Below are 57,138 nucleotides of genomic sequence, written 5' to 3'. Positions count from 1 at the left end.
CAAATGGCCTTTACCATGTGTGTCAGTGACTAACACAAAGCTACCAGCCGAGACATGTCGTATTTCGCCGTCACTCGTCTCGTATTCAACTGAGCCATCAAGTCTAACAGTCAGGACTGGTTCCGGCACCTTGTGCCACGCCACTTCTCGCATCCCTGCTGGGATGTGAGTGATACGCAGGCGAGAGGCTGGATAGCTGGTTGTCACGTCAAAGGGAGCAGCTTCCGGATGCACTGACCTCTTAGTGGTTGGCAAATCAATCTCATCAAAATGAGATTCACCGTCCGGCGAGGCGTAGATGCGCAGGCACTTCATTGAGGATATCCTTTCGGAAGATGGAGCAGGCGACGAAGGTATATCGCGATCCAGAGTAAGCCAGCTCTTCATGGAAAGCGTCAACCCTTCCATCCGATATGTAGGATTAGTGTAGGATTAGTGTTCTTTCGGCTAGGCTATAGCTTGGAGTTCAAGAAACTAGAGAACTCACCACTTGAACCGTTCCGGGTCTAATCCAAAACGGGGATATTAATCACTTATGAAACCAGCCCCATATTTTCAGGCTGTTCTCGTATAACGATGCAATACCGACGACCATGGCCAAAAGGGTTATCGCCGTCCATTTGAAGACGTGGCCCAACGTGCGCACGGTCGCGTAGCACTTGATAGCATCTTCCAGATTATCGATGTCGTCTTCGTCAAGCTTGGAAAGAAACTCTTTCGTTCGCTCGGGTATCACCAAGGTGCATATTCAAGGTGGTTTCCTTTCGGCAAAAGAAAAGGCCCCACGATTGCAGGGCCTCATCGGAACATAAAATGTGGAAGGCATCAGTGTGCTGTACCTGTTTAAGCATGTCTGTCGCGCACAAATGAATTTTCGAGCAGTACCCTTAGCGTATGGAACGTATCGCACTTTATATTTAGTGCCTCTGCTTTCAGCGCCGCCAATAATCGTAAGTTCCGAATTTCCACGCCCAACGTTCAACCCGAAAAGCCCATTGGCCTTGAGATGTTGCCCCCAAGAAGTGACCCTACCCTCCTCACAGAATGTAAGGCACTAATAACACGTATACAAAAGCTAATTTCCACGGAGCTATAATGACTAAATACCTATTAGCGGCGGCAATATCTATTATTTCAACGAGTTCTTTTGCAGATGCTGACCCATTCGGGTCTTGTGAAGATTTTGCTATAGTTGCCTGCAGAACTTTTTCGCCAGAGATGAAACAGGAATGCATTCAAAGAGCTATATTCATATGTGAGAATCCTATCGATCCCGATCCGGATGCAAGATAGGCCCAACAGTGAGGCGGCTTTATATAGCTGCCTCATAAGCTTGTACCCAATCTCATTGCTGAGGCGCTGCCCCAAAAAAAAAGCGGCCCAAAAGCCGCTTTGCAGATCGCTTCGCGCTTAAATGTAAATCACCATAATACAAAATTTAGTCTATTTCGCTTAAGCAGGCTATTAACTACCGTGTTTTATATCCCAAATGAACTGCCAATTCATCTAGGCCGTGCTTCATGTAATCGCTGAAGGTCGTCTTCTTACGTTGGGTTTTGGCAAGGTCCTCGATTTTCATATCCTGACCAACGACGGCGATCATCAAGACAAACGTGCGCTGTCCCAAAGCGGCAAGCAGCAATTCAAATGGTGTGTGGTATCGACTGCGCGATCTGGCAGTGGGTCAATTGCCTTACCGCCATCAAACCCACGCGCCCATACGATTACGATTGCACCCTTCACATCGGATTGTTCCCAATGCATGCGGCAACGTCCGGCTGCTGCCCACTGTGCATCATTGATATGTCCGCTGCTGGAAGGACGCCAACACAAAGCCGCTCCAAGCCTTCTGGAGCAAATCGCCAGCAGACGCGCTCACGCTCATGAAAACCATCGAAAAGAAGCTCGCTGAACAGCCAGCTAGAGCAGGAGCATAGAGGCCGGCTCAATGAAGGAAACAGGCGCACCAACGCAGCTTTCTGAACTCCGGTTTATCTGAAACTTGATCGCAGCTTTTCGATTGGTTCTATACGCCCTGTTTTCACCCGAGAAATGGCCGGGTGTGTTGGGAGACGCCAGTATCCATTTTTCATTTGCTTATCCCGTGCGAGGACATCACTTGTCGCAGCAACGGGAAAATGAACGTCGAATTTCAATGGTTTACATAACTTGTTCCTTAAATACAAACCTAGCGTTGCAGGCGTCACTTAAAGTCAATAATAAATTGCTAAAGTAGTTGGAAAAAGGAAGACACGTATGAACCGTTTAATTCTCACTGCAGCAATGACCGGAGCCATGTTGACGACCGCATTTGCACAACAGCCAACGCCAGAACAAATGGAAATGGCTTACAGTGCAGCGCGGAATCAACTTGGCGTGCTCGCATACTGTCAGGAGAAGGGGTTCATTGACGGTAGTGCATCCGAAATTCAGACGAAGTTGCTTGCTCTTGTCCCCACGCCTGCAGATGCTTCAAAGGGCGATACTGCAGAAGCAGTTGGAAAACAGGGCAAGGTTTCAGTTATGGGTATGGAACAGGACCTTACCACTGCTGCGAAGGCACAGGGTATTGATGAAGCTAAGCTTTGCGAAATGATGGCAAGCGCTTTGAAACAAGCTGCCGCTAACCTGCCACAGTAACGGCCAGGCTGATTGCTTAGAAAAATAAGCATTCAATCTTCATTAGAAAGCAGGCCCCGTAACGTTTCAACACGTGCGGGGCCTGCTTTCGTCGTTATAAACGTATAACCGCCCCGTAGGATGATTCTATTAAACTGCGCGCTGTTCTAAAGTATTTAGCCGCACGGCCAGAAGGCTGATCTTGTTCAGATCATACATGCGGCTGGCAGCCCGCGCCGTTCCTTTAAGAACGCACCTGACTTAGAGCATTTCTGGGTTAAATTGAATCATTCGAAATTCTCTATCTTTTTGTTTTTACTCACATATTTTATCGAAAACCGATGCCCATTTTTCGGGATGCACTCTAGTATTCCAGCATCTGAAGATCAGTCGTATCAGGTTTCGCGCCCGCTGCGGTCAACATCGCGTGGATCTGCCCCCGATGGTGTGTCTGGTGGCTAAAAAGCTGCATGATACAGAGCGCTTTTGGCTTCTCAATCCGGGTAGAACCATCTCCGGGATACCAGACAAGCATCCCATCGATGTCCGCGTCGTTCAATCTCGCGGACCACTCTTCGATTTCCTCATTCCTTTGCAAACGAAGCGCCTTGAAGTCAGTCCAATTCGCAGGACTTGTGAGGGAATGTTTGATGGTTTCCTCTGGGCGAGCATTCCCTTTTACTCGTTCCAGTATCAGAGCATCAGCCCAATAAAGATGGTTCAATGTCGCTGCGATCGATTGGAAGAAAGCACCTCGATCTTTCCAGCGATCCTCGTTGGTGAGCCCATCGGCGGCCGTTATCAATGACGTATTCTGCCAAGTGTTATAACGGGACATAAGTCGGCAATATGCGGCTGAGATCATTCTCATCCTCCAAAGGCTATTAATGTTCGGCTGGTGAAGTGCCGGACGGATTAATTTCGTCCTATGCAATCCGTGTCGCGTTGCTGGGCGTCAGGCTAATCGCCTGAGTAACGGATTTTCTACACTTCGACGACAAACATAGACCTTTCGTCGTTCTCTGACAACAATGCATCAGTGTACGCCGCGCGCAATGCGCTGCACGGATACGGCATCCAAGTGCTACCGAAGCAGGGTTGTCTATTTTTTCCGGCACCAGACGAGACTGAAAGACAGGATGTTCCGGTTTACTTAGCGATCTGGTCAGGCCATACCCGTTTCATGAAAACTACATGCCTTTTTCTGGCCAGCGCTGCTTTTGCCTATCTTTATTATGAGCGCTATTGGCGTTGGCGTGATTGCATCGAAGAAGCAAACTCAAGCTGTCTGACCTCAGACGGCAGCAATCTTACCAGTGGCGGCCAGTTATGGGGTTTAATAGCGGTTGTTTTTCTGCTGATTGGCTTGCGATCATTGTATAGATCACACAGGCGCTAGCTATAGTGTCGAGCTGATTTAACCGAATAGAACCAGCGAGATTGCTATGGTCATTGCTGGCACTAACCAGCACGCGAACATAAACAGCATCCGATCAAGACGGCTGCGAATAGCGGGCTTATTGAGCGCGGGAATTCTATCTGACGATTTTACGATCTGGTAAATCACCAGATAAAAAACAATCGCGATAATGCCAATGGTCCATCCCCATTGAACTAACTGTGTTGGATGACCTGGAACGCCCAATATCCAAGGAAAGAACAGTAATCCGCTGATGCCAGCCATCACATCAGGAAAGAATCTCGCCAGCAATCTAATCATCCTGGGCATGCGTACCTTATGTTTGAGAACAACTTCGACGAAAGTTACAGGAGCGACAAGAGAAAATAATTATAATTATTCAAACAGAAGCAAACGCCCAATCAGTCAAACCAAATCATGCCATATTGAATTATCAGAATAAACTCCCATATATGTGATGAACATGGAGTTTACTTTGAATGCTTGAACAAAAATCAGAGAAAAAAGAAACCCCTATGGAGCGTGCAGATCGAATTGCTCGCCAGCTTATTGAAACAGAACAGCGTGCACGGGAAAAGAAGACCTCTCGCCTACGCGATATGCGCTTGAATATGCAAAAATCTTCTGTGACTTTATAAAAAGACCAGCGGCCCAAGGCCGCTTTTCTTTTAACTCCGTGCTTTCGTCAGTCTCTGCGCAAACACGCTATCCTTATCCTCAGACCGTCTATTGATGCCCCACACACTAAAATAGTGTGTGTTTTGCAGCCATCTCCATCGCGCAATTTCATGAAGCTCATCGGTTGAAATACGGCATTCGTCGTATGGCGTAGCATCAACATTTCTCATTATTTGATGTGAGATTGTGAGCCGCGCCAGCACAATTTTATCAGGATTTCCGATATTGGCGCTCACTGGGATGCCCAGTAGAGGAGGATAAATGAAAATTATCACGTTGTTCGCAATTGGCTCGTTATTTGCGACGGGTGCAGCATTTGCTACTGCACCAGCTATTCCTGCTGATAAGAGCCCATCAGCTAAGCAGGAAAAATCTACCGCACCGATTGTCGCAATTGGTCCCAGCAGATCCTTGAGCATCAGTCTGGGGAAAAAACCGTTCATCCGTTAATTTCAAAAATTTAATTGCCTTGTTCGAGCGAGGCAATCTTTTTGACATTTAACGCCACCCAATCAATCGTTCGCCGCCCTGCTGTTTAAGAGCATGGCTTGAACTACCCCCGGTTTGCCCCAACAATTAGCATAAGCTGAAAAGCTCAAAATCGGCCCTTGGCGATAGGCTTATGTGTGACAAGCACCACGGCACCAAGCGACCGCTTGACAGAAGCTCGATCGAGAAATTGCCGTGTAAGGAATAGTTGGTCGGGAAGGTTGCAATCGCGTCGACTATTTCCTACGAATGGCCGATCTTTCGACAGTTGCACATTGCTGAGGACATGACGACAAAATTTCGAAATATGCAGTTATTGATCGCTATCTCGAATAGTCAGTCGGCATTCCCTCTGATGATGGATGCCAGATCAGACGATGCTATTGGGTTGCTGCCCGGCTAAACGCGCAGCGACCCCAAAACTCCCATCACACTGAATTATTTTAGTTCTACCGGCTGCCGGTAGTTCTACGGTTGGGATTTATCATGGCTATTTGGTCTGAACTGGCTCGTGCCAGCAATGATGCTGGCGACGAGATACTGTTGCGTCGACGAGACGATATTTACGAAATTCGTTATAATGGATTGGAGTTGATGTCGAACGTCAATTACCAATCGGAAACGGTCTTGGCAGAGCGTTCACTGCGGTTGCTCGAAAGGGTGCCACAAAGAATACTGATCGGTGGTCTCGGCATGGGTTTTACTCTCAAAGCCGCGCTTGATTGCCTCCCGGAACAAACGAAAGTCACTGTGTGTGAACTGGTTCCCGAAATCATCAGCTGGAACCAGACCTCCATTGGGCATCTTGCAGGCTTCCCACTCAGCGATCCACGTGTTGACGTCCGAACCGGCGACGTAATGGAAACATTGGCGCAGAGCCGAAATAGTTATGATCTGATCCTGATGGATACTGACAATGGCCCGGATTTCCTCGTCAGAAACGGAAATGATACAATCTATGCCCAATCTGGTTTAACGACTGTCGATGCAGCTTTAACGTCCGGTGGCATAGCAAGCTTCTGGTCTGCAACGGCTTCAGCAAGCTTTGAGGCCCTTTTGGATGAGATGGATTATGCTTGGGAAAGACACGATATCTGTTTGATAGGTGGAAGGTCAGACGCATTCCACTACATCTATTTCATCACTAAAGAGCATCCCGTGATTTCTGGCATCACCAAAAACGACCAAACTCGGCGAGTTGAACTCGCATTTTAATTTGCGTTCAGAGTGTTAGAGCGGTTCCAGCTAAGATTGAAAGGCTGGAAACGCTCTAACGATTTGTTTGTAAACATCACCCGATGCCAATCGGCTCCTCTTTATGCCATAAACGTTGCTGGAGCGGCCAATCAACCGATCATGCGTTCTATTTTCGCCCTTTTTCTCGCGATGCATGAAACCAAACTGACATTGCCCCGAAGCGGTATCCAGTGTATTTCGCTGGCAATAAGTCCCGTCCATACCTACCTTGTTCATACTGGGTTAGTAACAATAACTGGCCTACAAGGGAGGCGTATGAAAAACCTGATTGTACTTGGAATTGCCGCATTCACATTGAACCCAGCTGTCGCGATTGCTGCTACGGATGCGGAAATAGTGACAGAAATGGCAACCAAGTGTTGGGCACTCCCTGAAGGCGTTGATTATCAAAGAGCTTCAGCGACATTCGAGGTCACTTACAATGCAGACGGTGAGTTGCAACGTATTGTTACAGTCGACTATCAACCCGTGCGCAGAGCGGGTGAAGAATTTGCGGTCAGTGCTCAACAGGCTTTGACGGAATGCGCAAACAAGACCTCAGTAAAATCAAGAACTGTACGTGTTGTCATGAGATTTACGGCCTCTCAGTCAAATGGACCGTTAATAATGAAGAGACCTCTTCGTTAAACTTCCACTGAGAGTATCGACACCAAACCACGGCACCGCTTTGACTGCAGTGATGGCTGCACGTCTTGTTTCCGCTTAAGCAATTTTGTGTGCGAAAGATGATATTTATAAAAGCGCTTCATAAGCGCGGTTCGCGCTGCTGACATTGAAAGATCAGATACTGATCTCACACGCCCCAAAGCACCCAGACGGCAAAGACGTACGGTATTCGCGAAGGTCCGGCTTATCTATCTTGTTTCTAACCGGGATAGCTGTTCTGATACCTAATCTGAACTACGCAGCCAGGAACATGACGGTTGAGGACTACTTCACTAAAAGCCGCGCTGGAAAATCGCCTGCATATTTTCTGGTAGAAAAAAGCATCTCCGAACCGATCAGGGTTGCGGTTTTCTATGGCTATGAAAACAACGAAAAGCTCTGCAATGAGCTCGTTGAGTTGTACATGGAGAGGTATCCTTTGAGCCGATATTATTGCGCCCTGGCGAACGAGTAGCTTGCGTTTGAGCGTTTATATCACAAACCATAATTCCAGTTTGTTTTAAAAGTATCGCCGATGAGACATGATATTCTCACCGGCGAGAAATCTTAGTCGATGGTTTTTAGAACTTTACGCTGAGCCTGGCCTTGCCAGAGTTCTGGTTAAAGCTCGATCCATACTGACCGGAATATTCAAGACCCAACGTCGTCTGGTTGCCAAGGTCGATATCAAAGCCCGCCTTGATGATCGCTGTGTCCCTGGCAATTGGCGCGCCAGCCACTTCAAACACAGTTCCAGCATCAAAAGCAGCAGCCGCTGTTGGAATAGTATCGCCATAGGCGTGCTGCCAGCCAACTGTGCCATTGAGCTTGGCATTCAAGCTGCCAAAGACAACTGGAGCAGAGGCACGCAGACCGAGTGTGGTGAACGTAGTTGTCGTCGTTTCTTTTCCAATCTGCAGTGCTGCATTCCCACCCTTCTCGCTGAAGCGATCCGTTTGCAGGCGAACCACAGCAAGGTTAGCAAATGGCTCAATCACCGTCCCATTCAGATCGACACGATGTGAGAGTTCACCAAATGCCTGAAAGCTATTCGCACTGTAGTCGGCATCAAGACTTTCCGAGAAATCGGGGAAGGCAACGAAACGGTCCGTTTCAATCTTGTGCCAGCTATAGGCAAGGCCTGCCTTAAACATGGTCGCATTCCACTTTGTGCCACCATAAATACCAACATGATAATTATCGCTGTGGCCGGAAGAGTTGCGATCATTCACATCAAAGCTGGTGCGGCTATAGCCTGCGAGCGCACCCAATCTCCAGTTTTCAACAACCTCCGCATCGTAACCTGCGACAAAGCCTCCGGTCGATTGCTTCAACTTGCCAGCATTGCCATCTGCTCCGGTTTCGCTCCAGACACCGAGCGCCTGCCCCCAGATTGCAGCACGTGGTGCAGAAATTTGAGCTGACCCTGCATCCGTAGCCACCACAGATGTTTGTCCGTCATTGCCGAATGCAGCGCCAATACGATCCATTGCAGCATTGCGAATAATGGAGCTGTCGTTGATAATGGCGGTTCTCGTCGAAGCATGGATTTCACCCGAGAGAGCATTGAATGCGCGACGCGCATCATCTTCGCTTTCCTGCATGACGACAGTGTCGTAGACGGCATTGCCAGCACCGAGAGCCTCAACCGCAACTGCAACCGACTTCTGATTGCGTGTGTTTGCTGTGGAGATAAAATCAACATCGTTTCGGGCAATATCAAGGTAAACCGAATTGACATCATAGGCGAGACCAAGATCGACAAATGGCATGTTCTGACTCAAATCGCCAAATGTGCCGGTGATGCCACCTTCAGCACTGAGAATAGTGTAGCGTTTGCCCGGCATATAGGTGCCAGCAGCTTTTTCTACATAGACCTTTGCACCGCCAAGCGTTGCAGTTCCGCTGACATCAATGCGATCGCTTTTGCCTGATGCATCGATTTCCGCAGAGTAAGTAGCTGCAGCATCAAATGTCAGGTCGCCTTTGACCTTCAGCGTGCCAATGGAATTGCCCGGCGCAATGATACTGCCAGCACCGGCATAAAGTCCGCCGATAAAGCCTAACCCGCTGAGAGATGCGCCGTTTTCAACACTGACCTTACCGCTGAGGAAAGCGTCGGAATGGGCCGCATCGCCAATGACCAGGCCGCCTTCTGTAACTGTAGTTCCACCCGAATAGGTATTGGCTCCATTCAGCACCAGAACACCTGATCCGGATTTGGTGAGACTGCCAGTCCCATCGATATTACCGTCGAAACGCGTGTTGGCTGACTGGTTGATGCCCAAAGCAGCGGAACCGAGGCTCAATGAACCACCTTCGCCAGAAAGCGATGACATGGTCACATCGAAATTGTTGAGATCAAGCTTGCCGCCATTTACAGCAAACGTGGTATTGTCGACGAATGCGCCTGCGACACCTGCCTGCAAGACACCAGCTTCAACCATAGTTCCGCCGGTATAGCTGTTGGCCTGACCGAGAATGAGCGTGCCGGCACCGCGCTTGAGCAAAGCGCCTTCGTCAGTAGCCTGCTGCTGCAGCGTCACGCGATTATTTGCGTCAGCAATATCGATCCACCCAAGTCCTTCGAGCGATACGGTTCGATCCAGCGTTGTCATATCGCTGCCAGTGATACGCAAACCGCCATTAATCAGACGCAAGCGGGCATCGGCATTTCCAAGCGCAGCATCTTCGCTAACGAGGATGGTGCCACCATCTGTTACTGCCGTTTCACCGATGAAGGAATGATCGTCAATGCAGTAGTCCTTGATAGCCTGCTGGAAGCGCGCATCCGTGCTATCGCAGTTGAGCAGCGTCTTCTTTTCTTCAAGCGTCAGGCCACTGAGAATCGGATTGCCATCGGCGTCCGAGATTTGTCCAAGATAGAGGTCCGTACGGTGGTTGTTGCGGGTAAGGACGAACTCCTTGTTCTTTTCCTCAAAGCCGTAAGCCCCAGTACCCCAGACAAGACGCGACTTTTCCACTTCACCTTCTTGGTAAGCCTGGATTTGCGGACCGGTCCAACGCAGTTCCTGTGCAACAGGATCGTGATCCGACAGTGAGTTGCCGTTTGGCAAACGTGCCGCTTCCGAAAGCGTACCGGACCATTTGCCGTTATCGACAATCTCCACCCATTTGGCGAACGGACGCGACACCATGATATGGTCAATATTAACGCGGTCCCAACTCGGCCAAGTGTTGGTCGCGTCCTCTCCGTCACTGGTCCATGTTGCTCGGCCATCTCCCAAATCACTTGGCTTGAAGAGTTCCCGATTTCGCTCCAGCTGCATTAACTGATATTGCTGTTTGAGAATATTTAGCGTTACAGGTTGATTGTGTGCGACGGCATAGGTTTCGTCCTTGAGTCCCGTATCCGCGCCCTGCTTATAAGCAGTCTCAAGCGCATCTGCCCATTGCTTCCAGGACAAGCTGTTAATGTCACGGGTCGGATACGCATCCTGAATGACCTGATGTACCTTGGCTTCGTCCCCAGCAGCTACATACTCGTTAGCAAGCTTTGCGTAGAAATTCTGGCCGCTGGCACTCTTCATAAGCCTGATTTGCGCATCAACACTCAGCAGGCCGCGTTCCGACACATCACCTGCATTGAAATCACCAGTAACAATAGTCGGAAGCACACGTTCTTGCGCTACCTCAACCAGGCTTTTGGCTTCCCGAATGCGACTGGTCGACTCGTCCGCATAGTTCAGATGGCGACCTTCAATAAAGACATCCGAAAAGCCATTGCCGGGATTCATGCGGATTGTATTATTGCCAAGACTTTGCACAGGGCCGCTCGTGAAAATCATGCCGCTGCCTTCGCGAGCATCATAATCCTTGTTCTTCTGATAGTCTCCGAGCTTGTCCGGGTTACTGTTGAGAAGATCGAGTGTATTCTGGATATGCGCTCCAACGACGCTTTTGCCGTTTAGGACTTTACCGGAATTGTTATACAGTTCCGGCATGATGAGAATATCTGGCGCGACACCACGCAAGAGATCCTGCATTGTCTTGTTGTAAACGAGATTGCCATTCGCTTTCTCGTCAGTGTCCCACATTTTCGAATTGGCACCATTGTTCCAGATATTGAACCCCATGATTGTCAGGGAATGGCTTTTGGGTGCCGCGTTTTGTGATGCAGCATCGGCTCCAGCTGAAAGTAGCAACAGTGCACCTGCCGCTGTCAGCCCCAATGTGGCAACGCGCGCCGGAACAGCGGCAATGCCTGAGACTGCAACACTGCATAAAAGCTGCTTAGTCAAAGCCAGAAGTTTTCGGCTAGGTATTGTTGTCCCCGGTACCATCCCTCAGTCCTTTTCTCGGAAAATGCTTCCAATTCATTAACGTGACAGCTGGATTTGTCATCCAACTTCACCTGATGCTGAAATGACAGAGTTAAATGTCACTTTTATTACATTTTACTCACCAATGGAATTCCGGGACTCTGAATTCGGCATATTTGAATAGTAAATGTCATTAATATTACATTTTTAATTGCTATCACTTCGGACAAATGCCTGTAGCCTAACCCCACAATTTCCTTGCCTATTTCAACCTGAGAATGAGAGATGGATCTGAGCAACCAACCGCAAAAGGATGCGACGGAGAGCATGAGCGAACTTTCTGTATCCAGTGGCAAGAAAGAAGTCCGGCAGCAAATGCTGCTGCAATGGATCGAGAACAGCCATTATGTTTCTCTCGAGGAAATAGCCGAACGATTCCGAGTCACCACGCAGACGGCGCGGAGAGACATTGCGGATCTGGAGCATCAGGGCAAAGTCAGAAGACTGCATGGTGGCGTCTCGCAACTGGCGCCGCTTGATCCCCTAACCTACCGTCAGCGCAGACATGATCAAATGGATGAGAAAGCGCGAATTGCCGAAGCTGTCGTCGCACTCATTCCCGACAATGCCAGTATTTTCCTCGACACAGGCACAACCTGTGAGGCCATCGCCAACGCACTTGTCAGCAGGGAGCATTTGCACGTCGTCACCTACAGCCTGCGGTCAGCTGCCATTATCAGCGAGAAGACGGATTTCACACTTGCTGTCCCCGGCGGTTTCGTCCGTCCCATCGATGGGGGGATGTTTCAGGAAGACACGCCTGAATTCATCCGGCGTTTCAAATTCGACTATGCAATCATTTCCGTGAGTGGCGTCGATATTGACGGCGATCTGTGCGACGACGACCATACAGAAGTAGCCGTCGTTTCAGCAGCCCTCAGACAGGCTGCCCATAAGTTGCTCGCGGTGGACAGCTCCAAATTTGGCAAACGCGCCATGGTGAAGCTTGGATCAGTTCATGACATTACTGCCGTCATAACAAACGAACTGCCAACTCCGGTTTTGTCGGATATTTTACATGCCGCCAATATTCCCGTCATTCTGGCGAATATGGACACGTGAAATTCCCCTCGACCTATCGTGGCAATCCATTCGTTGCACCTGGCGCAAGATTCTGAGAGCGGGCCACAACCTTGACGACCCAATCGGCGAAAACGCGCAGACGATTGCTGAGGTGGCGATTAGGCGGGTAAACAAGATGGATTGGCATCGGATCGATCTGCCAGTCCTGCAAGACCGGGTGTAATATTCCATTTTCAATATCGTCCTGCACCATGAAAAGCGGAGCTTGTACAACACCAAGCCCAGCTCGCGCTGCCGCAAGATAAGTCGTCGATTCATTAGCGGCTACAATATATCGGCCGCTGATCTCGACCTCTTCTGTGCCTCGCCTGAAATGAAATGGCATCTGTTGGCCGGTCAGCGGGCGGAAATACCCCACGACATAACAGTCTCTGCTCAGGTCTGACGGATGTTGCGGCACAGACCAACGGTCAAGATATTCTGCTGAGGCACAGGCAATAAAGTGCATGTCACCAATGCGGCGCGCGATCAGCGACTGGTCTGCCAGTTCACCAATACGAATCGCGCAGTCCACATTTTCTGCCACATAATCGACAGGCCGGTCCGATACTCCGAGATCAATCTGAATATCCGGGTAGCGCTGATGAAATTCAAGCAAAGCCGGAATAATGATGAGATTGGCAACAGCACTTGCCATTTCCACGCGCAACCGCCCTTTCGGCAAGGTCTGCGCACTCGAAAGGCTGCCGTCGAGTTCTTCCAGATCGGAGAGCAATCGTGCAGCCCGCTCATAGTAAAGTGCCCCATCCGGTGTTACGAGAACACGGCGGGTCGTACGATTGAGGAGTTTTGTACGGAGATGGGCTTCCAACCCCTGGATGAGATTACTGATCGTGGCTTTGGGCACATTGAGAGACGCGGAAGCGCGTGTGAAGTTTCCGGTTTCAACGACCCGGAGAAAAGCGCGCATGGCCGAGAGCTGATCCATTTTCAATAACCATCATTGTTCGGATTTATGGATAGTGTAACCAATTTGAGGGGACTATTCCAGATAATAGACAATGATAGTATCTCAACATGGCAGTTTGCCGCTAGTGCTTTGATTCCGACATTTGCCGATGCCTATATCTAAGGAATGCAAATGTCGAAAACAGACCACTAGTAACGAAAGCAAGAAAGATGTGCGAGAAATTCACGGTTGGAACAATGCAGGCTGGCGATACCACCTGCACGGCACGCATTTATCGCGGTGCCAAGTTGCTTTCACCGCCGCCAGTGGTTCTGCATCTCCACGGCGGAGCTTTTTCGGTTAACTGTCTTGGTGCCTGCGAGCGCGTTGCTGAAACACTTGCCGAGGCGGGTGCTGTGGTGGTCTCGCCGGAATATTCATCGGCCTGTCTCAATCCGTTCCCGGCGGCACTCGAGGTGGCTTATTCAATTATGACTTCGATGCGCGCACGTTGTCCGGAGTTTGCGCACAAGAAGTCGATGCTGTTCATCGCCGGTGAAGAGGCGGGTGGCAACATTGCAGCTGGTTTGGCGTTGATGGCGCGAGATCAAAATCTGACAGAACTCAAGGGCCAGATATTGCTTTCGCCCATGCTCGACCCTTGTCTCGCTACGGCGTCTTTCCGAAAATACTGCCCGGAAGGTGCGGTTCAGTCGATGGCGGATGGCTGGCAGAATTATCTTGGCGAGTGCGCCGGGTTTACGCATCCTTATGCTGCTCCCGCTCTTTGTACACGTTTGGCGGGCCTGGTGCCTACCCTGCTTGTGTCCAGTGCCGAATGTCCGATGCGGGATGAAACGCAGGCTTATGCCGAGCGTCTCCGGCAGGCAGGCGTGAAGGTTCAGTCGCATATTCTGCCTGGAAAAGCCGGGTGGATACCTGAAAATGAGGTGGCGAGTACGGAGTGGCCGCCGCAGGAACACAAACTGATCGACCTGTTTTCCGATTTCTTCCGGCAGGCAGGTGCAAAGCAAATCGCAGCTTAGCCTCAGCTCAAGTGGTCTCCCAACCGCCGGACTGAGGTTCAAAATAAAACCGGTCCCCACCGGTTAGGAGATACAACATGACATCGAACATTACCCGTCGGGCCCTATGGGGCGCCGGCCTCGGTATCCTATTGTCTGCAGCAGGCGGCGGTGCCATCTTCTTTGGCGCTCCTCACCTTAATGCTGACGCTGCTACCGATGTTTCTGCTCCTCCCCCTGCCGTACCAGTCTCGGTAACTAAGGCGGAATCGCGATCGATTAACAGTTGGGAAGAATTTTCCGGCCGTCTGGAAGCCATCGAACGCGTCGAAATTCGCCCACGCGTTGGTGGTGCAATCCAGAAGGCGCATTTCCGTGAAGGCAGTCTCGTCAAGCAAGGCGACCTGCTTATCACCATCGACCCGGAACCGTATGCAGCCACCGTCGAAAAAGCCAAAGCGCAAGTTTCCGCCGAAGAGGCGCGTACGGCACTGGCCAAGACCGAACTTGAACGCGGACGACAGCTGGTAACAACGCGCACAATTGCTCAAAGTGGTCTTGATCAGCGTTCAAGCGCTTATGATGAAGCGCAGGCCAGCCTTCGTTCGGCCAAGGCAGCTCTTCGTTCTGCTGAACTCGATCTCCAGTATACCGAAGTCCGTGCGCCGATTTCGGGTCGTGTCGGACGACTGGATGTTACAGCTGGTAATCTGGTTGCCGCAAGTTCCGCTTCCCCGGTTCTGACAACCCTGGTTTCCGTTGATCCGATCTATGCAAGCTTCAGTGCCAATGAAGAAGTTGTCACCAAAGCGCTTGCCAAGCTCGCCACGTCACCCGGTGGAAGCGCCATCGAGCGCATTCCGGTTCAGATCGGTACAGCGGCTGATGACGGCACACCCATTTCCGGCCACATCCAGCTCATCAACAATGAAGTCGATGCCACCACTGGCACAATCCGTGTCCGCGCGGCCATCGACAATCCGGATGGCAGGCTCATTCCGGGCCAGTTCGTCCGCATTCGCTTTGGTGAACCAGACCCGGATGAGAAGCTCGTGGTCAGCGACCGCGCTATCTCGTCCGATCAGGACAAGAAGTTTGTCTTCGTCGTGGGCGCGGACAACAAGGTTGAATACCGACAGGTGGTACTGGGCCGCAATTATGATGGGCTCCGTATCGTCGAGAGCGGGCTAAAAGCTGGCGAAAACATCGTCGTCAATGGCCTTCAGCGCATTCGTCCCGGTGTCGTTGTAGCCCCGCAGCCGGTGACTGAAACGCTCGCCAAGAACTGATTGAAACGGCGCAGGCTGAAAGCCTGCGCGTAAACGCAACGAACTCAGCCTATTCAACTCGCGAGAACGCATGTTTTCGCGAGACAGGAGAGTTTTTGCTTTCCCGCCTAAGGGGGATAAAAAGATGAACTTTTCACGCTTTTTCGTTGACCGCCCGGTCTTCGCTGGCGTTCTGTCGGTCCTGATCTTCGTCGGCGGTCTGCTCGGCATGACGGGTCTGCCGATCTCAGAATATCCGGAAGTCGTGCCACCACAGATCGTGGTACGCGCGCAATATCCAGGCGCTAACCCCGCCGTGATTTCCGAAACGGTGGCAACACCGCTGGAAGAACAGATCAACGGTGTCGAGGGCATGCTCTATATGCAGAGCCAGGCAACCGCTGACGGCGTCATGACGTTGACCGTCACCTTCGCGCTTGGCACCGATCCCGATCAGGCCCAGCAGCTTGTGCAGAACCGTATTTCACAGGCCGAACCGCGCCTGCCTGCGGAAGTTCGGACACTCGGCGTCACTACCGCCAAAAGCTCACCCGACCTGACGCTTGTTGTTCACCTCATCTCGCCCAATGGCCAGTATGATGTGAACTATCTGCGCAATTATGCGGTTCTCAAGGTCAAGGACCGTCTGGCCCGTATTCCGGGCGTCGGACAGGTGCAAATCTTTGGTGGTGGCGACTATTCCATGCGTGTATGGATCGATCCGCAAAAGGCTGCCGAACGCGGGCTTTCGGCAGGTGATATCGCCAATGCCGTGCGTCAGCAAAACGTTCAGGCCGCAGCGGGCGTCATCGGCGCTTCGCCTTCCGTTCCGGGCCTCGACATGCAGCTTTCGGTCAATGCACAGGGCCGCCTCCAGAACCCCGAAGATTTTGCCAATATCGTTGTAAAGTCAGGTAGTGAAGGCGAAATCACTCGCCTCGGTGATGTCGCCCGCGTTGAAATGGGCGCTGCCGATTATTCACTGCGCTCGCTCCTCGACAATAAGTCGGCCGTGGGTATGGGTGTGTTTCAGGCACCGGGTTCCAATGCTTTGGAAATCTCGGAAAATATCCATGCAGCCATGGCAGACCTGAAAAAATCCATGCCTGAAGGTGTGGATTTCGACATCGTCTACGACACCACGCAGTTCGTGAAGGCCTCGATCGAATCCGTCATCCACACTCTGCTTGAAGCCATCGTTCTCGTGGTGATCGTGGTCATCCTGTTCCTGCAAACATGGCGCGCATCAATCATTCCGCTGGTTGCCGTTCCCGTCTCCATCGTGGGGACGTTTGCGGTCATGTACGTGTTCGGCTTCTCCATCAATGCGCTTAGTCTCTTTGGCCTCGTTCTCGCCATCGGCATCGTGGTCGATGATGCCATCGTGGTAGTGGAAAATGTTGAGCGTAACATCGAGCAAGGACTATCGCCGGTCGAAGCGACCTATCGCGCAATGCAGGAAGTGTCCGGCCCGATTATTGCAATTGCACTGGTGCTGGTTGCGGTATTCGTGCCGCTTGCCTTCATCACCGGATTGACCGGTCAGTTCTATCGCCAGTTCGCACTGACGATTGCAATCTCGACAGTGATCTCAGCCTTCAATTCGCTGACGCTTTCGCCTGCTCTCGCAGCTCTTTTGTTGCGCGGCCATGATGCGCCGAAAGACCGTCTGACCCGTATCATGGACAAGATGTTCGGCTGGTTCTTCCGTGGCTTCAACCGCGTCTTTGGCGCAGGCTCGAATGCTTATGGTCGCGGCGTTGGGCGCATTCTTTCGCGCAAGTCGCTGGTGATGGGTCTTTATCTCGTGTTGCTGGGTGTTACCTTCGTTCTGTTCCGTGCAGTCCCCGGCGGCTTCGTTCCAGCACAGGACAAGCAGTATCTGATCGGCTTTGCGCAATTGCCAGATGCGGCAACGCTTGACCGCTCGGAAGATGTCATCCGCCGCATGACCGATATAGCGCTTAAGCAGCCAGGTGTCGCCAATGCCATCGCCTTCCCCGGTCTGTCGATCAATGGTTTCACCAACTCGTCAAACTCCGGCATCGTTTTCGTGACATTGAAGCCGTTCGAGGAGCGTAAGACCGCCGATCTGTCAGCTAATGCCATCACCATGCAGTTGAACCAGCAGTTTGGTGCCATTCAGGATGCCTTCATCGCGATGTTCCCGCCACCGCCGGTTCAGGGACTTGGCACGACAGGTGGTTTCAAGCTTCAGCTTGAAGACAGAAACGGGCTCGGTTTCCGTGCACTGGATGATGCGACCAAGGCGTTTCTCGCCAAGGCCTATCAAACGCCGGAACTGGCTGGTCTTTATTCGAGCTTCCAGGTCAACGTGCCGCAACTTTATGCCGATCTTGATCGTGTGAAAGCGCGTCAGCTTGGCGTTGCAGTCACGGATGTATTTGAAACCCTGCAAATCTATCTGGGTTCGCTCTATGTCAACGACTTCAATGCTTTCGGACGCACATACAGCGTGCGCATTCAGGCGGATGCCAATTATCGCAGCCATTCCGAAGATATCGGCAAGCTGAAAGTACGCTCGCAATCAGGAGAAATGATCCCACTATCGGCTCTTCTGAAAGTTGAACAGACTGTGGGTGCAGAACGTGCGATCCGTTATAATGGCTTCCTTTCGGCCGATATCAATGGCAATCCGGCACCAGGCTTCTCCTCCGGTCAGGCACAGGCCGCCATTGAACGTATCGCCGCAGAAACCCTGCCCGCTGGCATTGCTTTCGAGTGGACCGATCTGACCTATCAGCAGATCCTCGCCGGTAGTTCTGGCTTCCTGGTATTCCCGCTTGCGTTGCTGCTGGTTTATCTGGTTCTGGCTGCACAGTATGAAAGCCTTACCCTGCCATTGTCGATTATCCTGATCGTACCAATGGGCATCATGGCAGCACTGACCGGCGTCTGGTTGACAGGTGGTGACAACAACGTCTTCACCCAGATCGGCTTAATAGTGCTTGTGGGACTGTCCGCGAAAAACGCGATCCTTATTGTCGAGTTTGCGCGCGAGCTGGAAATGTCGGGACGTAGTGCCGTTCAGGCAGCCATCGAAGCCAGTCGCTTGCGTCTGCGTCCAATCCTGATGACCTCGCTCGCTTTCATTATGGGTGTGGTCCCGTTGGTGATTTCGACGGGGGCAGGTGCGGAAATGCGCTCGGCAATGGGTATTGCGGTCTTTGCAGGTATGATCGGCGTAACGGCCTTCGGTATCTTCATGACGCCGGTATTCTATGTGCTGATCCGCAAGCTGAGCGGTGAACGCCCATTGAAACATGCAGGAGCCAAGATAGAAGCCCCACATCTGGCAGCGGGCGAATAACTCGATAGCCAAAACAAAAACCTGAGTCTTAAGGCCGGAGGTTTACCTCCGGCCTTTCTGCGATGAATGCCTGACTGTTATCACTGACAGCGGTCTGCCATGAGCTTTCTTGATGAATGCAGCTCATTCCAAGTCTTCTTTACACCGGTGACGGGCGTGGGATTGTCACTTTCGAAATTAAAGCTGCAAAACTTGTTTGAACGCCTCCCTGTTATAGACGCTCAGCTTAAGTCATCAGAAACGGTAGTTTACGCCTGCCTTGATAACGTGATCATGCACATTGGTCTTGGTCGTGCCATATGATGTCGTTGTCGAGACGTCCTTGGTGGTCACATAATTATACTCGATCTTTGCCGACAGACCGCCACCAAATCCCTGCTCGATACCACCACCCAAAAGATAGCCCGGCTTCCTGCCACTAGGACCGGTAACGTCGTCACCATCCTTGAACTTCGTCATGGTCAGGCCGGCCGTGCCATAAACAAGTGATTGGTCAAACGACAGACCAGCCCTGGCTTTGGCGGCCCCGCGAAAGCGTTCGCTTAAACGACCATGTGGCACACGCGCTTCATTGCCCATATACGAACCTTCAAGTTCAGCACCAATGACACCGGGGCCGAACTGAAAATTATAGCCAGCCTGCACACCGCCAGTCATACCTTTTCCGCCAGTGAAAGGGTTGACCTTTGGAGAAGCGAGCCCACCATGCGCGCCGATGTAGGCTCCACTCCATGAGAATGCCGGTGGGGTTTCGTAATCGAACGATCCCGATGAATTATTACTGAGATCAGCAGCATATGCATTCGTTGTGAGCGCGATTGCGGCAGTCGCAGCCGTGAGTAATTTTGCGATGAAAGACATAGTATAACTCCAGACGAAACCGGCGCGCCATTCTTTGAGGCTTCCCAGGTTTCAGTTCGCGTTGAAGAACCAGAAGTTGGCTCCGGTTGATCCTCCAAGCCAATCAGCAACTTGCACTGACTAATTCAGAAGATACTGCCATTCTCCTCGCGAGCGTTGCGCCCAGATTGCGTGAATTATTTTAAACTGATATTTATTTATTAAATTTATACAATTAGAGGGATTTCTTTAACCAAATAATAAGGATGTGTATTTCCTGCATGTTCTCTTAATTCTGGGGCTTGCGCCCGATAGCACTTACGGACTGAATTTGCAGACGGACGCAGAAGCCCGGTTTCAGGTCGAAAAACAAAACTTTCCCGCCGTGAATTTCTGCCGCTTTCTGCACCAGATTCAATCCAAGACCGGCACCCGACGAGTGGGTATTGATGCGGTGGAACGGCTCAAACACATGCTCTCGCTCCGAAAGCGGAATGCCTGCACCCTCATCACAAACGTCAATAGTCCCCGACACACCGATCTTGATAACGATTAAGCCTTTGCCGCCAGCGTGATCGATTGCATTTCGGATGAGGTTAACGACTGCCATTTCGATAATCGATGTCTGGACCGTGAAGATGGCCTCTTCGCTACTTGGCTCAAAATCGAAATCGTAACCCGCATCCAGTGCCAGAGGCGCAAGATCGGCTGCCAAGCGCTGAACAAGTACATTCAAATCCTGGCGCTCCGCGCGCAATTCAACGACACCAATAGCCTGCATCTCCAAAAGCTGATGCGCCACCCGTGCGAGACGATCAATATCGGATCGCAGTTGCCTGCTCACAGCGTCGTCGGCGAGCAGATCGGCTCGTGTGCGAGCTATCGCAATTGGAGTCCTGAGTTCATGCGCGGCATCAGCCAAGAAACGATTACGACGATTATACCCTTCATCAAGCTTGGAGAGCGCTGTGTTGAAGGCATCCACCAATGGGATGATTTCCTGAGGAACCTTGGAACGATCTATGCGGGCAGATCGATTTTCAAAATTGATCCCCTGTGCCTGTTTTACTGTTTCCATGAGACCGCGCAGAGACCGCCCAACCGCGCGTGGCGTAACGATCAATGTCGCAATACTCGTCAAAATGAGCATGGGAACCACGGCAATGAGCACAATCAATCCCAAGCCGGGCAATACATTCAACCAATGAATTTCGCCGTCTGGATATTTGGCCAGATCGACTTGCATACTGATCCAAAGACTGATGCCCTCATTTTCGAACCCTTTGTCCGTCGACGCGATAATTTGCAACTTCCCGGCAGAGGTATTCCGGTTTTCTACCGTCGCACGCGCAGTATTTGCGGCTTGCACGCGGGCCCGGTCAATTGTCCAAGGAAAGGCTGCCTCAAGCCCTGCCCAAGGTATTTTCCCGTATTGCAAGACAATGTCATTATCGTCCCGCACAATGAACCAGAGATCGGGATACTGCTGCTTCAGCCGCACGAATTCGGGCGTCTCCAGCAATTGAACATGCCCCTGACCGTCTTTCATCACACTTTCAGCGATGACACGAACGGCCTCTTCATTGGCATCTTCCAGCTCAGGATTGATAATCCAGATCCAACCAACAAGCAGGGCAACAAAAAGCACAAGAAGAAACGCCTGCGACACGAACAGCCGTTTCATCAGGGCCCATCGCAATGATCGACTACGTTCTTTCTTCATGCTTTCGACCGGATCAAATAACCGATGTTTCGCACAGCTCTTATTTCAACTGTGGCTCCGGCCTGAGCAAGCTTCTTGCGGATGCGCGAGATGTGCGCATCCAGGGCATTGGACTCAATCTCATCATCGAGATTGTAAACCGCCTCGACAAGATTTGACCGGGTTACAATGCGGTTTGGTCGCCGCATAAGGGCTTCCAGAGCGAGATACTCGCGGCGTGGAAACTCGATGATTGTATCAACGACGCTGACCTGATTGCTCCGCGGATCGATGATCAGATTTCCAAAACTCAAATACTTGTCCGACAGCGAAGAGCCACGCCTTCTGAGCGCTCGCAATCGTGCAAGCAATTCCTCAATCGCAAAGGGTTTGGCAAGATAATCATCGGCACCTGCATCGAGCCCATCAACGCGATGATCTACACTTCCTAAAGCCGTCAAAACCAAAATAGGCACCGAGAGCTTGCTTTGACGAAGTGCTGCAACCAGTTCCAGTCCCTCTCCATCGGGAAGACGGCGATCCAGAACGAGTGCGTCATAATTGCCGTCACGCGCCAATGCATCGGCATCAGCTATGGTGCCTACATGATCAACCAGCACCTCATGCCGTCGCAGCGCCTCGAGCAGAGCGCGCGCCATTTCAGGTTCATCTTCAAGAAGCAAGATACGCAACGATTTTCCCTCAGAGGCCAGTTCTTGCCCTCGCTCCCCCATTAGCCACTCAACATTGCGACTACATTGCAATCCAAGCGCGCCACCATTTAGCATCTTGCGACAAGCATTCCGAGCGGCTTTGTTGATCGCACATCAACACGCAATGTGCTTGCAATGTTGGTTCATATCGTTGCTGCGATGAAAAGCAGTCGACAGGAACAAACATGGCATCCAGATTATCACCTGTATTCTCAGCGGTAATAGTCGCCTTCTGCGGGACGATTGTACTTACAGCTTGCGCCTCGCAGGTCATGAAAAGTTACATCGGCTCGCCCATCACCAGCGTCATGCTCGACTATGGACCGCCAGATAACGTTTACAAGCTGGGTGCAAACGAACAAGCCTATCAATGGCATCGAACCAAGACACAGGCCGTAGCGGGCGATTTTACCGGTGAGGTGCATGAAACGCGACGTGGCGAACGTTATAAAGGAACTGAAACGCCGGGCTATGTCGAGCAAACCGAATGCTTTTATACGTTCTACACGCGCAGATCAGGTCGCGATTGGTATGTGACGAATTTCCGCCAACCTTCGCTGACTTGTGAATAAGTTCAATAACGTAGCCATGCCATTTAACTCAGACTGGCAGTTTCAGGGCTACCGGCTTCATCACGCCAGAGCCCGATACTTATGGTATTGCCTGCCATCGCCTTTTAAAGGGAAGCGAAAGAAGATCAGTTCTTCTTCCAGCGAACCTCTTCGATCACCACTTTTCCTGATCGCTTGTCATAGAGGCAGAGGACAGTCGTGTCCTTAGGCTGCTTGCGATTGCGGCTCGATCCTTCACGCAAGATCAGCGCAACTTTACCGACACTGTCGTCAAAATCGACTGGCTCTGAAACAAATGGGCTCACCATCGAGGACTTAGCCATGCACGAGCTGACGACCTTGGTGTGAAGTGCTTCCCAGGCGGCAGGGCTCGAGGCTTGAGCAGCGCCAATGCAAAATGAAAACGCGATGAAAGTAAGAGCTGCCGTCTTCATTGGATATCTTTCGGTTGAGAGCCAGATGGCTGTTTCGCGCCGATCAGTTACCCACATGGATTTATGCGACCAGCTACACCAACTTTAACAATGAATAAGCCGCAAACAAGGCCCCGGTCTCACGATAAGTAGCAGCAAGAGGGCGCTGACGCCCTCTTGTCGTTTCAATGGCACAGTATCCGCTTATCGCGAATTGATGGTCCAGAAGTCCTGCCAATCCTGAAGCTTGGAATAGTCGCTTTCAGAAGTCTCAGAATGCGGAACGTAAAGCTGATCCATAACATTCACGATGCCTGAAACTTCACCGTCAGGAATTTTTGCGTTCTTGTTTGACGAAATTTTTCCGTCTGCCAACTGCGGCGCCATTCCCTCTTCGGTCATCATATAATGCACGAAAAGCTTGGCAGCGTTCGGGCTCTTGGTTCCCGATGCAATAACGGCAACACGTGGCGTCAACTGGCCAACCCAAGGTTTCATGCCTGCGCAGATACCCATCGTGTAGCCATTTTTCTTGGCATCGCGATAGATGGCAGTGCTGAGGAAGCCCATGAAAGGCTTTTCCTGCCCCTTGGCACCGATGATCGGACCGACTTCGGTATCACTGCGGGTAACAGTTGGGCGGTTCTTGGCGAAACGCTTGACCCATTCTGCAGTCGCGCTGGTTTCTTCTGTCTTCAGCGGTTCGCCGAAAAACTCTTCATAAGCCTTGCGCATTGCTTCATCATCATGCTCGGCAATCTGATTAAACCAGAACATGGTTTCGTTGCGCAGAAGCGGATCAGGGATCGCAATACGGCCTTTCCACTCTTCCGTGGTCAGCGCCCAGATATTGTCAATCGGGCATTTATCGCCATGCACGTCCGAATTATATGTCCAAACCCATGGGTTAAGGCTGGTGATTGCAGGATTCTGATACTCCGCAGGAATCTGATCCTTAAGATCGACTGGAAGCCAGCTGAGACCTGCACCCTGAACGACGATTTCCGACGTCACCGAAGGCAGATTGCTCATGTTGAAAACGTCCGTGCGAACATTGTTCGCAGCCGCTTCACGCAGAATAACCTGTTCCTGGTTCTGGCCGTTCATCTTCACGCCAGTCGCTTTAACACCGTATTTTGCGGTGAAAGCTTCAGCCATGGTCACGATCTTGCCAGTCGCATCCACAACAGTGATGCCCGGCTCTTTCCTGGCGGCTTCGATCAAAGCTTCGAGTGAGTAATCAGCATCCTTGATGCCAATTTCGCTCGCAGGCTCTGCCAGAACGGCTGTGCTTGCCAGAAGTGCCGCACTCAGAGAGAGAGCAGCATAAGTGCGAAGGGTTAAAGTCATTATTTCCTCCAACGTTGATGATTATTATTTGAGAACGTGCGGCAGCTTCTTATTTTGACGCGCCTCTAATCAGCCGCCGATGCGCTTGCCTTCATTGTCGAATACATGGACGTGGCTGCGTTCGACATGGAACCAGATTTCGTCGCCAGCCTTTTGGGCTGGAGCATCTGAAGCGATGGCAAAATACTGCTCGCCATGGACTGACAGTTCGACGATCCAGCTGCCGCCGGTGGGGACAATATCGACAACCTTGGCGACACATCCGTGCTCAATCGTCTTATCGCTCAGGCGCACCGATTCAGGCCGGATGCCAACAGAACCGACGCCGCTTGCAGCGAAGTTCTGTGCTTTCAGATACTCACGTGCCCATGTGGCCAGCGCGCCGTTGTTGCTGTCATTCAGTTCGGTGATGTTGATTGGCAGATTGCCGATAAACTCCGCCACAAAGCGATTGGCCGGGCGTTCATAAATATCATCGGGTGTACCAAGCTGCTGCAACTCGCCTTCGCTCATCACTGCGATAGTGGTTGCCAAAGTCATCGCTTCCCACTGATCATGGGTGACGAATACGACTGTTGAACCCATTTCCTGATGAATGCGCTTAAGCTCTGCGCGCATTTCCAGACGCAGTTTCGCATCGAGATTGGAAAGCGGCTCATCCAGCAAAATAATGTCAGGCTTAAGCGCCAGCATACGGGCAAGCGCTACGCGCTGCTGCTGACCACCAGACATTTGCGCAGGCAAGCGGTCGCGATAACGCTCGATGCCAAGCTTTTGTAGTACATCATCGACAATGCGCTGGCGTTCGGCCTTGGCGACCTTATGCAGCTTCAAACCGAACTCGACGTTCTGCTCGACGGTCATGTGTGGCCAGAGCGCATAGTTCTGAAAAACCAGACCCATGCCACGCTTCTCCGGTGGCACATAGATGCCATCATCCACCGAAACGATCTTCTTGCCGTCGACCAGTATCTGGCCTTCCGTTGGATATTCCAGTCCCGCAATCATGCGAAGCGTTGTAGTCTTGCCGCAACCCGACGGTCCGAGCAGGCATAGAAATTCCGACTTAGGAATTTCAAGAGAGAGTCTTTCAACTGCGGCGCGGGTGGCTTTGCCGTAGCTCTTTCTGACATCGCGAATAGTAATGCTCGACATTATTTGCCTCCCAATCCGTCAGACAATTTGCTGTTGGTGAGTTTTTGAACGATGACTGTGCCGCCAAAGGCAATCACGCAGATCATCAGAACGACTGCATTTGCGGCCTGACTGTAGCTGTAGTCGACAAGGCGCAATGCGTAGGTGGTGAGAACGTCGGTACCGGGAACAGCCAGCACGACGACAAGGCTCAAGCCTTTGATGCCGGAGATGAACGGCAGCAGGATTCCCGAAACAAGCGACCCTTTCTGGATCGGCGCAACGATGGAAACGAGGCGACGCCAGAAGCCAGCGCCCGCAATCTGAGCCGCTTCTTCGGGCGCTTTGCCAAGCTGCATCATCGCCGAAATACCTGCGCGTGATGCGAATGGCATCTGATCGGCAAGGATTGCCAGAACGAGGAGAATTGGCGTCCCATAGAGGGCAGGAAGAGGTCCGCGCTGCACCGCAAACATCGTGAGATAAGCTGCAGCAAAGGCAATGCCCGGCACCAGATATGGCAGGAAAGTCACCTGCCGCAGGAAACTACCAACCAGCGAAACAGGAGTTCTTGCAACGACATACCCAACCAGCAGACCGAGGAAACCTGCGCCAATTGCAGCCGAACCTACAATCCAGAGTGTATTCCAGGTCGCCCGCCAGAATTCGCCCGTGAGCAAAATACCATTGCTCATGGCAGTGGTGTTGAGATTGGTACCGATCCAGAAATCCAGCGTGAAGTTATCAAGTGCGAACACGCCCGGAACGCGCATGACAGTGGTCAGCAACAAAGCCATCAACGGAATGAACGCACTGACAAGAAACATCAGCATAGCAAAGCTGAATGCAGGCAAACGGAAGCGCCCAAGCTCCGTTTCACGGTTCATCGAGCCCTTGTTACCGATGGTCACAAAACGGCGGGCTTCTTTGAGCAGATACATGTCGAGAAATATTGAGATGCTGCCCAGAACCACGATGGTTGCAGCCAGAACAGCACTCATACCTGCCTGGCTGGTCGAAATAGCGCGGAACAATGACGTCGCCAATACATCGAAACCGACAGGCACGCCGAGAATATAAGCTACACCAAAATCACCGAGACATTTGGCGAAAATCAACGTTGAAGCCGATACAAGCGATGGGAGCATCAGTGGCAAAATGATACGACGCGCGATCAATAATTTGCCGGCACCCATGACGCGGGCTGAATCTTCCAACGTGGAATCAAACTGACGCAGCGCATTACCAAACAGCAGGATTACGAATGGTGTGTAGTGCATCGCCAGAATGAGCGTGATCGGCAACATGCCATAGGCCAGCCAATCGGGTGGCGAAAAGCCCAAAGCTTCCATCCAGCTTGGCTGACCACCGGTGGTGCGGTTTTTGAACAGGGTCAGCCAAGCCAGTGCGAAGGTCCAGGACGGCAACATATAAGGCACGATCAGTGCCGTCGAGAACCACTTCTTGCCCGGCAAATTGGTGCGGCTCAGGAGCCATGCCAGTGGAATGCCTGTAACCAGTGCAAAGACAATCGAACCAAGAGCTATGATTGCCGTATTCCAGAGCGGTCGCCAGAACACATCCGTCGAGATTGCGGAGAAGAATGCCCGGTTGAAATAGTAGAAGGTCAGCTCACCAATCTGCTGGCCGGAACGTGCCCGATCAGCGAACTGAACCAGCACCGCATCCGACAACAACAACACAATAGGTGCTGCGATAAGATAGGCAAAGGCGACAGCAAGCAGCACCCCGATCATAGTCGTGGGGTCTGCGTTGTAGACCTTATATTTATACGTCAGTTGTTTGTAATAACTCATGATTTTAACCACTTGGAGCCGAACTTGCCCTTGCCGAAGTCCGAAAGGATTTCGACTGGAATATTTCTGGCTTGCTGCGGGAGCTGGCGTATGAAGAGCGCCATACGAAAATATCCGCCCGTTATCGAGCGAAACTAGGGGGGCGGTGCGCCTGCCTTTTCACTCACCTCACGGACGACGGACCACGCCGTGTCGTAATGAATGGGAATGAAGTGATCGTCACCCTGAAACTCTGCCTTCATTTCCGTTGTGAATGTGAAATTGAAGAAGCACCGTTTCATCTCGGCCACAAGGGATGGCGCGAGATTATGGGCATAGGCAAAGGATGATGTCGGAAACAGATCGCTCTCATAAATCACACGCAATGCTTCGCGTTTGACCAGCCCGCGATCAATCATGCGTTCCAGCACGTCTGACGCAACAGCGGCCATATCGTAATCACCGGCGACTACTCCAAGGATCGACTTGTCGTGCCCGCCGGACATAATCGGCGCGTAGTCCTGTCCCGGCGTCAAACCTTCTTTGGGGAAAAGTGCGCGTGGCGCAACATTGCCTGAGTTGGAAAACAGTGAAGCATGCGCAATGCGCCGTCCCTTGAGATCGCTGAGCTTTTCATAAGGAGAATCGGCGCGCACAACTGCTACCAACCGGTATCCACGCATCTGTTGGTCTGTACCTTTGGCTGCAAAAGGTACGGCCCCTGCACGATTGACCGCTTCGATTGTCGGCCCCGTCGAGAAGCCTGCAAAATGCAGTCGGCCCGAACGCATCGCTTCGACTTCGTCAGCGCTTGACTGGATTGGATAATAAACGATCTGCCGTCCGAGACAGACTTCCAGATGCTGGGTGAACGGCTTGAAGAGGCGGGCATAGACTGCAGGGTCTTCAATGGGGGAATAGGCCCAGACGAGTGTCTGTGGATCACGCCACTGGGATGAGTCTTTTGGGGCATCAGCGACAAGATCGCGGTTCTCATCGCAATAGCGCTCATCCAGCGCACCACGATAGGCGCAAGCAGCGTCAACCGCATACGCGTGAGCGATGCATAGTTGAAGGCCAAACAAGGCTATGCCAAGACGACATGCCAAACCGCGCCAGAACATTTTTTCCTCCCCTGCACACTTGCTATGTTACAAGTGCCGCAGCCTCATCCAGTATTGCCTCAAATACTAGCAATTCTAACTGTCAGAATCCTGTCGTCCCGAAAACATTGAAATTGAACACAACATGCGCATCCTTCTCGTAGAAGACACAATCGATATTGCGTTTGCTATTGCATCAAAGCTTGAGAAGGAAGGCTATGCCGTCACGACAGTTTATGACGGTGTGCAAGGCGAAGAGCTGGCTGTTAACGGCTCATTTGATGTGGTTGTGCTCGACATCAACCTTCCCGGCCGCGATGGTTTTGCGATTCTGCGCGGCATGCGTGAGCGTTCGCTATCTTGCCCCGTCCTTGTCATAACCGCCCGCAACCAGATTGCCGACAAGATCGATTTGCTTGAGCTCGGTGCCGATGATTATCTGGTCAAACCTTTTGATCTCAGAGAACTTGTTGCCCGGATCAGGGCTGTCGCAAGGCGGCATATGGGGGTAGCCCAGCCGGTATTACGGATTGGCAAACTATCAATCAATCTCACCCAAAGATCCGTGATGGAAGGCGATGAACCGCTTGACTTCGGACGGCGTGAATTTGATGTGCTTGAAATGCTTGCCACCCGCGTCAATGTCACCGTTCCAAAGGACATGCTCGTCCTCAAGCTGTTCGGCCATGATGACACCGGTACACCAAACGCTATAGAATTGCTGGTCTCTCGCGTCAGAAAAAAGCTCGAAAACAGTAATGTGGAAATCCTGACGCAACGCGGGGTCGGCTATCTGCTACGCCTGAAGACACCCCAGCAATGATGGCACAAGCAACAGCAAACAGAGAGTATTCAATCCAGCGCCGTATTCTCATCGGTGGTGGCATGACATTGCTTGCCGTGACTGTTTTACTGTTTTTTCTTGGTCGCTGGTATGCACATCGCGCAGCCGATGAAGCATTTGATCGCGTTCTTGGAGCGGCAGCACTTTCAATCGCCGACACCATTACATTGCAGGATGGTGCACTCAGCGTCGATCTCCCTCACTCGGCCTTTGCCATTCTTGGAACGTCGCGGCTCAACCGGATTTTTTATCGGGTCGTCGCGCCCGATGGTAGTCTGCTGACTGGCTCACCCATTCTGGGACTGGAAATTCCGCATGGCAGCAACAGCCGACTTCGCCTGAACGATAGTGTTTATCGTGGCGAAAAAGTACGCATTGCCGCTGTCGCCCGTTATCACAGCGACGCAAAAGGCGGCGGTTGGGTCGATGTTCTGGTCGGAGAAACCCGGGAAGCCCGGCGACAACTGACCCTGCAATTGAGCCTCAATACGATACTGCCTGCCTTCGGTGTCGCGCTATTGGCTTTGGCCCTTATCTGGTTGGCAATTCGGCTGGCTTTTCGACCGCTGCGCAGCGTTGAATCCAATCTTCGTCAGCGTTCTACATCAGACTTAAGTCCGGTTTCAGGTCCTATCCCCAAAGAAGTAAGTGCGCTCGTATCCGCGCTTAATGATTTCATGGATCGCCTGAATACGGTGCTTGCGGGGTTGAAGCTTGTTACCGCCGATGCAGCGCATCAGATGCGTACCCCCTTAACAGCACTCCGTGCTTTAACCGAACTGTCGCTGGAGGAAACCGACGCGCGTCGAAAACAGGACATCCTTGCCCGTATTCATGCCAATTCCATCAGCGCCAGCCTGCTTGCCAATCAGCTTCTGTCCGAGGCAACAACCCTGCACAGTATTCAGTCGCGCAACCTCGAAATTCTGGATTTGCGTCAAGTAGCGCAGGAAGCAATCCGCAGGCTGCGAGCGGAAGGCAGCTATCAGAACTTGCACGAAACGATCCGCCTTGATGCTCCTGAAAAGCCTCTTTATGTGCATGGTGAGACCATCGGCCTGCGGGAGATGATCCGCAATATTGTCGAAAATGCCCTCATTCATGCGCCCGGCCCAATCGACATCGATCTTCATGAGAACGATGGCATGATCGAGCTCAGCGTACACGACCGGGGCCCCGGCCTCTCGCCAGAAATCAAAGGCCGTGCATTTGAGCGATTTGTCCGCGCGGATCAAACCAAACCCGGCTCTGGCCTTGGACTATCCATTGCAAAAATGGTCGTTGAAGCGCTTGGCGGACATATCGAATTGCGAGACAGACAGGGCGGCGGAATAAGTGTCGTCGTAACCCTTCCGGCAACGCAACCGGAAAGTGATAACACATGAGGCGCGTGTTCCTGCACCTTAGCGCGTTGCTGCTGTTCATCGCATCTCCATGGCATGAGGCGCGCGCGCAAAATGATCCGGCTTCCAGACCTGAATTCAGGATTGTGGGCGATATCGCACCCAAAACGCTTGAGCCTGTCACGACGGGATTAGCCGGACAATTGCCCGGAATGAACATCGTCTATCGACAGGTCAGGCCCGGTGAATGGACCTCGCGGCTTCTCGCGGGTGCAGATGAAGCAAGTGCTGCTGACCTCGTCATTCTTTCCACGCCCGACCTTGCCGTGCTGATCGCCAATGAGGGAGGTGCGCAGCAAAGAACCGCTATCGCTCGTAACGCCGGACTACCGCCACAGGCGCACTGGCGCAATGAGCTTTTCAGTATTGGGTTTGATCCTGCCGTGAGCGTTGTCAGACGTAAGGCGCTGGAAAATGAATTGCCCACTACGCGCATTGAGCTGGCACGGTTACTGGAACAAAATCTCTCACGTTTTCAGCGCCGTGCGGGACTTGTAAATATTGGTATCGACAATGTGAGCTATACGCTGGCGGCACAGGACTCTATACGGTCGCCCCTGTTCTGGCGCATCGTTCGCGCCTTCGGCGTTTCGCAAGCCCGCATCTATGACAATAGCGAAGAACTGCTGCAGGCATTGTCGTCCAGCACAATCGATCTCGCATATAATGTTCCGCTGTCGGACATAAGCAAGTGGCATTACGATCCGAAAGAATTCGTCGTCATCATGCCACAGGACTACGTGGTTGCCCTGCCCTGGACGGCACTTGTTCCTGACCGCAGCAAACACCCGAATATTGCCGAGCAGGCCATCACATTCCTGCTGTCTCCAAATGGACAAGCCATCCTCGAAAAGACCGGACTCGCATCAGAAGCAAGCCCGTCAGAGTTGACCTCACTACAACCCGTTGAGCTTGGTCCGGAACTTCTCGTCTATCTGGATGGACTTAAACGCAGCCGTTTTCTGGATACATGGTTTCAACTCATCGTTCACGAGTAAACGGTTCCATATCCTGACAAGTATCGGCACTCAAAGAGACGGTGAGCATTTCGGTCTCCAGTGATCTGCATCGACAAATCAGGCTTGCTCAACCGAAAAGCATTCCTCGCACAATATCAACCCGAATACTGACTGCGAGTGGCGCGATAGCGCAAAGCAGGCAAAACCAAACCAAGCGAAAGCGTATCAGCCGGGCTGTACAATGCGTGTTCGTACTGCCCGCTTCTCCCATGCAACGAGCACAAGGCTGGAGCAAACGATCAGCACCGCTCCGAAGGCGACGTTTGAGGCGGGAACCTCTGCCCAGATCGCATAACCATAGAGAAAGGCCCAGATCAGGCCGGTGAACTCAGTCGGCGCGAGAGCCGAAGCCGGTGCATAGCGGAAGCCTTCATAAAGAAGATATTGTCCAACTGTTGCAACAAGACCCAGACCAATCATCAAAGCCCACGCTGATGCGTCAGGTGTCTTCCACACCCATGGGAAGGAAACCGCGCAAGCGATACCAAACAGCAGGCTCGTCGCCCACATCTGGGTCAAAGTCGTTTCGGTTCTGCTGACAAGGCGGATAAGGATCGTGCTCAAGGCCCAGCAAAAGCCTGCAACCACGCACATTGCAGCGGGTATCAGATGTGGAGACTGGGTAGGGTTGGCAGCAATCAAAACGCCCACAAACCCACCCAGGCACGCAACCCAGCGCCCGACCCCAATCTTCTCTTTAAGAATGAAGATCGACAGAAACATCACCATGATCGGTGCTGAAAAATAGAGCGTCGTCAATTCCGCAAGGCCGAGATGGCGAGCAGCATTGTAAAAGAGCAGCCACGCAAGCAGCATCAAACCAGCACGCAGAACAAGCGTTCCGCGATATTTGCTTTTGAAGATTGAAGGGTGGCGGAGGCGCCAGGCAAGCCCACCGGTGATGAGCACAATGACGAGGCTTCGCATGAAAAGAATTTGCGGAACCGCATAATCTGCAACAAGCCATTTGACGATGGCATCTTGCAGAGCGAAGCAGGCGTAACCTGCGGAGGCGAGTGCAATCCCGAAGATCGGCTTCGACTCAGCGTTTCCAGAATTCATGATGACCTCACAGTGAAGCAAAGCCGCTATAGCTCACGGCGCGCGACTTGAGAAGGCTTGTTCTGCGGTGCGTAAGGCACAGCACAGCTTGCAAAGGTCTGATGCGAGGAGTAAGCAGATTCCATTCAAACATGCAGCGAGATTATCCGGCAAACTTCTATAATGGATTTGCGCGCGAGAACGCGTTGAACCAGTGGTCGGGACACCCAAAAATCATGAATAAAAAGGTGGCTTTAGCCATTAGCGGCAATGCTGTGATGGCTGGCATTCTTCTGATGCTGCTCGGCGATTTCATGTTCGCGTTGAACGACGCCATGGGCAAATGGCTCGTGGCAAGTTTCTCGGTCGGTCAAGTTTTGTTGATCCGCTCCTTTGGCGCATTCTTTGTGCTCAGCCCGATGCTTTCGCGTCAACCGGTTTCGGCACTATTTCAGGTGCAACAACCTTCGTTGCAATTCGCACGAGTTGTGCTCGCGACTGCGGATACCGGTCTTTTCTATGCGGCAGTCACCTTCCTCCCGCTCGCAGATGTCATGACCTTCTACATGGCAGGTCCGATCTACGTCGCAGCCCTCTCCCATTTCCTGCTCGGTGAACGTATCGGCTGGCGGCGCTGGCTTGCTGTTCTGATCGGCTTTATCGGCGTCATTATTGCATTGCGGCCTTCTTCGGCAATGCTTTCCTGGCCTTCTGTATTTGGTCTTCTGGGCAGTATTTCCTTCGCCATGACGCTTGTGCTGGGACGCGTGCTGCGTTCGACACCGGATGCAACGCTCGTAACGTGGCAGACCTTGGGCTGCCTCGTCGTTGGCGCAATCCTCAGCATCGGACACTGGACCCCGTTCAGCACCGGCGAATTGCTTGCATTGCTCCTGCTCGGAATTGTTGCCTGCCTCGCACATCTGCTGATTACCCGCGCACTCAAGCTCGCACCCGCGTCTGTGCTTGCACCCTTGCAATATACGCTGTTGCTATGGGCCATCATTTTCGGATGGATGTTTTTCAACGACTTGCCCGACAGGCAAACTCTCATGGGAGCGGCCATCATCGTGCTGGCAGGCCTGTTCATCTTTCACCGCGATAAAGTCAAAAAAGTCGTTCCGCTGGTGCCAAACGATGCCAGCCACGGCTAGTGGTCTGATTGCGAGATTTGCATCCCTCAGTTACAGGCGTGGACAAATGTCGAAATCAAAAAGACCACTAGCAAGTTCATGAATCGATTGGATTTTTTGAATTTGACGTTTGAAACCGCATGCACGTCAGTCGGGATTCAAACCTTAAATTCGATCCACCAGGGTCTGTTAATCAGCAGCCGTATCAACCCGGACCACGACAGACATGCCGGGTGCCAGATGTTCGGCATCCGGCTGGTCGCTTTCGATAGCAATGCGCACCGACAATCGCTGAGTAATCTTGGTGAAATTGCCGGTTGCATTATCAGACTTGATGACGCTGAACTCTGAACCTGCCGCAGGTGAAAACGCCTCAATGTGGCCTTTCAACTCGGCATGACGCAGCGCATCAACCGTGAATGTCACTGGTTGACCAACCTTCATTCCGTACAGCTGGGTTTCCTTGAAGTTCGCAATAACCCACTTGGTATCAGGCACCAGCGAGACAAGCTGCGTGCCAGCCGTCACATACTGACCAAGACGGACACCGACTTCGCCAAGCTTGCCATCACGCGGAGCGATAATCCTTGTGTTCTGCAGATCAATCTTCGCCAGTTCTACCGTTGCTTCGGCACTGGCTATATCTGCGTTGAGGCTCTCACGATTAACGATAATGGATTGAAGGTCTTGCTTGGCGACAGCAAGAGCGGCTTCGGCTTCCGCAACGGATGCCTGCGCCTGAAGCAGCGTGCCATGTGCGGTGTCAGCCGAACTTTGCGTCGTTACACCACGGGGCAGCAATGCTTCAACACGCTTGGCATTAGCCTGAGCAACTTCCAAAGCGGCATTGGCACCTGAAATCTGTGCCTGTCGCGACTGGATTGTTGCTTCCGCGGAACGCTGGCTTTGTTCAGAATTGGCAAGGGCCGCCTTCTTGCTCGCAAGAGATGCCTCAGCCTGATCGAGCTTTTGCTGATAACTGCGGCTGTCGATCTCAAACAAGAGCTGCCCCTGCTTCACGACCTGATAGTCGTTCGCATCGACTTTGGTTACATAGCCTGCAACCTGTGGGCTGATGACCGTTACCTGTCCACGGACATAGGCATTATCAGTCGTCTCGACACTGCGCTTGAACGGCGGCAATTGCCACGCCCAAAGAACCATCAGCACACCTGCAAGACCGATGATAAGCGCTAAGCCGCCGCGAATATATTGCTTCCCAACTGACATTCTCAACAGACCCTAAACTAACTTGCCGTTACTTCTGAGTGGCGGCGGATTTGCACATTTTCAAAAAGCCGATACGCGATCAGGCACCCAAGCGAAATAATCGCGATTACTGAGATCGCAAGAAACGCATCATTGTAAGAAAGCACCGTCGCTTCGCGAGTGACTTGTTGGCCGAGAAGAACAAGGCCTTCAGCCTTGGTCAGCCCCTGATCGGCCAGAACTTTTGAATAGGTTCCTGAAAGCGTCTGAACACGTTGCGCGACCAGCGGATTGGACAATACAAGCTGTTCGACCAGATGCGCGGAATGATACTTCTCGCGGATAGAAATAAAGGTGCTGAATACGGCCGAGCCAATCAGCCCACCGATATTTTGTGTAAACAGGAAAATGACGATGAAGCTCGTCATATATGTCGGTCCCTGCTTCATCGCCTTGGTAATGCCAGTCAGCATGGCCGGCGGCAAAAACAACGCGCCGCCAAAAGCTATCAGCGCCTGACTGAAATAAGCATTATGCGGACGTGTCAGATTGGTTGCATGGCTATCCATGAACGCACCAACTGCTATGAAGATCAGTGCCAGCCCAAAAATGGTCGAGACACGCTCAATGCTCATCCACATGCCGCAGACAAGCCCGCCCGCCAAAGATGCCGCGAGGATGATGAGATAAAGCCCCTGACTTTGTCCATCCTGCAAGCCAAAAGCCTGAAAGAGCCCCACCGCGCCCGTCGTCTGTTCGGCAAGCACAATACGGAACACCAAGAGGACCATTGTGAAGCGCAGAATTTCCGGCGAAAATAGCCATTGAAGGTTCATCAGCGGTTGTTCGCGGTTAATCTCAATCGCCACCGCACAGGCAAGAGCTGCAATGGAAATAGCGAGGCAGACGCCAATCCACGGCGCTTCAAACCACCAATAGTTTTTGCCCTGAACAAGAATGACGGCCAGAAGGCCGAATCCGATGGCGATCAATCCATAAGCGACAAAATCCAGCCAATGCAGAACCTTCGCTCGCGGAACCTGAGTCATCGGCAATACGTACACAACGGCAAAAGCGGCCAGCGATAGGCCTATTTCGACCATATAGAGCTGCTGCCATTGTCCGATATCAAACAGCATAGGCGAAATAACGCGCGCGAAAGGACCAGCTGCCGCAGAACATGTGAGCGCGAGGCTCAGGCCCCAGGTCATCTTCTTCGCAGGTGGAAAAGCCTCCAACATATAGAGAAAGCCGATGGTGGAAACCGGCGCAGCAGCAGCACCCGCAATGAAGCGGATAGGTATGGCCGACCAGATGTCATAAACAAGCAAATGCAGTAGTGACGATATGAGAAAGATTGCAATCGCAATTTCAGCAAAGCGACGAAGCCCAAACTGCGTGCGTATCTTGACCAGAAGAATGGTGAGGCTTGCATAAGGAGCCATATAGGCTGCAATCAGCCAGGATGTTTCGTTGAGGGTCGCGCCGAGCGAACCCTGTATTTGCTGCGTGTTGGCCGAAATGAAATACATACTGAGGCCACGGGTCGACCACATAAGAACAGACGCGGCTATATAAATCGCCGACATATAAACCGGCATATGCGGAGCAGCGGGAGGGACAACCTGTGTCGTGGGTGGCGTCTGGCTCGCTGCTACCGGTTTATCGTCGCTTCCCTCGGGCATTGCACATCACCTGTCTTTCTCAGCCAGCGCCGTTTCAACGTTGTGACTGATTTCCTGAAGAACAGTGAGAGCAGTTTCGAGTGCCTTCGGATCGATCCTTTGTAAGAGTTCTCCGCGGATCGCTTGCGTGATCTCCTGAAGCTGCCTGGCTTGTGCCTGCGCCTCATCTGTCAGCTCGATACGCTTGGCGCGCCTATCCCCTTCGACAGCAGCACGGTAGATAAGCCCTTGTTTTTCCAAACCATCAAGCAAGCGAACAACCGATGGATGCTCGATTTCAAGCGCATCTGCCAGTTCACGCTGGTTCCAGTCTCTCTGCTCCGCAAGCAGCAAAAGCACCCGGGCACGCGCAAGTGTCAGCCCCCGCTCACGAACACGGGAGTCGAACAGATTGCGCATTTTTCGGGCTGCGGTGGAAAGGCCCATTGTGAATGCGGCTTCGAGTTCCAGCTTGGCTTGAGACATTGTATAGCTATCTATAATATGAGTAGCTACATATATAGCGCGCAATTAATCGATGATCAATGCTTCTCTAATTTTCTGCGTGCTAATGAAGAATCGCCCCTATCTGAATATTTTTGTGCATCGGGAATAAAACCAGCGTTCCGATTGTCTTACGTCATATCGCATGTCGCGATTGGAAAATTGTGTGAGGCAAACCATGAAAACCGTAACTTTTATGTCTGTTCTGGCAATTGCAGCGGTAGCGGCATCTTCCGTACTGGCGGCACCTGCGGTCAAGGCAATGGACACCTCCAAAGGACAGGTTTTGGCTGGTGCGAAAGATATGACGCTCTACACTTTCGACAAGGATAGCAAGGGCATGTCCAACTGCTATGATACCTGTGCGACCAACTGGCCTCCTTTCATGGCAGCGAAGGATGCCAAGGCTTCTGGCGCATATACACTTGTCAAGCGCAAGGATGGTAGCGAGCAATGGGCGAAAGACGGAATGCCGCTTTATTACTGGATGAAGGACAAGAAGGCTGGCGACGTGACTGGAGACGGCGTTAATGGAGTCTGGCACGCAGCAAAGCCATGAGGCTGATGTGAGCCGTCCCGCTCCCGACAGTTTTGAGGGCCAGCTTCTGGCCCTCCTGCCGATCATGAGGCGCTATTCGCGCAGTCTTGCAAAATCCGATGCCGAAGGCGAAGATTTACTGCAGGACTGCGTGACCAAAGCGCTATCCCGGCGCGGCCAATGGCGTGGTCTCAATCTGCGTGGGTGGATACTCACGATCATGACCAATCTTTATCGCAACAGCTATAAAACCAAAGCGCGCACTCAATATGAAACGCTGGATGCAGCCGAGAACGTGAGCGCTGCATCCACGCAAAGCGATCCTTTTCAATTGCAGCAGCTTGAAGAAGCAATCAACAGCCTGTCGGAAGACAACCGGGCAGTCCTGATGCTGATCGTGGTTGAAGGATACAGCTATGGCGAGGCCGCACTGATGCTTGATGTCCCGGTCGGCACGGTCATGTCGCGCCTGTCACGTGCCCGACATCGCCTTGCTGAACACATGAACGGCACGAATGTCGTAACGCTGCGGAGAAACAAATGACAGAACGCAATTCTCCGATAAGTGAAATCGAGCTGCATAATTTCGTGGACGGTCAATTGTCGGACGAAGAGAGAGCTCGTATTGCGATAGCTCTGGAAAACGATCCCACAGAGGCCGCGCTGGTTGAGACATGGCGCAAGCAAAACGAAGGTATCAGGCAACTCTTTGGCGGCTATGCATTTGAAAAGCCAAGCGATGCCAGACTGATCCGCTCAAAAACCACACAACACGACTGGCGATATCGCGGCGCAATCGCAGCATCCATTCTGGCTGCCCTGGTAATCGGAAGCGTGGGCGGCTTCATGGGTTCCCGCATCTTCGATCAGCCAAACCAGACTACAAACGTAGAAACCTTACCTGAGCAGGCACAGGCCGCTTATCTCATCTACGCAAGTGAAGTGCGCCATCCTGTCGAAGTTTTCTCTGAGGAAGAGGCACATCTTGCCACATGGCTCGGGAAGCGATTAGCCATACCTGATCTTAAAGTTCCTGACCTAAACGCATTCGGCTTTCAGCTGGTGGGTGGCCGACTCCTGCCCGTCGATAACAAACCCGGTGCTTTTTTCCTGTATGAAGATGCGGCCGGAAAACGCCTTTCGGTTATTGTCGGGCGCAATCCTGAAAATCGCGATACCAGCTTCCGTTTTGCCTCGAGCGATGGCGTCGAGACCTTCTACTGGATCGATGGTGAACTCGGTTATGCTGTGAGCGGAGAGATATCCCGCGATAAGCTACGGCAGATCGCTGAGGAGTGTTATCGACAGTTTCCGAGCTGAAATAATGATGACGCAAAATGGCCGCGAAGAATCCGATAAATTCTGCGCACTTCATTAATACAGACGAGTAACTATAATGAACGTTCTCTCATGACAGGCCTCTGAAAAAGGCTATAGCGTGAACTGACTAATTGCACGCAAACAAAAAAATTATGGGGAACCCGTGCTTAAATTCCAGAACGCTGTTCTTGAGCTGATCGCAAGAGGCAAGCCTCTGGAGCAAACCCTCGTGCGGCTGTGTCTTGAAATGGAGACGCTGATCGCAGATGCAAGCGTAATGGTCTGTTCCGTGGACAGCGCTGGCATGATGCATTTGCTTGCAGCTCCCAGTATCCCCGAAAGCTATAGCGACGTGCTGGACGGAACCGTTGTTGGTCCGGAAGTCGGCTCCTGCGGAAGTGCTATTTACCACAATGCTCCTGTCAGCGTTGCCGACATTGAGAACGATCCGAAATGGGCAAACTACAAGAAATGCGTGCTGCCATTTGGCTTACTCGCTTGTAGCTCGGTGCCACTACACAACGAAGCGGATGATGTTGTCGGCGCACTTGCCGTTTACTTCCACAAAAAACACACGCCAACCGCCTATGAAAGAGAAGTCATCGATACTGGTGCCATTCTCTGCAATCTTGCAATAGCACGTGAGATACGCATTCTCAATTATGAACGCCGTGCAACAGTTGACGAACAGACAGGACTTCCCAATCGCGCAGCCTTTGACGATGCCCTTTCAAACTTGCGCTGCGAATTGGCTGGCAGCTGGGCGTTGTTTGTCATCGATATCGATAATCTGAAAGTCACAAACGATACTTTTGGCCATGAAGTCGGTGACTTTCTGATCAACGCCATAGCAACGCGAGTTTCTGCATCAATGGCGCCGGACATCACCTTCCGGACCGGCGGCGACGAGTTTACCGTCATCATCCAGAGCCATAACGCGCTTTATGATCTCGACCAAACAGCGGAATTGATTTTCAAAGCACTCTCCTCGCCTGTCGAATTTGACGGCCAGACAATCTTGCCGCGCGTTACGATTGGTGGGGCAGTTCTTGCAGCACAGGACACACAACCTCAGATCGTACGTCGCAATGCAGATTTTGCCCTCTACCATGCGAAGGAAAATTCGCGTGGCAGCTTTGTGCGGTATCAGCCTAATGTCGACACGCGCATCGTCCATCGACGCAACTCGATACGAGAAGTGCGTGAAGCGCTGGATGAAAAGCGCATCACTGCGCATTACCAGCCTTTGATACGGCTCGACACGAGGGAAGTTATCGGCTTTGAAGCACTGAGCCGCATGACCACAAAATCTGGCGACATATTGCCGGCATCGGTGTTTCAGGAATCCTTCTCCGATGTGCATATCGCATCAGAGATAACGCAATATATGCTATCTATCGTTGCGCAGGATATACGGCGGTGGCTCGACATGGGCCTGCCTGTGCAACATGTCGGTGTAAACGTCACTGCGGCAGACTTCTATGTAGGCGATCTGTCTGCCTTCATTTCAAAGACATTTGGCCGCTATGATGTGCCGCTCAATCATCTGATTATCGAAGTAACCGAAAACGCCTATATCGGACAGCGGGATGATGTGGTTGCATCGGGAATACGCAACCTCAGGCTGCTGGGAATCCGTATCGCTCTTGACGATTTCGGCACAGGCTTCGCAGCTTTGGCTCATCTGCTCACTGTTCCTGTCGACATCATCAAAATCGACAAGTCGTTTGTATGCAGGCTTGCACCGGGCGACCCAAGCGTGGCGATAGTCAAAGGCATCGTGCAGATCGCTGGCGATCTCAAAATCAAGCTGGTTGCTGAAGGTGTCGAGACCATGGCACTGGCTACAACACTTCAGCAGATGGGTTGTCAGCTGGGTCAGGGTTATGCTTTCTCAAAAGCCGTCAACTACGACAAAGCAACGACATTGCTACGCGAGCGGGGCCAATATCCTGAGCACCAGTCGGTAGCGGAACCAAGACCTCTCAAAGCATGAAACTGAAACCTTTCGCCCCGCTCTGTGATCCAAATTCATAAAGCCTTCGTATGATGCTTCATGAATACAAACGTTTCCTTCGGCTCGCAGACGTGGCACAAGAAAGCACAGCGCAATTTGCAGCTTCTGGCTTTGCCACGTGTCAGCATACGGGATTCAATAAGGATGAACGAACGGACTGCTTCTCAAAATCAGCCCTCTCTGGAGGAATTGATGCTGGCGGTCAGTTCTCGGCGTGACGTGGACGCATTTGAGGCGATTTTCAAACATTTCGCACCGCGCGTTAAAGCCTATATGGCCAAACTGTCTGCCGATACGCAAACAGCGGAAGAATTGATGCAAGAGACCATGATTACGGTCTGGAACAAGGCAGACCAGTTTGATTTTTCAAAAGGAGCCTTGTCGACCTGGATCTTCACGATCGCACGCAACCAGCGCATTGATGCAGTTCGACGTACCCGGCGCCCTGAATTTGACCCTACAGATCCAGCCTTTGTGCCAGATGAAGAACAACCCGCCGATTTGAAGATCGCCGAGCAGCAATCGGCACGTCAGTTGCGTGCTGCGATGGCAGATTTGCCAAAAGAACAATGCACCTTGCTGGAGCTCGCTTATTTTGAAGAAAGCACACACAGCGCGATTGCAAAAAAGCTCAATCTTCCTTTGGGCACCGTAAAATCCCGTTTGCGGCTTGCGTTCAGCAAATTGCGCGCAGCGCTCGATAATTCGGGACAAAGCTGATGAACATCAAACATCATCTCAGCGACGATCTTCTTTCGAGCTATGCAGCGGGCACACTCGCCGAAGGCTGGAGCATTGCTGTCGCAACGCATCTTGCACTTTGCCCTGCGTGCAGGTCCCGCTTGAAACACTTTGAACATATCGGCGGACAGCTTCTGGAAACAGTTGCACCACAAGAAATCAAAGAGGGTTCGTGGGACGCGATTAAAAGCAAGCTTGCAAAGCCATCCCCAGGCGCATCACAACCAATAGTATCATCAGCTCCGATTGCAGCACCCGCAATTCTGCCTGAGCCGCTTAGGTCTTATGTTGGTGGTGATCTTCCGGACCTGAAATGGCGGTCGCTGGGGCGTGGTGCATATCAGGTTCCCATCGCGATCAATGATGGTGAGACCAATGTGCGTCTGCTTAGAATCCCAGCTGGTAAACCTGTGCCGGAACATGGTCACGGCGGACGCGAGCTGACGCTGGTACTCAGCGGCAGTTTCCACGATGGAACCGGGCTCTTTGCGCGGGGCGACATCGAGGAAGCCGATGCCGAGCTGGTGCATCAGCCGATTGCTTCACCCGGTGGTGATTGCATATGTCTTGCGGTTACCGATGCGCCACTCAAGTTCCAGAGCTGGCTGATGCGTATGGTTCAGCCTCTGATCGGAATTTAGAGCGCTGATCGCGTTCAATCAGATCAAAATGCTCCAGGAATAAAGGCGGCATTTCTGCCGCCTTTATTCTCATTCAGTTGAGGACGATAATTGCTGCGTTCAAAGCAGTCGCAAGCGATAGCCATACAAGATAAGGCACGAACAACAGCGCCGATATGCGGTCCGGCTGCCATGCCCGAATGATAAACAACAGCACACAGGCCCAAACGCCAATGATAACGACCAGTCCGAGCACTGTCAGATGCGCTCCGAAGAAGATCGGTGACCAGAGAAAATTCAGCACCATCTGACCAAACCAAGGGCCACGGCGCTGCCAGCCCGTATCGCTTATCCATGTACGCCAACCGGCGATGGCGATGAAGATATACAATATTGTCCAGATCGGACCGAAGGCTGCATTGGGCGGCGTAAACCATGGCTTCTGTAAAGATGCATACCATTCGCCCGGCGGAAAACCGATGCCGATTGCCATTCCTATGACAACAATGACAAAGGCAAAGACGGCTAGAAGACCCAATTTCTGCATATGCTTATTCCAATCTATCCGCTGATCCGCGACGTGACCCAATAGCCAATATAGGCAGACACGGCGGAGAGGACAGTGCCCCAGATCAAGTCGGCAATCGTCAGAGTCCACGACCAGTTCTTTAATGTCGCCTGATTGGTCAAATCATAAGTCGCATAGGCAACGAACCCTAAAAGCGCACCATGAACGAGTGTGACTGTGGCGCTACCAGCCAGAAGGCCGGGGCGTACTGCAAAAAACACCAGTCCGAAAACGAAAATCACATAAAAAACAATAGCCGGTGCCAGTCGAAAACTGGGCGCCAGCATGTCGCCCATAACGGGGCGATAAAACACATTTGCCATGTTGGAAAGCCAGACTGAATCAATTGCCAGAAAGGCGATTGCTGTAACCAGATAGGCCGTGAGATAGGTTTTCATCAATATCATCGCCCTCTCAGTTGATGCGGGACCAACCCACATTTCGGCACAAAAGACCTGCCAGAACGCAGCCATTGGTTGTCATTTTATCACCATCCACTTTGACACTGATCTTGTAAGTCAGATTGCGCTGCGGATCGAAGGCAGTGCCGGAATATTGGCCATCCGCAGTTTGATTGATGCTCATGACCAATCGGTCGCCGGTCTTCTCCTTCGCCGTACCGGGCTTTATCCACGTATTGGTGGCGCAGATATCCTTGCCGCATTCCGCTATGCTAACCCGTGCCTTACCATCGCCACGCGCCCAGTTGCCGCCAATATCGGCAGCCTGCGCCGAGAAGGGAAGTAACAGCAGCAGCATGGTAATCGTCAGTATCCATTTCATCGACGCCTCCTGCATCAGTGGACCCGATATTTATTGATGTTCGATCGTATAAAGGCCGACATTGATCGCACCTTCTTCAAACCCGCCTTCGCAATAACAAAGGTAATATTCCCACAGCCGCCGGAACCGATGATCAAAGCCCAGCTTTTCGATTTCCGACCAGTTGGACACAAAACGATAGCGCCATTCTGCGAGGGTCTGAGCATAGGAATGACCGAAGTGTTCCACTTCTTTCAGCACCAGACCCGCTTTGTCGAGATGTCGTTCAAGCACCTTGTCTGAAGGCAGAAAACCACCCGGAAAAATGAACTTCTGAATGAAATCGGCCTTACGGCGGTAATCATCAAAGCGGGCATCCTCAATCGAGATGATCTGCAATACCGCTCGTCCATCCGCCTTGAGACAACGCTTCAGCGTCGCGAAATAGTCGGGCCAATAGGCTTCACCGACTGCTTCAAACATTTCGATGGAAACGATACGGTCGAACTGGCCTTCAACATCGCGATAGTCCTGCAATCGCAGATCGACCGCCTCGCTTTGACCAACCTCAGCCACCCCTGCATTCGCCCATGCAAGCTGTGACGGTGACAGAGTAATGCCGGTTACATAAGCATCACCATGCTCTGCCAAATAACCCGCCAGCGCGCCCCAACCACAGCCAATTTCCAGAATTTTTTCGCCGCCTTCAAGCGCGAGCTTTTCCCTAATGCACTGCAACTTATTTTCCTGCGCAGTTTCAAGTGTATGCGTTTTCTCATTCCAGATGGCCGACGAATAAAGCATCGAAGGATCCAGCCAGTGACTGTAAAAATCATTACCGAGATCGTAGTGTGCTTCGATGTTTTTACGGCTGCCACGCTTTGTATTGGCATTGAGTAAATGCCCTAACCGATGCACCAGACGCATCCATCGCGACCCGCGCAACGTGGAAAGCAGTGTGTCGCGATTACGGGCAGCAAAACGAATGACAGACGTCAGATCAGATGTTTCCCAGTCCCCATCAATATAAGCCTGAGCAAACCCGATATCGCCGCCGGTCAACAGCCGACGCAAAGAACGCCAGCTTTTGATTGCAATGTTTGCCTCAGGGCCAGGCACCGTTCCCTGTGCTGAAACCGACTTCCCTGAAGGCAGCACGATGTTCAGCCGGCCGTGCCGGACCTGATTGAGCAGTCGTCGCAATATACGGGTTGATGGGCTCAATCCCGCATGGACAGATGAGGCCGAAGCCGGAAAATGAGAGAAACCGTCAAGCTGGCTCATGCTGCCTTATTCCTCTGCGCTGCACTCTCGTTGCGGATATGCGTGATAGGCTTTTGTGGTGGTTGCGGGCGCTTGCGAAGCCGTATGCCCTTCAACCATATTTTCAGCGCTTCCCAATGAATGCCTCCGACAACACGCAATGTCAGAAACGGGATGGTGAAAAAGGCGCGCAAAAGCGCCGCGTCACTCAATTCTACCCGCTTGGCAATATGGCGCGCAGTGAGCAGCAGACCCTCATCATCGAAGCTGTTAATCCTGATCGTGAGCTTGTCTGCTGGTGGCTGCACTTCAAACTCGTAACGCAGCTTCATGTCCATGAAGGGAGAGACGTAAAACGCCTTGTCGCAAGTCTGAACGATGCGGCCGCTCTGCTCTCCCTCAACGGGGATCATATAGCCGTGGCGCTGCCTGAACGTATTATCGACTTCCCATAAAATAGCGGTGAGATCACCATCACGATCATAACAAAAGAAGACGCTGAGAGGATTGAACGCCCAACCAAGAATGCGTGGCATGGTGAGTAACCGAATAGCGCCGCCATCCGGCTCGATGCCTGCACCGCGCATGGCATCTTCCACCTGGACCCGCAACGGCGTTGCTGAACCGTTACCTCTGTCTTTCTCGCGAAAAGAAAAGAGGTTGAAGCGATTGACCGAAAACAGCCTCAACCTGCGGTGAAGAACTTCCAGTTCATCCAGATCAAGCAAGAGCGAATAAATCTTGTAGCCAAGCTTGTGAACTTTTGGCCGCAAGCGTGTATGCGTGACATATCCGGGAAAAAGAGCCGATTGGAAGGAGTTTCTCATGCCAATGCCCTTTCCCTGATGGGTACAGTATGGCGAACAATGCGAGCGCTTTCCTGCTCTACCTGCCATGGTCGCCGCAATCCGCCCAAATCTTCAGCAACGGCGAGACCTGCCTGAAGGCCGTCTTCATGAAAGCCGGATCCAAAATGCGCGCCGCAGAACCATGTCCGACGCTGCCCCTGCAAAGACCAGATTTCCTTCTGCGCCCGGTCTGTTGCCATATCGAAAATTGGGTGTTCGTAAATCTCGCGGCGAACGACCAGATCTTCACGCAGCGCACGACATGGGTTGAGCGTAACGAATGTCTCAGGAGCCGCCCCCAATGATTGCAAGCGGTTCATCCAGTAGGTAATGGAGGGCTGTGATGGTCCCGTTGCTGAATTGGTCAAATAATTCCAGCTCGACCATGCTGCGCGGCGCTTAGGCATCAATGAAGCATCGTGGTGAAGCACTGCTTCATTGCGCGAATATTGGAAAGCACCAAGAATGCGGCTTTCCTCGACGCTCGGATCGGCAAGCATACGCAGAGCCTGATCGGCATGGGTTGCGATAACGACATCGTCGAACGCATAAGCAACGCCTTCTGCGTCGATCAACTCGACGAAATTTTCAGCACGTCGCACTGATCTGACTGGCGTCGAAAGCCTGATCTTATCCGCATAAGGCTTCGTGATCCGCTTCACATATTCGCGGCTACCGCCTGCCACCGTTCGCCAGACCGGGCGACCGCGCAGATCAAGCAGGCCATGATTGCAGCAGAAGCGAACGAAACTTGCAGCCGGATAGCGCCCGACTTCCATGGCAGGCGTTGACCAGATCGCAGCCGCCATCGGATAAAGATGATCTTCACGAAACGCTCTGCCATAACCATTACGCTCCAGATAATCATCAAGCGAAATGCTGCCCATCATCGCTAAATCCTTGGGCGCATTGCGATAAAACCGTAGGAGATCGCGGATCATCGACCAGAAGCGTGGGCTGACAAGATTGGAGCGCTGCGCAAAAAGGCCAAAGCCAGTACCGCCGGAATATTCATAAGCTCCGTTCCCAACTGAAACAGCAAACGACATGTTCGATGCCACAGTGGGGACTTCGAGGGTCCGAAACAGCGCAGTCAGATTGGGATAAGTCACTTCATTATAGACAATGAAGCCCGTATCGACGGCGACAGGTCCGTTGCCGCTGGAAAATTCGACCGTATTGCTATGCCCGCCGATGCGGCTGGCAGCTTCGAACACAGTGACGTCATGGCTTTGCGAGAGGAGCCACGCAGCAGACAGTCCGGAAATCCCACTGCCTATAACAGCGACTTTGAGACGTTCAGAGCTGCCCGGACGGTTCGTGATATCCATAAGTCCCTCTCCCTGCAGCGTCTTTGCTGCATTTTCATCGTCTTACGTTTTGAGAAGGGAATTGGTTCAATCGCGGCTTGAATTTTTTTCATTTTTTTCAGCGGACTAAGGAAACCAAACCGCACGACTAAACGTATTGCATTTAGCAAACGCACTCACGACCAAAGGTCCGCTATGCAACTCGGTCTGCTTTTGATTGTCGCTATAAGCCTTTCTGCCATCATGGTTTTTGCATGGGCGCTTGAGCGCAAGACCGGCAAAAGCGGCTGGATCGATGCGATTTGGTCGTTCTCAGTGGGTGTAGGGTCTGTCATCGCCGTGCTTCTGGCAGAGGCGTCATGGCAACGCCGTTCAGCGATACTGCTCCTTATTCTTATGTGGTCACTGCGCCTTGGCTTGCACATCACCCAGCGAAGCATGGGCCATGGTGAAGACCCGCGTTATGCTAAGCTCATGAATGAATGGGGCAAGGATGCTTCAAAGCGTCTGTTCTGTTTCCTGCAAATACAAGCCTTGGCCGCATTTTTTCTGGTTCTCGCTGTCTATCTGGCGGCAGTAAGCAGTCCTGATTTTCCGCATTTTTGGGACATTATCGCGGTTGTAATCATCGCTATAGCACTTGCGGGTGAAGCACTGTCTGACGCGCAGCTCGCGCAGTTTCGCAAAACGCCAGAAGCCAAAACTGAAGTTTGTGAAACCGGCCTCTGGGCCTATTCACGGCATCCAAACTATTTCTTTGAATGGCTGTTCTGGTGTGCGTGGCCGTTGATGGCAATCACAGCCTCGCCATGGAGCTGGCTGTCGCTTCTCGCACCTATCCAGATGTATTGGCTGCTGGTGCATGTCTCCGGCATACCGCCACTCGAAGAACACATGCTGAAATCGCGCGGTGAAAAATTCCGCGCGCTCCAACACCGCGTGAATGCGTTTTTCCCCGGACCCCGAAAAAGCCCCACAAGATCAGGAGCCTGAACATGAACATGCTGGCATATGCAATCAATGCAGCGGAACGCGTTCCTTTGAGTGATACGATCACTTTAGCGGGTATTGATTATCTTTGTGGCCGCACCAAGCGGCGGCTGGCGGAAACGCCGGAAGACATCGAACAGGACTTTCTTCAAACCATGAAGAATTTTCCTGTTGCCACCCATACCGATGATGCAAATCGCCAACATTATGAACTGCCCCCGCGTTTCTTTGAACTGGCGCTGGGACCGCAGCGCAAATATTCCTGTTGTCTATATCCCGATAAAACCACCACTCTTGAGCAGGCCGAAACCTATGCGCTCAGTGAAACTGTGCGCCATGCCGATATCCGGGACGGCATGAATATTCTGGAACTTGGCTGCGGCTGGGGTTCACTCTCGCTTTATCTTGCCGAGAACTTCCCCAATTCCCACGTTGTTTCAGTTTCCAATTCCGCCCCACAACGCGCCTATATCGAAGCACAGGCAACGACGCGTGGTCTTAAAAATCTGACTGTCATCACAGCAGATATGAACGATTTTTCCATCGACCAGCGCTTTGATCGTGTGGTGTCGGTGGAGATGTTTGAGCATATGTCCAACTGGCAATCACTCTTTGAACGGGTGCGCGGATGGCTCGCACCGGACGGCAAATTGTTTATCCACGTTTTCACCCACCGCGACCGCTCTTATCGCTTCAATCATGAAAATCCGGCCGACTGGATAGCCCATCATTTCTTCACCGGTGGCATCATGCCAGCTTTCGACCTTCCGCATCGCTTTGACGACCTTTTCACTGTCGAGCAGGATTGGCGGTGGTCCGGCAGGCATTATCAGCAAACAGCTTTGGATTGGCTCAACAATTTCGACAAATCGATTGATCAGATCAGGCCAATTCTGCAACAGGTTTATGCGCAGGATGCTGGTCTGTGGGAACGGCGCTGGCGGCTATTCTTTCTCGCAACAGCCGGGCTCTTCGGCCATGAAAATGGCGATGTCTGGGGTGTTGGGCACTATCTGTTGAAGCCCGTCAAATAAGGATTATTCAATGACTGCGAATGCGCTTGTCTGGTTGCGCAATGATCTGCGCCTTGCGGACAACCCTGCTCTTCATGCCGCCATTAAGCTGGGTGGCAAGATCACAGCGCTTTATGTTCATGAAACCAATCCGCTATTACGCGTCCCCGGCGGTGCCGTGCTCTGGTGGCTGGAGCAAAGCCTCAACTCGCTTGAAAAAGGCCTCAACGAACGCAATGTTGAACTGCTTGTGGCGCGAGGCGAGGCGCTCGATATCATCGAAAAGCTGATCGAGGAAAACGGCTTTGATGCCGTGTTCTGGAACCGGCGCTATGCTCCACAGGAGCGGGATATTGATGCGATTGTCAAATCCACATTGAAAGACAAAGGACTGAATGTTGAATCCTTTGCTGGCAATCTTCTCTCCGAGCCATGGGAAATCAAGACCGGCGGTGGTGGTCCTTATCAGGTCTTCACGCCCTATGCGAGGACGCTGCGCCAGCAAGGCGTGAACCGTCCGCTTTCCGCATCTGACTGGAAGTCCGATCGGGCAACCATCAAGCACAAGCCAGAGCGGGAAGTTTATAAGCAACCGTTCTGGTCAAAAAAGATGAATGGTTTGTGGGAAATAGGCGAAGCGGCTGCCATTGATCAGTTATATCATTTCTTCGATGAGACTATTCGCAACTATGCAGGTGATCGTGACCGGCCTGATGTCGAAGGAACGTCGAAACTCTCACCCCATCTTCGCTTTGGTGAGATTAGTCCAAGGCAGGCGTGGTACGCCACACTATCCTTGATGGATGAGCATCCTGATACGCAAACGGGCGGCGAGAAGTTTCTTTCCGAACTGATCTGGCGCGACTTCCATTATCACCAGCTCTATTATCGTCCTGACATTGCCGAAAACGATATGCGCGATACACTTGCCGATGTTCAGTGGCAAAGTAACCCGCAAGCACTGGAGGCGTGGAAGAAGGGCAATACCGGCATTCCGATGATCGATGCCGGTATGCGTCAGCTTTGGGCGACGGGCTGGATGCATAACCGCGTGCGAATGCTGGTGGCATCAGTGTTGAGCAAAAACATGCAAATCGACTGGCGTGACGGCGAAAAATGGTTCTGGGATACGCTGGTTGATGCCGATATCGCCAGCAATCCGGGAAGCTGGCAATGGGTTGCTGGATGCGGCATGGATGCGGCCCCCTATTTCCGCGTGTTCAATCCCGTTCTACAGGGTGATAAGTTCGACACCGGTGGTGCCTATGTGCGCGAATGGGTGCCGGAAATCGCATCCCTGCCAGATCGCTGGATCCACAAGCCGTTTGCGGCGCCGGAAAACGTTTTGCGAGAAGCGGGGATCGTTCTTGGCAAAACTTACCCGCTTCCCGCCTTCAAAGCGCCGAAGGCAGGGAAATAATCCCGATCAGAACTTCTGCATTAACCGACGCGCAGCGAGCTCGCTGCGCTTAAGATCTTTGTAGATATCGCGCTTGGCAGCGTGAAACTCACTGATCAGGCCTTTCTGCGGCTGGATCGTTTCAGCAATGGCGCTCATGCTGGCAGCAACCTGAGACAAATCGCTTTTCTCAAAAGCGCTCGCACCTGCAATGCCAGAGCCAAGAAGAACCGGTTCTGCGGAAGTCGGCAGGGCCACTTCCAGTCCCGTTGCATCGGCCAATATCCGGCGCATGAGCGGGCTTCGTGCAGCACCTCCACTGACGATTATCGTGCGGATGGGAATATCCTTGGCAGTCAGTGCGTCTAGAATGTCTGCTGTGCCGTAAGCAAGTCCGCAAAGGCCCGCGACGAACAGATGAACCAGATTCTCGCGGGATGCATCAAGCTTGATACCCGTGATCGTGCCAGTGGCTTCGGGATCGGCATCTGGCGCACGATTGCCCAAAAACTCCGGCACGACATGAAGCCCCTTTGCCAGAAGCGCCACTTTTGAAAGCTCGCCCGCAGCATCGATAGCAAGTTGTTCAAGATAATCGAGTAACGACAGGCCTTTGGCTGTCGCTTCCTTCTCGGCCTCCGCCTTGTAAGGGTGCATACCAACCAGATAATCAGTCGCTGCACCAAATGCCGACTGCCCGCCTTCATTGAGCCAGAGGCCAGGCATCATTGCACCCCAATAAGGGCCCCATACACCATCCACAAAGGCAGGCTTCTCGGTAACACTCATCGTGCAGGCAGAAGTGCCGATAATCAGTGCCAGTCGCGAGCGCATATCGACAGCGCTGTCGCCATCCGCGCTGCCTGCAATCGTGCCTACGCCACCTGCATGGGCATCGATAAGAGACGCGCCCACAGCCGTACCGGCAAGAAGCCCAAGTTCCTTTGCAGCCTGCTCAGTCAAGCCTTGCCCCAGAGGGGTAGCAATATCGACGATGTCAGTGCCTATGCGGGCAAAGCCTTCATCGGCCAGCATACCAAGACCGATGGCGCGGAAATAATCTTCATCCCAGCGCTTTTCATGGCCAAGATAGGTCCATTTGCAGACCACCGTGCACAGTGAGCGCGAATGGCTACCAGTTGCGCGATAGGTGAGATAATCAGGCAAATCAAAGAAAAGGCTGGCGGCATTGAAAGTCTCGGGGTTGTTTTCCTTCAACCAGAGCAGCTTCGGCGTTTCCATTTCTGGCGAAATGCGACCACCTACATATCTCAAAACGGGATGGGCTGTGGCGTTGATGCGTTCAGCTTGCTCGCGGGCACGGTGATCCATCCAGACGATGATATTTCGTTCCGCTTCTCCTGCAGGGCTCGCGGACAATGGGTTGCCGCTTTTGTCGAGAATAACCAGCGAACAGGTGCCGTCAAAGCCAATGCCTTTGACGGATTCCGGGGCAACTTTCGCCTGCTTCAGTGCTTCCGCAACAGAATTGCAAACAGCCTGCCAGATATCTTCCGAGGATTGCTCGACGATATCCGAGCCCTGCTTCCACATGCGGATATTTTGCTTCGCACTCGCAAGCAGTTCTCCATCGCGTGTAAACAGCCCTGCCCGTGCGCTACCCGTGCCGACATCAACACCCAGAAATACGTCCACCTTACGCCTCCCATGCAAGCATGGCGCGCCAAAATCAGCGCACCATGCAACGTCTTGGCTACAACATCAGCCAGAAAATCGGAACCGGTTTTTTGCTGGCCTATTGTAGCGAAGAACCGTTTGCGCGTGTCCCGCAGAGATGAACCTCAATGCCCAGCTGATGCGCAAGACTGGCCTTGGCCAGCATTGCGTTATCAGCGGCAGACACATCACGCGCATAGACCACCTGGATATGGTTGGCCTTGTGGCGCGCCATCATCTGGTCGCGGGTTACGCCATAAAGCACACCATGCATCATCGGCCATTCGCGATTGGTGAGATCCCAGCGCCTTTCGGTCTCTTCCGAAGAGAGCGACACCGCTTTTCCCCGACCGATATCCATTTTGAGACGCCCGTCTTCAACATAGATACGCGACCATATGAGTTCACCCGGCTTAGCAATGCCGCGCAGAGTTCCACCACCTTTGGCAAAGAACATCGGAGGCTGGCGCACAGAATCCGAGCCGTGATAACCGCCCTCATGATGGGCCGGTGGTGCAGCACCTGAAATCTCGAACACCCAGACATATTCGTCCGTTGTGCCACCGCGATCCTCATCACCCCAACGCAGATCATGGAGCGTCGTCTCGACAGGTTCCCCAAGCACGCGGTGCAGACGATTGATCATCAGCGCATCAAGGCCTGCACATTCATCCACCTCATTGAAGTGAACCACGGCCTTACCGTCACGGATGATCTCCCCTTCCGCATTGCACACGGGCGGACGATCTTCATTGTTGAGCAACCCTTCGACCAAATCGGATGCTGGGAGCAAATCTCTCAAACCCTGCTGATACTGAATACCGATTGTCTCGCACCCAAACTGATCTGCCATGCGCACAGCGGCAATATAAGTCTGACATTGACCGAGCACCTGCGCTTCCGTCAGTTCCTGCGCATCGTCTGTGCCAAGATGAAAGGTCATCCCGGCATCGAGCAACCATTGATAAGCCTGCCAGGCATCTTCCTGCGAAACATTGATTGCCGCATGATAAAGCGCTGACTGCGAAAGGCGCTCTTTGAAAACGCCCAATGGGAACAACAGTTCATCGGGGATGATCGCATTATACATGCCCATACAGCCCTCATCGAAAATGCCCATAATGGATCGGTTTTCAATGAGGTCTTTGGCAATATGCGAAGCTTGTTCGACGAGATGCGGCGGCACATTCGTGTTGTTAAACGGCTTCACATGGGACGTATCGTGAGAGACAATCTCACCGGTTTTCAGCCACTCATCAAGCTTGTCGAGAAACCACTGATCCGTGAAATCTTCGCTCCAGAGTGATGCATATTCGACGCCTGCTTTGGTCAGCGAGCCGTTGAGATTGAGTAGCCCAACCAAGCCGGGATAGGTTCCCGACCAGTTGGCCACAGTCAGGATTGGTCCGCGATGAGCAATCAATCCGGCAAGAATACTCTGCGAATATTGCCAGACTGCTTCCGCGACAATCAGCGGTGCATCGCGGTCAATCTTGGAGAAAACCTCAATGCCCTGCCTTTGTGTTGCGATGAAACCGTGGCCGGTTTTTGGATCAACGTCATGTCCGCGCGATGCTTTCCGGCCCAGCTTTTCGATGGCTGCAATCAGGCGGCTTTCCATATTGGCCTGTTCCGGCCAGCATTGAATATTCGCGCTTTCACGCAAGTCGCCGTTAGCGACAAGAATGATATCCTGCATGTGGTTTCCTCCTCTGGAACCGATGCTCTGTCCTCAACAAGCAGTTCAACTGCCGATCAGACCGGACCGGTTGATCCCAAAGGCCAGACGCTCTGCAGCTTCTCACCCGACAAAATGCGTTCACGGCATTGGATTTCACCATCGCCATTGGCATCTGCATCATCCGCTATAACGGCAACCAGTTCTTCCGGGATAACCACAACGCCGGAGATATCAGCGAAGATCACATCGCCCGGACGCACGCGGACGCCATTGATGTTCAGCTCAACCTGCGACTTGGTAGGCTCCATCCGTCCTGATACACCGACCGGGCTCACACCGCGCGCGAACAGCGGGTAATCGAGTTTCTTCACTTCGGCGATGTCGCGCACAGTACCATGGACGATGGTTGCTGCAGCGCCTGCAGTCTTTGCGCCTGTCGACATCAGTTCGCCCGTACCCGAACCTTCGGCACAAGAGGCATCCACCAGCAGAATGCCACCTTCAACAACGGTATCGATCGTGCCGTGATAAACATCCTGTGGCTGACCAGTCCGTGTGCTCTTTTCATAAAGAACGGTATGGACGGGACCGCAGATAACCTGACCCGGCTTCAACACGCTTTGCAGACTGATGCCCTGCAGAAAGCCATAGAAGCCGTGCTTGTCCATGACGTCCTGAATGTCGCCGGAGTACCAGCGCGAAAGACGCTTGATGGCATCCCGGTTGACGCGCGAATAATCATAGCTGCTCATTGTTTTGTTCTTCCGTTTTAGCCCGTTTCGGGCCTGTTTCTGGATTGTCTGATCGCCTGTTCGAGATAAGCCGTACTGTTGGTGATGTGTTCGCGCATTGCTTCGCGCGCGTCACCGGCTTTACCTGCTGCGATCAGCCCGTAAATATTTTCATGTTCTGCAAGCCCCGCACTCAACTTCTTGCGCGGGACCCGGCTTGAAACCTTGATCACTTCTGAAATCAGCGAGTGCAGGTTTGCATGTAAGGAAGAGAGAATTTCATTGCCCAAAGACTGAACCAGCGCCCTATGAAAGGCCGCATCGCCTTCGGCGAAGCGGGAAAAGTCATTATCCCCGGCAGACTGACGCATGACATCGAGCGCTGCAGTTACACCATCGCGCAACTGCCCCTCGCCCGAAGCAAGACGCCCAGCCACATCTACTTCGATCAGACGACGTACATCCATCGCCTGAACGAGATAGGATGCATCACGCGCAAAGAGTGATCCGACAGACGAAACGAGAGAATCCATGAATTCACCCACATCATCCCGCACCACCTCGGCTCGCTCGCCATGCTTGCGGCGCACAAGACCTTTGGTCTCAAGAACCTGCATCGCTTCGCGAACGGATCGTGTGCTGACACCGAATGTCCTGCCAATTTCCGCTTCAGATGGAAGGCGCTCTCCGACTTGAAGTTCCCCTGACAGAATGCGTGCCTCGATCGTTGCAACAATATGCATATGCAGCTTGCCGCGATCGACGTGTGGGGAGACCGAACCTATCACCATTTTACAGCTCCGAAGCCCGAAAGAAGGTACTTCTTTTTAGATTAGAGTTATGACATATGTCATATGTAAAATCGCATTATATGTCAAGTTTTCGACATATTCGCACGCAAATCCGGCTCCCATTCAGTCAGGGAAAACCTCAACAATTACCAAGCGGTAAAGCCGCCATCAACCACAACATTCGACCCTGTCATGTAAGACGACGCGTCCGATGCCAGGAACCGGATGATTCCGTTATACTCATTGATTTCAGCCTGACGACGCATTGGCACACGATCAAGGAATGCATCAATGAATTCCTTATCGAAGCTTGCCGTCTTCACGCCACCGAACGAGATCAGGTTCACACGAACGTTCTTTTCACCCCAATAGGTGCCAAGATAGCGCGTGAGATTGATGAGGCCGGACTTGGAAGCCGCATAGGAAATCGCCTTGATAAAGGGAACGCCGTCGCGCTTTTCACGATAGGCGTATAGTGCCTGATTGGGTGAAACCAGACCATAGATCGAACCTACATTGATGATCGAACCCCGACCTTCAGATGCCATGTGACTGCCGATAACCTGGCTGGTCAGCATAACGCCTGTAAGATTGGTATCGATGATGTCATCCCAGAATTTCTGCGGATAGACCTCAAACGGTGCATTCTGCTCTGCTGAACCATCCGGCTTTGAATCGATGCCCGCATTGTTGACGAGCACATGCGGTACACCCCAATCGGCGATCAGCTGTTTGGCCGCAGCTTCCAGTGCAGCTTTATCGGTGACGCTTGCTTCATAGACACGGATGCGGTCTTCAAGTCCGGGGAACTTTTCCGCAATCTGCTCACGCGTGAACGGGCGGCGGCTGAAGATTGCCACTTTGGCACCAGCTTCGGCCAGCGACTTGGAAAACTGCGTTCCCAGCTGCCCAAGACCTCCCGTTACGACCGCTACACGGTCTTTCACGCTAAAAATATCAGTCATTGTCGTGTTCTCCTCGCAGATTTTATGCCTTGGCCGATGTGTCGATGGCTTCGCGTGCGCGACGGTTTCCTTCATTGAGGAACATCACGTCATTGCCCATGATGATCATGTCCACGCCCTTTTTCTTGAGCGCAGTCACGCTTTCAGCAACCGGCGGAATGCATGGCGCCATCACCTTGATGTCGCGCGCATGGCACTTCTCGATCAGCTCGCTCAGCTTCTCATCGACTTCCGGATGGGACATTGAATAGTCGATGGAAATGCGGCGCGAGATTGAGTAATCAGCCGGGCCGAAATTGATGACATCGATGCCTTCGACGTCGAGAATTTCATCGATATTGTCGAAGAATTCAAAGCTTTCAGCCATTGGGATTACGAGCTTATTAGCGTTCTCGCGCTCCATGTAGGACGACCATT

General features: G+C 52.3%; 54 protein-coding genes (2 of these 54 only partly in view). 23 read left to right on the top strand and 31 right to left on the bottom strand.

The window, feature by feature from the left end; all coding sequences use genetic code 11:
• The 3 genes from CEV32_RS08355 to CEV32_RS23625 form a co-directional block, all read right to left on the bottom strand.
• Positions 1-315 carry the 5' portion of a cupin domain-containing protein gene (locus CEV32_RS08355; RefSeq protein WP_094576153.1) on the bottom strand. Its footprint begins 78 nt before the window's first position, so 315 of the gene's 393 nt are visible here — the first part of the coding sequence; it begins with the start codon at positions 313-315; its stop codon lies beyond the left edge, outside the window.
• Between the two features lie 214 nt (positions 316-529).
• Positions 530-739 carry a hypothetical protein gene (locus CEV32_RS08350; protein WP_235818771.1) on the bottom strand — a complete coding sequence of 70 codons (210 nt, stop codon included), beginning with the start codon at positions 737-739 and terminating at the stop codon, positions 530-532.
• Positions 740-1,602: 863 nt separating this feature from the next.
• Positions 1,603-1,764 (bottom strand): hypothetical protein, encoded by a 162-nt coding sequence (locus CEV32_RS23625; protein WP_167382766.1) that lies wholly within the window; start codon positions 1,762-1,764, stop codon positions 1,603-1,605.
• A gap of 492 nt (positions 1,765-2,256) precedes the next feature.
• Between CEV32_RS23625 and CEV32_RS08340 the strand changes: the two genes are divergently transcribed.
• Positions 2,257-2,640: a pore-forming ESAT-6 family protein gene (locus CEV32_RS08340; protein ID WP_094576147.1), complete on the top strand. Its 384-nt coding sequence runs from the start codon at positions 2,257-2,259 to the stop codon at positions 2,638-2,640.
• A gap of 343 nt (positions 2,641-2,983) precedes the next feature.
• Here CEV32_RS08340 and CEV32_RS08335 read toward each other — a convergent pair whose 3' ends face one another.
• Positions 2,984-3,484, bottom strand: coding sequence for a DinB family protein (locus CEV32_RS08335; protein ID WP_094576145.1), 501 nt, complete (start codon positions 3,482-3,484; stop codon positions 2,984-2,986).
• A 552-nt stretch (positions 3,485-4,036) separates the two neighbouring features.
• Positions 4,037-4,339, bottom strand: coding sequence for a hypothetical protein (locus CEV32_RS23910; RefSeq protein ID WP_235818781.1), 303 nt, complete (start codon positions 4,337-4,339; stop codon positions 4,037-4,039).
• 179 nt (positions 4,340-4,518) lie between these two features.
• Here CEV32_RS23910 and CEV32_RS23620 point away from each other — a divergent pair, with 179 nt between their 5' ends.
• From CEV32_RS23620 to CEV32_RS08305, 4 genes are all read left to right on the top strand, one after another.
• Entirely contained in the window at positions 4,519-4,677 is a 159-nt protein-coding gene (locus CEV32_RS23620; protein WP_167382765.1) for a hypothetical protein, read from the top strand.
• A gap of 301 nt (positions 4,678-4,978) precedes the next feature.
• Entirely contained in the window at positions 4,979-5,167 is a 189-nt protein-coding gene (locus tag CEV32_RS23380) for a hypothetical protein (RefSeq protein WP_143128801.1), read from the top strand.
• A gap of 525 nt (positions 5,168-5,692) precedes the next feature.
• Positions 5,693-6,421: a spermine/spermidine synthase domain-containing protein gene (locus CEV32_RS08310; RefSeq protein ID WP_143128800.1), complete on the top strand. Its 729-nt coding sequence runs from the start codon at positions 5,693-5,695 to the stop codon at positions 6,419-6,421.
• A gap of 297 nt (positions 6,422-6,718) precedes the next feature.
• A complete protein-coding gene (locus tag CEV32_RS08305; RefSeq protein ID WP_094576484.1) occupies positions 6,719-7,090 on the top strand; it encodes a hypothetical protein in 372 nt (123 codons plus the stop codon).
• 599 nt (positions 7,091-7,689) lie between these two features.
• Here the strand turns inward: CEV32_RS08305 and CEV32_RS08295 are convergent.
• Positions 7,690-11,412 carry an autotransporter outer membrane beta-barrel domain-containing protein gene (locus CEV32_RS08295; RefSeq protein WP_094576134.1) on the bottom strand — a complete coding sequence of 1,241 codons (3,723 nt, stop codon included), beginning with the start codon at positions 11,410-11,412 and terminating at the stop codon, positions 7,690-7,692.
• A 264-nt stretch (positions 11,413-11,676) separates the two neighbouring features.
• On the opposite strand from CEV32_RS08295, the gene CEV32_RS08290 reads away from it, so the two are divergent.
• Positions 11,677-12,513: a DeoR/GlpR family DNA-binding transcription regulator gene (locus CEV32_RS08290; RefSeq protein WP_094576132.1), complete on the top strand. Its 837-nt coding sequence runs from the start codon at positions 11,677-11,679 to the stop codon at positions 12,511-12,513.
• 13 nt (positions 12,514-12,526) lie between these two features.
• Here CEV32_RS08290 and CEV32_RS08285 read toward each other — a convergent pair whose 3' ends face one another.
• Entirely contained in the window at positions 12,527-13,462 is a 936-nt protein-coding gene (locus CEV32_RS08285; RefSeq protein WP_094576130.1) for a LysR family transcriptional regulator, read from the bottom strand.
• A gap of 191 nt (positions 13,463-13,653) precedes the next feature.
• On the opposite strand from CEV32_RS08285, the gene CEV32_RS08280 reads away from it, so the two are divergent.
• From CEV32_RS08280 to CEV32_RS08270, 3 genes are all read left to right on the top strand, one after another.
• Positions 13,654-14,469, top strand: coding sequence for an alpha/beta hydrolase (locus CEV32_RS08280; RefSeq protein ID WP_094576128.1), 816 nt, complete (start codon positions 13,654-13,656; stop codon positions 14,467-14,469).
• Positions 14,470-14,546: 77 nt separating this feature from the next.
• On the top strand, positions 14,547-15,737 hold the full coding sequence (locus CEV32_RS08275; RefSeq protein ID WP_094576126.1) for an efflux RND transporter periplasmic adaptor subunit: 1,191 nt from the start codon (positions 14,547-14,549) through the stop codon (positions 15,735-15,737).
• A 124-nt stretch (positions 15,738-15,861) separates the two neighbouring features.
• A complete protein-coding gene (locus tag CEV32_RS08270) occupies positions 15,862-19,047 on the top strand; it encodes an efflux RND transporter permease subunit (protein ID WP_094576124.1) in 3,186 nt (1,061 codons plus the stop codon).
• 234 nt (positions 19,048-19,281) lie between these two features.
• On the opposite strand, the gene CEV32_RS08265 is transcribed toward CEV32_RS08270, so the two are convergent.
• The 3 genes from CEV32_RS08265 to CEV32_RS08255 all read right to left on the bottom strand — a co-directional run bounded on the left by CEV32_RS08265 (position 19,282) and on the right by CEV32_RS08255 (position 22,281).
• Entirely contained in the window at positions 19,282-19,908 is a 627-nt protein-coding gene (locus tag CEV32_RS08265; RefSeq protein WP_094576122.1) for an outer membrane protein, read from the bottom strand.
• A 268-nt stretch (positions 19,909-20,176) separates the two neighbouring features.
• Positions 20,177-21,571, bottom strand: a complete 1,395-nt coding sequence (locus CEV32_RS08260) for a sensor histidine kinase (protein WP_235818770.1) — start codon at positions 21,569-21,571, stop codon at positions 20,177-20,179.
• 35 nt (positions 21,572-21,606) lie between these two features.
• Entirely contained in the window at positions 21,607-22,281 is a 675-nt protein-coding gene (locus tag CEV32_RS08255) for a response regulator transcription factor (RefSeq protein ID WP_094576118.1), read from the bottom strand.
• 206 nt (positions 22,282-22,487) lie between these two features.
• Between CEV32_RS08255 and CEV32_RS08250 the strand changes: the two genes are divergently transcribed.
• A complete protein-coding gene (locus CEV32_RS08250; RefSeq protein ID WP_094576115.1) occupies positions 22,488-22,874 on the top strand; it encodes a hypothetical protein in 387 nt (128 codons plus the stop codon).
• A gap of 125 nt (positions 22,875-22,999) precedes the next feature.
• Here the strand turns inward: CEV32_RS08250 and CEV32_RS08245 are convergent, their stop codons facing one another.
• The 5 genes from CEV32_RS08245 to phnD all read right to left on the bottom strand — a co-directional run bounded on the left by CEV32_RS08245 (position 23,000) and on the right by phnD (position 28,691).
• Positions 23,000-23,308 carry a hypothetical protein gene (locus CEV32_RS08245; protein WP_094576482.1) on the bottom strand — a complete coding sequence of 103 codons (309 nt, stop codon included), beginning with the start codon at positions 23,306-23,308 and terminating at the stop codon, positions 23,000-23,002.
• Positions 23,309-23,491: 183 nt separating this feature from the next.
• Positions 23,492-24,637, bottom strand: a complete 1,146-nt coding sequence (locus tag CEV32_RS08240; RefSeq protein WP_094576113.1) for an ABC transporter substrate-binding protein — start codon at positions 24,635-24,637, stop codon at positions 23,492-23,494.
• 69 nt (positions 24,638-24,706) lie between these two features.
• Positions 24,707-25,792: an ABC transporter ATP-binding protein gene (locus tag CEV32_RS08235; protein WP_094576111.1), complete on the bottom strand. Its 1,086-nt coding sequence runs from the start codon at positions 25,790-25,792 to the stop codon at positions 24,707-24,709.
• Positions 25,792-27,588, bottom strand: coding sequence for an ABC transporter permease (locus CEV32_RS08230; protein WP_094576109.1), 1,797 nt, complete (start codon positions 27,586-27,588; stop codon positions 25,792-25,794). The genes CEV32_RS08235 and CEV32_RS08230 overlap by 1 nt, the downstream gene beginning before the upstream one ends.
• Positions 27,589-27,722: 134 nt before the next feature.
• Complete coding sequence (gene phnD / locus CEV32_RS08225; RefSeq protein WP_094576107.1) at positions 27,723-28,691, bottom strand: phosphate/phosphite/phosphonate ABC transporter substrate-binding protein; 969 nt, start codon at positions 28,689-28,691, stop codon at positions 27,723-27,725.
• Positions 28,692-28,815: 124 nt separating this feature from the next.
• Here phnD and CEV32_RS08220 point away from each other — a divergent pair, with 124 nt between their 5' ends.
• Genes CEV32_RS08220 through CEV32_RS08210 form a run of 3 tightly spaced genes read left to right on the top strand, consistent with a single transcriptional unit; the run spans position 28,816 to position 31,915 of the window.
• On the top strand, positions 28,816-29,493 hold the full coding sequence (locus CEV32_RS08220; protein ID WP_094576105.1) for a response regulator transcription factor: 678 nt from the start codon (positions 28,816-28,818) through the stop codon (positions 29,491-29,493).
• A complete protein-coding gene (locus CEV32_RS08215; protein ID WP_235818769.1) occupies positions 29,490-30,899 on the top strand; it encodes a sensor histidine kinase in 1,410 nt (469 codons plus the stop codon). The genes CEV32_RS08220 and CEV32_RS08215 overlap by 4 nt, the downstream gene beginning before the upstream one ends.
• Entirely contained in the window at positions 30,896-31,915 is a 1,020-nt protein-coding gene (locus tag CEV32_RS08210; RefSeq protein WP_094576102.1) for an ABC transporter substrate-binding protein, read from the top strand. The genes CEV32_RS08215 and CEV32_RS08210 overlap by 4 nt, the downstream gene beginning before the upstream one ends.
• A 186-nt stretch (positions 31,916-32,101) precedes the next feature.
• Here CEV32_RS08210 and CEV32_RS08205 read toward each other — a convergent pair whose 3' ends face one another.
• Entirely contained in the window at positions 32,102-32,998 is an 897-nt protein-coding gene (locus tag CEV32_RS08205) for a DMT family transporter (RefSeq protein WP_094576100.1), read from the bottom strand.
• A gap of 215 nt (positions 32,999-33,213) precedes the next feature.
• Here CEV32_RS08205 and CEV32_RS08200 point away from each other — a divergent pair, with 215 nt between their 5' ends.
• On the top strand, positions 33,214-34,131 hold the full coding sequence (locus CEV32_RS08200; protein ID WP_094576479.1) for a DMT family transporter: 918 nt from the start codon (positions 33,214-33,216) through the stop codon (positions 34,129-34,131).
• A 168-nt stretch (positions 34,132-34,299) separates the two neighbouring features.
• On the opposite strand, the gene CEV32_RS08195 is transcribed toward CEV32_RS08200, so the two are convergent.
• The 3 genes from CEV32_RS08195 to CEV32_RS08185 are packed head-to-tail and all read right to left on the bottom strand — an operon-like array spanning position 34,300 to position 37,469.
• A complete protein-coding gene (locus CEV32_RS08195; RefSeq protein ID WP_094576099.1) occupies positions 34,300-35,340 on the bottom strand; it encodes an HlyD family secretion protein in 1,041 nt (346 codons plus the stop codon).
• 17 nt (positions 35,341-35,357) lie between these two features.
• Positions 35,358-37,004: an MFS transporter gene (locus CEV32_RS08190; RefSeq protein ID WP_374883252.1), complete on the bottom strand. Its 1,647-nt coding sequence runs from the start codon at positions 37,002-37,004 to the stop codon at positions 35,358-35,360.
• Between the two features lie 6 nt (positions 37,005-37,010).
• Positions 37,011-37,469, bottom strand: coding sequence for a MarR family winged helix-turn-helix transcriptional regulator (locus CEV32_RS08185; RefSeq protein WP_094576097.1), 459 nt, complete (start codon positions 37,467-37,469; stop codon positions 37,011-37,013).
• A 196-nt stretch (positions 37,470-37,665) separates the two neighbouring features.
• On the opposite strand from CEV32_RS08185, the gene CEV32_RS08180 reads away from it, so the two are divergent.
• The 6 genes from CEV32_RS08180 to CEV32_RS08155 all read left to right on the top strand — a co-directional run bounded on the left by CEV32_RS08180 (position 37,666) and on the right by CEV32_RS08155 (position 42,744).
• The gene (locus CEV32_RS08180; protein WP_094576095.1) at positions 37,666-38,046 is read left to right on the top strand and encodes a COG4315 family predicted lipoprotein; all 381 of its coding nucleotides are present in this window, start codon (positions 37,666-37,668) and stop codon (positions 38,044-38,046) included.
• A complete protein-coding gene (locus CEV32_RS08175; RefSeq protein ID WP_094576093.1) occupies positions 38,018-38,569 on the top strand; it encodes an RNA polymerase sigma factor in 552 nt (183 codons plus the stop codon). The genes CEV32_RS08180 and CEV32_RS08175 overlap by 29 nt, the downstream gene beginning before the upstream one ends.
• A complete protein-coding gene (locus CEV32_RS08170) occupies positions 38,566-39,345 on the top strand; it encodes an anti-sigma factor family protein (RefSeq protein ID WP_094576091.1) in 780 nt (259 codons plus the stop codon). Before CEV32_RS08175 ends, CEV32_RS08170 begins: the two co-directional genes overlap by 4 nt.
• Before the next feature lie 163 nt (positions 39,346-39,508).
• Positions 39,509-41,341: a sensor domain-containing phosphodiesterase gene (locus CEV32_RS08165; protein ID WP_094576089.1), complete on the top strand. Its 1,833-nt coding sequence runs from the start codon at positions 39,509-39,511 to the stop codon at positions 41,339-41,341.
• Positions 41,342-41,542: 201 nt separating this feature from the next.
• A complete protein-coding gene (locus tag CEV32_RS08160; protein ID WP_094576475.1) occupies positions 41,543-42,082 on the top strand; it encodes a sigma-70 family RNA polymerase sigma factor in 540 nt (179 codons plus the stop codon).
• The gene (locus CEV32_RS08155) at positions 42,082-42,744 is read left to right on the top strand and encodes a ChrR family anti-sigma-E factor (RefSeq protein WP_094576087.1); all 663 of its coding nucleotides are present in this window, start codon (positions 42,082-42,084) and stop codon (positions 42,742-42,744) included. Before CEV32_RS08160 ends, CEV32_RS08155 begins: the two co-directional genes overlap by 1 nt.
• Positions 42,745-42,817: 73 nt before the next feature.
• On the opposite strand, the gene CEV32_RS08150 is transcribed toward CEV32_RS08155, so the two are convergent.
• The 6 genes from CEV32_RS08150 to CEV32_RS08125 are packed head-to-tail and all read right to left on the bottom strand — an operon-like array spanning position 42,818 to position 47,495.
• Positions 42,818-43,270, bottom strand: a complete 453-nt coding sequence (locus CEV32_RS08150) for a TspO/MBR family protein (RefSeq protein WP_094576085.1) — start codon at positions 43,268-43,270, stop codon at positions 42,818-42,820.
• Positions 43,271-43,284: 14 nt separating this feature from the next.
• Positions 43,285-43,689: a DUF2177 family protein gene (locus tag CEV32_RS08145; RefSeq protein WP_094576473.1), complete on the bottom strand. Its 405-nt coding sequence runs from the start codon at positions 43,687-43,689 to the stop codon at positions 43,285-43,287.
• 16 nt (positions 43,690-43,705) lie between these two features.
• Positions 43,706-44,074, bottom strand: a complete 369-nt coding sequence (locus CEV32_RS08140) for a DUF2147 domain-containing protein (protein WP_094576083.1) — start codon at positions 44,072-44,074, stop codon at positions 43,706-43,708.
• Positions 44,075-44,104: 30 nt separating this feature from the next.
• Positions 44,105-45,337, bottom strand: coding sequence for an SAM-dependent methyltransferase (locus CEV32_RS08135; RefSeq protein ID WP_094576081.1), 1,233 nt, complete (start codon positions 45,335-45,337; stop codon positions 44,105-44,107).
• A complete protein-coding gene (locus CEV32_RS08130; protein WP_094576079.1) occupies positions 45,334-46,143 on the bottom strand; it encodes a DUF1365 domain-containing protein in 810 nt (269 codons plus the stop codon). Before CEV32_RS08130 ends, CEV32_RS08135 begins: the two co-directional genes overlap by 4 nt.
• Positions 46,140-47,495, bottom strand: coding sequence for an NAD(P)/FAD-dependent oxidoreductase (locus CEV32_RS08125; RefSeq protein WP_094576078.1), 1,356 nt, complete (start codon positions 47,493-47,495; stop codon positions 46,140-46,142). The genes CEV32_RS08130 and CEV32_RS08125 overlap by 4 nt, the downstream gene beginning before the upstream one ends.
• Positions 47,496-47,669: 174 nt before the next feature.
• Here CEV32_RS08125 and CEV32_RS08120 point away from each other — a divergent pair, with 174 nt between their 5' ends.
• From CEV32_RS08120 to CEV32_RS08110, 3 genes are read left to right on the top strand one after another with little or no spacing between them, the layout of a single operon-like run.
• The gene (locus CEV32_RS08120) at positions 47,670-48,467 is read left to right on the top strand and encodes a DUF1295 domain-containing protein (protein WP_094576076.1); all 798 of its coding nucleotides are present in this window, start codon (positions 47,670-47,672) and stop codon (positions 48,465-48,467) included.
• Between the two features lie 2 nt (positions 48,468-48,469).
• Positions 48,470-49,498, top strand: coding sequence for an SAM-dependent methyltransferase (locus CEV32_RS08115; protein WP_094576074.1), 1,029 nt, complete (start codon positions 48,470-48,472; stop codon positions 49,496-49,498).
• A 10-nt stretch (positions 49,499-49,508) separates the two neighbouring features.
• Positions 49,509-50,897 (top strand): cryptochrome/photolyase family protein, encoded by a 1,389-nt coding sequence (locus CEV32_RS08110; protein ID WP_094576073.1) that lies wholly within the window; start codon positions 49,509-49,511, stop codon positions 50,895-50,897.
• Between the two features lie 6 nt (positions 50,898-50,903).
• Here the strand turns inward: CEV32_RS08110 and CEV32_RS08105 are convergent, their stop codons facing one another.
• From CEV32_RS08105 to CEV32_RS08080, 6 genes are all read right to left on the bottom strand, one after another.
• The gene (locus CEV32_RS08105) at positions 50,904-52,532 is read right to left on the bottom strand and encodes an FGGY-family carbohydrate kinase (RefSeq protein ID WP_094576071.1); all 1,629 of its coding nucleotides are present in this window, start codon (positions 52,530-52,532) and stop codon (positions 50,904-50,906) included.
• A gap of 100 nt (positions 52,533-52,632) precedes the next feature.
• The gene (locus CEV32_RS08100; protein ID WP_094576070.1) at positions 52,633-54,252 is read right to left on the bottom strand and encodes a fucose isomerase; all 1,620 of its coding nucleotides are present in this window, start codon (positions 54,250-54,252) and stop codon (positions 52,633-52,635) included.
• A gap of 56 nt (positions 54,253-54,308) precedes the next feature.
• Positions 54,309-54,986, bottom strand: coding sequence for an RraA family protein (locus CEV32_RS08095; protein ID WP_094576068.1), 678 nt, complete (start codon positions 54,984-54,986; stop codon positions 54,309-54,311).
• Positions 54,987-55,003: 17 nt separating this feature from the next.
• Entirely contained in the window at positions 55,004-55,756 is a 753-nt protein-coding gene (locus CEV32_RS08090) for a FadR/GntR family transcriptional regulator (RefSeq protein ID WP_094576066.1), read from the bottom strand.
• A gap of 146 nt (positions 55,757-55,902) precedes the next feature.
• A complete protein-coding gene (locus CEV32_RS08085; protein ID WP_094576065.1) occupies positions 55,903-56,721 on the bottom strand; it encodes an SDR family oxidoreductase in 819 nt (272 codons plus the stop codon).
• A gap of 22 nt (positions 56,722-56,743) precedes the next feature.
• Positions 56,744-57,138, bottom strand: partial view of an HpcH/HpaI aldolase family protein gene (locus CEV32_RS08080; RefSeq protein ID WP_094576063.1) — the 3' portion only. 412 nt of this gene lie beyond the right edge of the window; the window shows 395 of its 807 coding nt (coding positions 413-807); its start codon lies beyond the right edge, outside the window; the stop codon is at positions 56,744-56,746.

The organism is Brucella rhizosphaerae (assembly GCF_002252475.1).
Taxonomy (GTDB): Bacteria; Pseudomonadota; Alphaproteobacteria; order Rhizobiales; family Rhizobiaceae; genus Brucella; species Brucella rhizosphaerae.
This window is presented reverse-complemented; position numbering and strand designations above follow the sequence as displayed.

Excerpts from the sequence above, each read along its gene's own strand:
- CEV32_RS23625 (WP_167382766.1), bottom strand. The coding sequence starts at position 1,764 with ATGCATTGGGAACAATCCGATGTGAAGGGTGCAATCGTAATCGTATGG.
- CEV32_RS08340 (WP_094576147.1), top strand. The coding sequence starts at position 2,257 with ATGAACCGTTTAATTCTCACTGCAGCAATGACCGGAGCCATGTTGACG.
- CEV32_RS08335 (WP_094576145.1), bottom strand. The coding sequence starts at position 3,484 with ATGATCTCAGCCGCATATTGCCGACTTATGTCCCGTTATAACACTTGG.
- CEV32_RS23910 (WP_235818781.1), bottom strand. The coding sequence starts at position 4,339 with ATGATTAGATTGCTGGCGAGATTCTTTCCTGATGTGATGGCTGGCATC.
- CEV32_RS23620 (WP_167382765.1), top strand. The coding sequence starts at position 4,519 with ATGCTTGAACAAAAATCAGAGAAAAAAGAAACCCCTATGGAGCGTGCA.
- CEV32_RS23380 (WP_143128801.1), top strand. The coding sequence starts at position 4,979 with ATGAAAATTATCACGTTGTTCGCAATTGGCTCGTTATTTGCGACGGGT.
- CEV32_RS08310 (WP_143128800.1), top strand. The coding sequence starts at position 5,693 with ATGGCTATTTGGTCTGAACTGGCTCGTGCCAGCAATGATGCTGGCGAC.
- CEV32_RS08305 (WP_094576484.1), top strand. The coding sequence starts at position 6,719 with ATGAAAAACCTGATTGTACTTGGAATTGCCGCATTCACATTGAACCCA.
- CEV32_RS08295 (WP_094576134.1), bottom strand. The coding sequence starts at position 11,412 with ATGGTACCGGGGACAACAATACCTAGCCGAAAACTTCTGGCTTTGACT.
- CEV32_RS08290 (WP_094576132.1), top strand. The coding sequence starts at position 11,677 with ATGGATCTGAGCAACCAACCGCAAAAGGATGCGACGGAGAGCATGAGC.
- CEV32_RS08285 (WP_094576130.1), bottom strand. The coding sequence starts at position 13,462 with ATGGATCAGCTCTCGGCCATGCGCGCTTTTCTCCGGGTCGTTGAAACC.
- CEV32_RS08280 (WP_094576128.1), top strand. The coding sequence starts at position 13,654 with ATGTGCGAGAAATTCACGGTTGGAACAATGCAGGCTGGCGATACCACC.
- CEV32_RS08275 (WP_094576126.1), top strand. The coding sequence starts at position 14,547 with ATGACATCGAACATTACCCGTCGGGCCCTATGGGGCGCCGGCCTCGGT.
- CEV32_RS08270 (WP_094576124.1), top strand. The coding sequence starts at position 15,862 with ATGAACTTTTCACGCTTTTTCGTTGACCGCCCGGTCTTCGCTGGCGTT.
- CEV32_RS08265 (WP_094576122.1), bottom strand. The coding sequence starts at position 19,908 with ATGTCTTTCATCGCAAAATTACTCACGGCTGCGACTGCCGCAATCGCG.
- CEV32_RS08260 (WP_235818770.1), bottom strand. The coding sequence starts at position 21,571 with ATGAAACGGCTGTTCGTGTCGCAGGCGTTTCTTCTTGTGCTTTTTGTT.
- CEV32_RS08250 (WP_094576115.1), top strand. The coding sequence starts at position 22,488 with ATGGCATCCAGATTATCACCTGTATTCTCAGCGGTAATAGTCGCCTTC.
- CEV32_RS08245 (WP_094576482.1), bottom strand. The coding sequence starts at position 23,308 with ATGAAGACGGCAGCTCTTACTTTCATCGCGTTTTCATTTTGCATTGGC.
- CEV32_RS08240 (WP_094576113.1), bottom strand. The coding sequence starts at position 24,637 with ATGACTTTAACCCTTCGCACTTATGCTGCTCTCTCTCTGAGTGCGGCA.
- CEV32_RS08235 (WP_094576111.1), bottom strand. The coding sequence starts at position 25,792 with ATGTCGAGCATTACTATTCGCGATGTCAGAAAGAGCTACGGCAAAGCC.
- CEV32_RS08230 (WP_094576109.1), bottom strand. The coding sequence starts at position 27,588 with ATGAGTTATTACAAACAACTGACGTATAAATATAAGGTCTACAACGCA.
- phnD (WP_094576107.1), bottom strand. The coding sequence starts at position 28,691 with ATGTTCTGGCGCGGTTTGGCATGTCGTCTTGGCATAGCCTTGTTTGGC.
- CEV32_RS08220 (WP_094576105.1), top strand. The coding sequence starts at position 28,816 with ATGCGCATCCTTCTCGTAGAAGACACAATCGATATTGCGTTTGCTATT.
- CEV32_RS08215 (WP_235818769.1), top strand. The coding sequence starts at position 29,490 with ATGATGGCACAAGCAACAGCAAACAGAGAGTATTCAATCCAGCGCCGT.
- CEV32_RS08210 (WP_094576102.1), top strand. The coding sequence starts at position 30,896 with ATGAGGCGCGTGTTCCTGCACCTTAGCGCGTTGCTGCTGTTCATCGCA.
- CEV32_RS08205 (WP_094576100.1), bottom strand. The coding sequence starts at position 32,998 with ATGAATTCTGGAAACGCTGAGTCGAAGCCGATCTTCGGGATTGCACTC.
- CEV32_RS08200 (WP_094576479.1), top strand. The coding sequence starts at position 33,214 with ATGAATAAAAAGGTGGCTTTAGCCATTAGCGGCAATGCTGTGATGGCT.
- CEV32_RS08195 (WP_094576099.1), bottom strand. The coding sequence starts at position 35,340 with ATGTCAGTTGGGAAGCAATATATTCGCGGCGGCTTAGCGCTTATCATC.
- CEV32_RS08190 (WP_374883252.1), bottom strand. The coding sequence starts at position 37,004 with ATGCCCGAGGGAAGCGACGATAAACCGGTAGCAGCGAGCCAGACGCCA.
- CEV32_RS08185 (WP_094576097.1), bottom strand. The coding sequence starts at position 37,469 with ATGTCTCAAGCCAAGCTGGAACTCGAAGCCGCATTCACAATGGGCCTT.
- CEV32_RS08180 (WP_094576095.1), top strand. The coding sequence starts at position 37,666 with ATGAAAACCGTAACTTTTATGTCTGTTCTGGCAATTGCAGCGGTAGCG.
- CEV32_RS08175 (WP_094576093.1), top strand. The coding sequence starts at position 38,018 with ATGGAGTCTGGCACGCAGCAAAGCCATGAGGCTGATGTGAGCCGTCCC.
- CEV32_RS08170 (WP_094576091.1), top strand. The coding sequence starts at position 38,566 with ATGACAGAACGCAATTCTCCGATAAGTGAAATCGAGCTGCATAATTTC.
- CEV32_RS08155 (WP_094576087.1), top strand. The coding sequence starts at position 42,082 with ATGAACATCAAACATCATCTCAGCGACGATCTTCTTTCGAGCTATGCA.
- CEV32_RS08150 (WP_094576085.1), bottom strand. The coding sequence starts at position 43,270 with ATGCAGAAATTGGGTCTTCTAGCCGTCTTTGCCTTTGTCATTGTTGTC.
- CEV32_RS08145 (WP_094576473.1), bottom strand. The coding sequence starts at position 43,689 with ATGAAAACCTATCTCACGGCCTATCTGGTTACAGCAATCGCCTTTCTG.
- CEV32_RS08140 (WP_094576083.1), bottom strand. The coding sequence starts at position 44,074 with ATGAAATGGATACTGACGATTACCATGCTGCTGCTGTTACTTCCCTTC.
- CEV32_RS08135 (WP_094576081.1), bottom strand. The coding sequence starts at position 45,337 with ATGAGCCAGCTTGACGGTTTCTCTCATTTTCCGGCTTCGGCCTCATCT.
- CEV32_RS08130 (WP_094576079.1), bottom strand. The coding sequence starts at position 46,143 with ATGAGAAACTCCTTCCAATCGGCTCTTTTTCCCGGATATGTCACGCAT.
- CEV32_RS08125 (WP_094576078.1), bottom strand. The coding sequence starts at position 47,495 with ATGGATATCACGAACCGTCCGGGCAGCTCTGAACGTCTCAAAGTCGCT.
- CEV32_RS08120 (WP_094576076.1), top strand. The coding sequence starts at position 47,670 with ATGCAACTCGGTCTGCTTTTGATTGTCGCTATAAGCCTTTCTGCCATC.
- CEV32_RS08115 (WP_094576074.1), top strand. The coding sequence starts at position 48,470 with ATGAACATGCTGGCATATGCAATCAATGCAGCGGAACGCGTTCCTTTG.
- CEV32_RS08110 (WP_094576073.1), top strand. The coding sequence starts at position 49,509 with ATGACTGCGAATGCGCTTGTCTGGTTGCGCAATGATCTGCGCCTTGCG.
- CEV32_RS08100 (WP_094576070.1), bottom strand. The coding sequence starts at position 54,252 with ATGCAGGATATCATTCTTGTCGCTAACGGCGACTTGCGTGAAAGCGCG.
- CEV32_RS08095 (WP_094576068.1), bottom strand. The coding sequence starts at position 54,986 with ATGAGCAGCTATGATTATTCGCGCGTCAACCGGGATGCCATCAAGCGT.
- CEV32_RS08090 (WP_094576066.1), bottom strand. The coding sequence starts at position 55,756 with ATGGTGATAGGTTCGGTCTCCCCACACGTCGATCGCGGCAAGCTGCAT.
- CEV32_RS08085 (WP_094576065.1), bottom strand. The coding sequence starts at position 56,721 with ATGACTGATATTTTTAGCGTGAAAGACCGTGTAGCGGTCGTAACGGGA.